This is a genomic window from Citrobacter sp. S-77 (genome assembly GCF_963864895.1).
In the GTDB taxonomy this organism is placed as follows: Bacteria; Pseudomonadota; Gammaproteobacteria; order Enterobacterales; family Enterobacteriaceae; genus Citrobacter; species Citrobacter murliniae.
Map to the genome: position 1 here is coordinate 4,245,424 of NZ_CAWLWU010000002.1, position 56,659 is coordinate 4,302,082.

Consider the following 56,659-nt stretch of genomic DNA (forward strand, 5'->3'; position numbering starts at 1 on the left):
GCTCTACGGTGGCCTGCTCGGAGCAGAAAACTATCAGTCGCTGGGCGCAGGCGTCGGCAGCACACTGGGGATGATTGGGGCACTGGCGGTGGACATCACTCGTGCCGACAGTCAGTTCGACGATCAACAGTCTGCATCAGGCTACCAGTGGCGAACCCAATACACCAAAGAGATCCCGGAAACAGGAACCAACCTGTCGCTGAGCTATTATCGCTACACCAGCAGCGGCTTCTTTACCTTCTCAGATGCGAATGCACACGGTCAGGACAGTAGCCAACGCCAGCGTAGCCAAATTCAGCTCAACCTTAGCCAGTCGCTGTTTGGCAGCGTGAGTTTTTACACCTCTGGCTCGCAACGTGATTACTGGAATAGCGGTGGGCATGATCGCAACTTATCGCTGGGGATTAACGGCCAGATAGCCGGAATTGGCTACAACCTTAGCGGGCAGTTCACCGACTATGACGAAGAGGATAACGACCGCACGCTTTCGCTTAGCCTCAGCATTCCACTGGATCGCTGGCTACCACATAGTCGGGCGTCGTACCGCATGACAAATCAGAAAGACCGCGCCACTCAGAATGAAGCCCGCCTCGATGGCTCATTGTTGCAGGACAACCGTCTGAGCTACTCGCTCAAGCAAACCCAGGATACTGATAACAACCACAGCAGCAGCCTTGGCAGTAGTTATCGCTCAGCCTATGGCACTTTCAACGCCAATTACGACTACAGCAATGACAGCCGCCAGTACAGCTACGGCGCGTCCGGCGGCATCGTGATGCATCGGCACGGCGTCACGCTGTCGCAACCGCTGGGTAACAGTTTCGCGCTGATCGACCTCAACGGCGCACCCGGCGTACGCGTGCAGAACTATCCCGGTATCGCCACCGATCCGTTCGGTTACGCGGTGATCCCTTATCTGACTTCGTACCAGGAAAACCGGATCTCACTGGATACCACGCTAATGCCTGATGACGTTGACGTGCAGCAAACCACACAAGTGGTTGTGCCAAACAATGGTGCAGTGGTCACCGCCCGTTTTACTGCCGATATCGGCCTGCGCGTGTTGGTCACGCTGCGCGACAAAAATGGCAACCCTGTGCCATTTGGCGCACGGGCCAGCAATCCAGATAGCGGGCAGGAAAATATTGTCGATGAAGGCGGCGTTCTTTATCTGGCGGGGGTCTCTACGCAGCCACAGCCCTGGACTGTGCAGTGGGGGAATCAGGCCGATCAACAGTGCCAGTTTACCTTCAGCTTACCTGCCGGCAAAGCCAGCAAGGCCTCAGTTTTGCGTGGCACTGCCCAGTGTCTCTAAGGATAAAAACAATGAAAAAAAGCGCGTTTATCATGGCTATTTTACTGTGTAGCAGCCATTCTGCGCAGGCTGCCTTCGGCAGTTGTGAAGCCAATGAGGTCTATTCCAGCGATCTTTCTGCCGACTGGAGTGAAGCTGACAACGTTGTCGGGCATAACTCGACATCGACTGCCCCGGTCACGGGAAACAGTTATCAAATCACCTGCGACTGCCCGAAAAACACCGGGGTTAATCCCTATTACAGGGCGGACTCACTGCTCCCGACCCAGGGACAAACTACGGGTTACTACAAGCTGAACGATAGCCTGGATATTCGCACCACGCTCAGAGACATTCCCGGAAAAGGCGAGCAGGTTGTTCCCATGACGAGCGTGAAAGAGAGCGTGCTTTATCAGGAGAGATCCGACAACGGTTTGTGTCGCGACGATGACCCCAGCAAACGTGCCGCCGCCGTATCGATCGGCGCACAAACTCAGTTTGAACTGCGCATTACTAAACCGTTTTTAGGGGAGTTGATTATCCCGCAGACGGATGTAGCGGTGATTAAAGCCGCGTGGAGCAACAATGTATCCTCTCCTCAAAGCCCTGGCGCCTATAAAAACCTGGTTACACTTTCCATCAGCGGGCGGATCACCGTACCGCAGAACTGCAAAATTAATCAGGGCGACGTGGTTCAGGTCAATCTTGGTTTTATTAACGGCAACCGCTTTACCACCAAAGACACCATGCCTGACGGCTATACGCCGGTAACATTCGATATTACCTACGATTGTGGCGATACCTCGACCATCGCAAATACCTTACAGATGAGATTTGACGCTGACGATATCATCAATCAGTACATTCTCGTGGCTCGGCGCAGAAGCGGGGATAACGTTCCGGATGTAGGTATTCGTATGCGGCATACCGACGGTGGAGCAACGAATATTCCGTTTACTGGCGGCATTGTTTTTATCGACTCGTCAGGTTCCGGCGCAGCCCATATGTCCGCGTACCCCGTCAACCTGGTCGGCGGCGTGCTGGCTCCGGGAAAATTCAGTGGCACGGCCACTATCACGATTATTGTCAGATAACGCTATGACGAATGAAAAAATCGGATGACGCGTCGCTGACCAGAACCACAAAAAAACGTACAATTTATTGAAATTTAACATCATTGTAGTATTTGGCAAGCACAGCGACGCCCGATGAAATATTACTCGCCCTGCTGCTCCAGCGCATATTTATACAGCGCATTTTTCTTCACGCCGTGGATCTCTGCCGCCAGGGCTGCCGCTTTCTTCAGCGGTAGCTCTTTTTGCAGCAATGCCAGCGTGCGCAATACTTCGGCAGGTAGTTCATCTTCCTGCGCTTTATGCCCTTCGACAATCAGCACCATTTCACCCTTACGGCGATTTTCATCTTCTTTTACCCATGCCAGCAGTTCGCCGACTGGTGCGCCGTGAATGGTTTCCCAGGTTTTGGTCAGCTCGCGCGCCAGGACCACGTAGCGGGATTCCCCCCACACAGCCACCATATCTTCCAGACTATCCAGCAGGCGATGGGTTGATTCATAGAAAATCAATGTACGTGGTTCAGCTTCGATGGCTTTCATCGCATCACGACGGCCTTTCGATTTCGCCGGTAAGAAACCTTCGTAGCAAAAACGATCCGACGGCAAACCGGCTGCGCTCAGCGCGGCAATGGCAGCACATGGGCCAGGCAGAGGAACCACACGAATACCGGCTTCACGACAGGTACGCACCAGGTGATAGCCCGGATCGTTAATCAGCGGTGTTCCAGCATCGGAAACCAGCGCGATGTTCTGGCCTTCCTTAAGCTTCGCCACCAGCGTTTCAGCTTTTTGCTGTTCATTGTGGTCATGCAGTGCAAACAAACGCGCGCTGATCGCGAAGTGTTGTAACAATAATCCCGTATGACGGGTATCTTCTGCGGCAATTAAATCAACGGCTTGTAAAACTTCGAGCGCTCGTTGGGTAATATCAGCCAAATTTCCGATAGGAGTAGGTACAATAAAGAGTTGGCCTTGAGAATTATCCGCCGATTCGTGTTGTTTCATTGTGTCGTCCGTATTGCCGATTTAATATTGAGCATTGCGTAAAAAATATCACTGGATACAGTATGGTACCCTCAACATTTTCTCGTTTGAAAGCCGCGCGCGCTCTGCCAGTAATCCTGGCAGCATTGATCTTCGCCGGCTGTGGCACCCAGGCGCCAGACCAAAGTGCAGCCCACATGCAGGGCACCGCACAGGCTGATTCCGGCTTTTATCTGCAGCAAATGCAGCAAAGCTCAGATGATAGCAAGTCCAACTGGCAATTACTCGCCATTCGTGCGCTGCTGAAAGAAGGCAAGACCCAGCAGGCTGTCGAATTGTTCAAGCAACTCCCACAGAGTCTGAACGATACACAACGTCGCGAACAGTCTTTATTGGCTGTTGAAATCAAGCTGGCACAAAAAGACATTGCTGGCGCGCAGGCGCTGCTGGATAAACTCACTCCGGCCGATTTCGATCACAACCAGCAGGCTCGCTACTGGCAAGCGCAGATCGATGCCAGCCAGGGGCGCCCATCGTTAACACTGCTGCGCGCTCTGATTGCTCAGGAACCGCTACTGTCAGCACAGGACAAGCAGAAAAACATCGACGCCACCTGGCAGGCTCTCTCGTCAATGACGAAAGAGCAGGCACAGACACTGGTCATCAATGCGGATGAAAACGTTCTGCAAGGCTGGCTGGATCTGCAACGCGTGTGGTTCGATAACCGTAGCGACCCGGATATGATGAAAGCGGGTATTGCCGACTGGCAAAAACGTTATCCGCAAAACCCTGGTGCGAAATTACTACCCACTCAGTTGATAAACGTCCAGAGCTTTAAGCCAGCATCCACCAGTAAAATTGCGCTGTTGCTGCCTCTGAATGGCCAGGCTGCTGTTTTTGGTCGTACTATTCAACAGGGCTTTGAAGCGGCTAAAAATATGGGCACGCAACCCGTAGCTACTCCTGTTGCAGCCCCCACCGCATTGGCTACGAGCAACACTGAAGCGAATACTCAACCGCAGTCTGCCGACGGTGTTGCCAGCCCTTCTCAGGCCTCGGTGAGCGATCTGACACAGGATGCGCCAGCACAGCCAGAAGCTGCTGTCAGCACACCGCAAACTGCACCAGCCCCGGCGACGACGGCAAGCGCGCCAGCGAATCCATCCGCTGAGCTGAAAATCTACGACACCTCATCACAACCGCTAAATCAAATCCTGGTCCAGGTTCAGCAGGATGGCGCCAGCATTGTTGTCGGCCCGCTGCTGAAAAACAATGTTGAAGAACTGATGAAAAGCAACACACCGCTGAATGTGCTGGCGCTTAACCAACCTGAGGCGGTGCAGAACCTGGCAAATATTTGCTATTTCGCTCTGTCACCAGAAGACGAAGCTCGCGATGCCGCACGCCATATTCACTCGCAGGGTAAGCAGGCTCCGCTGCTGCTTATCCCTCGTAGCGCGCTTGGCGATCGCGTGTCCAACGCCTTTGCTCAGGAGTGGCAGGCGCTTGGTGGCGGCGTGGTGTTACAGCAGAAATTCGGCTCCACCGCGGAACTGAAAATGGGCGTCAACGGCGGTTCAGGGATCTCCCTGACGGGTAGCCCTATTGTATCCTCTATACCTTCGCAGTCTGGCGTGACGATTGGTGGCCTGACAATTCCAGCTCCACCAAGCGATGCACAAATCACCGGTGGCGGTGGTCGCGTTGATGCCGTGTATATTCTGGCAACGCCAGAAGAAATCGCGTTTATTAAACCGATGATTGCTATGCGTAACGGCAGCCAGAGCGGTGCAACCCTTTACGCCAGCTCTCGTAGCGCACAAGGCACAGCCGGCCCTGACTTCCGACTGGAAATGGAAGGCTTGCAGTACAGCGAAATCCCGATGTTGGCCGGCGGTAACGAGCCTCTCATGCAACAAGCGCTAAGCGCGGTGCATAACGACTACTCGCTTGCGCGCATGTACGCAATGGGTGTCGATGCCTGGTCGCTGGCTAACCACTTTTCGCAAATGCGTCAGGTGCAGGGCTTCGAAATTAATGGCAACACCGGTGCATTAACCGCGACTCAGGATTGCGTGATTAACAGGAAGTTATCATGGCTCAAATACCAGCAAGGGCAAGTCGTCCCCGCCAGTTAACGAGTAAAGAGACCGGTGACGCGTGGGAAGCTACCGCGCGTGACTGGCTGGAACGCAAAGGACTGCGTTTTATTGCCGCCAACGTACGTGAACGTGGCGGCGAAATTGACCTGATAATGCGTGAAGGCAAAACGACCGTCTTTGTTGAAGTCCGTTTCCGCCGTTCAGCCCTTTTTGGCGGCGCGGCAGCAAGTGTGACCCGTAGCAAACAACACAAATTATTACAGACCGCCCGTTTGTGGCTCGCCCGTCATAATGGGAGTTTTGATACTGTGGATTGCCGGTTCGATGTGTTAGCCTTCACCGGAAATGATGTTGAGTGGTTTAAGGATGCGTTTAATGACCACTCATAATTGAAGATACAGAGCCTGGTTCTTAAGGATTAGCGTGTTAGATAGAATTAAAGTCTGCTTTACAGAAAGCATTCAAACTCAGATTGCTGCGGCTGAAGCGCTTCCGGATGCGATTTCCCGTGCAGCCATGACGCTGGTTCAATCCCTGCTCAATGGCAACAAAATTCTCTGTTGTGGTAATGGGACGTCCGCTGCCAACGCACAGCATTTTGCTGCCAGCATGATCAACCGTTTTGAAACAGAACGCCCCAGTTTACCTGCTATTGCACTAAATACTGATAATGTGGTCTTAACTGCGATTGCCAACGATCGCCTGCACGACGAAGTTTATGCAAAACAAGTCCGTGCGCTGGGACATGCAGGTGATGTTCTGTTGGCTATCTCTACGCGTGGTAATAGCCGCGATATCGTTAAAGCCGTTGAAGCTGCCGTCACGCGTGACATGACGATCGTAGCGCTGACCGGTTATGACGGGGGTGAACTGGCCGGATTATTGGGGCCACAGGATGTCGAAATCCGCATTCCCTCACACCACAGCGCCCGCGTTCAGGAAATGCATATGCTGACGGTAAACTGCCTTTGCGATCTCATCGATAACACGCTTTTCCCTCACCAGGATGATTAAGGAGTACACATGAAGGCATTTTCGCCGCTCGCAGTCGTTATTTCTGCGTTGCTGTTGCAAGGCTGTGTAGCTGCCGCCGTTGTCGGAACTGCAGCTGTAGGGACTAAAGCCGCAACAGACCCTCGCAGTGTCGGCACCCAGGTAGATGATGGTACCCTGGAATTACGCGTCAATACGGCGTTGTCAAAAGATGCCCAAATTAAGAAAGAAGCGCGCATCAACGTCAGCGCCTATCAGGGTAAGGTGCTGCTGGTCGGTCAGTCTCCTAATAGCGAGCTTTCTGCACGAGCAAAACAAATTGCTATGGGCGTAGAAGGCACGACGGAAGTATTTAACGAGATCCGTCAGGGCCAGCCAATCGGTCTTGGCGAAGCGTCCAACGATACCTGGATCACCACCAAAGTTCGTTCCCAGTTGCTGACCAGCGATCAGGTGAAATCCTCTAACGTTAAAGTGACAACCGAGAATGGAGAAGTATTCCTGCTGGGTCTGGTCACCGAGCGTGAAGCGAAGGCTGCAGCAGATATCGCCAGCCGGGTAAGTGGCGTGAAGCGCGTCACCACAGCCTTTACGTTCATCAAATAACGCGTAAATAGCCCGGTGAGGCCATACTCGCCGGGTTATTTCGCTCTTTCCCGAAGCTGGGATGAAGTAAGAACTGACACCCCTTCATGAGCAGGTGAGATAGCTTCCGCCAGCATTGCCCGCGCAACATCACGCGCCTCAATCGATTTCCAGTTTCCGGGCAGCAGCCGGAATAACGGTGCAAAGAACATTTCATTTGCCCGCTGCTTATCCCGTTCCCCCAACAACATTGAAGGCCGTGCAATCGTTAACCGTGGCCAGTTCTGAGCAATCAGCGCCTGTTCCATTTCACCTTTAACCCGGTTATAAAAAAATGGGGAGTTGGCATTGGCTCCCATAGCGCTGACTACCAGCATATGCTGGGCCCCCAGGCGAAGACCCGTCAGGGCAGTATCCACCACTAGGGTATAGTCTGCGTGAATAAATGCCTCTTTGCTGCCCGCTTCTCGTCGGGTGGTTCCCAGGCAGCAAAAAACGATATCTATCGGATCGTTCACCTGTGCCAGCGCATCTGTCAGTTGCGGATCGTGCGGGTTATAGACCCCAACCGTATCGGCCAGTGGGCGGCGTGTTGGAGCAGTAATGGCGTGGATCCGCGGTTCATTCAGCAGCATACGCAATAAATGCCCCCCCACCAGCCCCGTTGCACCTGTAATTAACACCTGACTCATCGCTTCTCCTTCCTTTGCGCCCACTATCATTCATCTAACTATAGATCACGTAGCCAAAGCATTTTTTTACCAAAACCCAATGTGTTGTCAGTGAATTTGATTTCATCCAGCCGAATCTCCCAGACGGGCGCAGGCATCATTTTGGCGACAGGGAAGCGGCGATTATAAGCTTTACGCGCTAAGTCACTCTCTTCTCCCTCCAGACGCCTGATTTCCCCTTTAAACTGCACACCGCGGATCAGCGCCACCGTTTTGGGCTGGCCGTTTACCGTTCCAGCAACGGGTGCGCGCGGGCCGGACATCTGTGCATGGCGCGTCTTCTCTTCGGTGAGCACATAGAACGCCACCTTTTGTGCATCAAACAGATAAAATGCATTGGCACACCACAATTCACCCTCATGGTGCACACACCAGGTCACGACGTGCTGTTTTGCCAGCCAACGAGTCACCGCAGTCAGTGTTTCCATTTCTGTTCTCTTTTATACTGTAAGTTTGAAAATTATCACGTCGATGGTGACAATGACACCCTGGTATCTGTACCTGATCCGTACCGCAGACAACGCCCTGTACACCGGAATAACAACCGATGTGCAACGCCGCTATAAGCAGCATCAGAGTGGAAAAGGCGCAAAAGCACTGCGCGGGAAGGGGGAATTAACTCTGGCATTTGCGGCACAAGTCGGCGACCGTTCGCTGGCCCTGCGCATAGAATATCGTATTAAACAGCTTACAAAGCGTCAGAAAGAACGCCTTGTAGAAGGCGAAGGGTTTGAGGCGCTACTGAGCAGCCTGCAAACCCCGGCGCTTAAAAACGATTGAAGTGATCGTGGTATTCCACCAAACCCGTCACACCATTCAGCGCATCTTCCGCCAGGCGATGCACCTGAAATGCGCTTTCGGTACCAGGCCAGCGGCAATGAAGATCGTGGTGAGCGGCCAGTTCAAAGCCTAAGCGACTGTACAATGCTGGATCGCCCAGTGTGACCACCGCGGCGTAACCAAACTCGTTCAGCGAATCCAGCCCTTCATAAACCAGTTGACGCGCCAGACCCTGTCCGCGGTAGTTTTCATCAACCGCCAGTGGAGCCATTCCGACCCATTGCAGGTCTTCACCCTGTACATCAACAGGACTGAACGCGACATAGCCCACAACCTGGCCTTCGTCATCGGTCGCAACCAGACCCAGCGTCAGAAAGCCATCTTCGCGCAGGTCATGTACTAACTTCGCTTCTGCATCGCTATCAAATGAGCGGCGCAGCAACGCATCAATACCAGGGGCATCAATGGGAATTTCAACTCGAATCAGCATGGTTCACCTACCGAGGTCTGTTTGGTTTCTGGCGAATGTTTCATACCCGCCTCAACAAAGTCCGCCAGTTGCAGCAGCATGACACGCAACGGTTTCGGCATCTGCTCCAGTTCAATGGCGTCCATCAGATTTTTCACATGTAGCCCTAATTCTGTATCGCCTTCAATCACCAGGCGACGCTGGAAGAAAAGCGTATCCGGGTCCTGCTTGCGCGCTGCAATCATCAATAAATCGCTGGCATCTGCGCTAAAACTCACATCAGCGTCTGCGTCCTGACTGACGATAAGTTTGTCGTTCTCAACAGAGGTATACCATCTGAGGCCAATATCGCGAACATTTATGCTCAACCAGCGACCGTCGAGAAACTCAAGTTCTCCATCGGCCAGCGCCTGGCGAAATTGCCAGCTCAAGACTTGTTCCAGAACCTGGCGCTTCAGCGTAAAGGGCGTCAGTTTAACCGGTACACTCATCAGAGAAGGACCAAAATGTACTAAGCGTGAACGCAGTTTATCCAACACGAGCTTTACTCCCTGTTTCAATAGTCCTGCTATTTTGCCATATCAAATAAACGACATAGCGGCATAAATCAACAATTCGATGCGAAATTGTTACCTCTTTATTGGTGTCACCAATACGACTTTAACTGCCTCAAATCAAAAATTGTCTCAGCAAGGTTAACTAAAATCCCTCTTCGTTAACATTTTTGCGCCCTGGTGGCGCAACTTTCAGGATAAATTATGGAGCTGCTCTGCCCTGCCGGAAATCTCCCGGCGCTTAAGGCGGCCATCGAGAACGGCGCTGATGCTGTATACATCGGGCTGAAAGATGACACCAACGCCCGTCATTTCGCCGGCCTTAATTTTACCGAGAAAAAATTGCAGGAAGCGGTGAATTTTGTCCATCAACACCGCCGTAAGCTGCACATCGCAATTAACACCTTTGCGCACCCGGATGGTTACGCACGTTGGCAACGAGCCGTTGATATGGCGGCGCAACTGGGTGCTGATGCGCTGATCCTCGCCGATCTCGCTATGCTTGAGTATGCCGCAGAGCGCTACCCGCATATTGAGCGCCATGTCTCCGTTCAGGCATCCGCAACCAACGAGGAAGCGATTAATTTCTACCATCGCAACTTTGACGTCGCACGCGTTGTTCTACCACGTGTGCTATCAATCCATCAGGTAAAACAGCTCGCTCGCGTAACACCAGTTCCTTTAGAAGTGTTTGCCTTTGGCAGTCTGTGCATTATGGCGGAAGGTCGCTGCTATCTTTCGTCTTATCTGACGGGTGAATCCCCCAACACCGTTGGTGCGTGCTCCCCTGCCCGATTTGTTCGCTGGCAGCAAACCCCAGCAGGCCTTGAATCTCGCCTGAATGAAGTGCTGATTGACCGCTATCAGGACGGTGAAAACGCAGGTTATCCAACGCTTTGTAAGGGACGCTATCTTGTGGACGGTGAGCGTTATCATGCGCTGGAGGAGCCGACCAGCCTTAATACGTTAGAACTGCTACCCGATCTGATGGCAGCCAACATCGCCTCGGTGAAAATTGAGGGACGTCAGCGTAGCCCGGCTTACGTCAGCCAGGTGGCGAAAGTGTGGCGCCAGGCGATTGACCGTTGCAAAGCCGATCCGCAGAACTTTGTTCCGCAAAGCGCCTGGATGGAAACACTCGGTTCAATGTCCGAAGGCACGCAGACTACGCTTGGTGCGTATCACCGTAAATGGCAGTGAGAAAAGCAATGAAATATTCCTTAGGACCAGTGCTCTACTACTGGTCGAAAGAAACGCTGGAAGATTTTTATCAGCAGGCCGCTACCAGTAATGCCGACGTTATCTATCTTGGGGAAGCTGTGTGTAGCAAACGCCGCGCCACCAAAACGGGTGACTGGATTGATATGGCAAAATCACTCGCCAGTAGCGGGAAACAGGTGGTGCTGTCCACGCTGGCGCTGGTTCAGGCATCATCGGAGCTGGGTGAGCTGAAGCGCTATGTAGAAAATGGCGACTTCCTACTGGAAGCCAGCGATCTGGGCGTTGTGAACATGTGCGCCGAACGTAAACTGCCATTTGTCGCCGGGCATGCGCTCAACTGCTACAACGCCGTGACCCTTCGTCTGTTGCTTAAACAAGGCATGGTGCGCTGGTGTATGCCAGTAGAACTGTCCCGCGACTGGCTGGTGAATCTGCTCAACCAGTGTGATGACTTGGGTATTCGCAACCAGTTTGAAGTCGAAGTTCTGAGCTACGGGCATCTACCTTTAGCGTACTCTGCCCGCTGCTTTACCGCACGCTCTGAGGACCGACCAAAAGACGAATGCGAAACCTGCTGCATCAAATATCCAAATGGCCGCGATGTCCTGTCGCAAGAGAACCAGCAGGTCTTTGTCCTGAATGGGATTCAGACCATGAGCGGTTATGTCTACAACCTCGGTAATGAACTGACGTCCATGCAGGGCCTGGTTGATATCGTCCGTCTGTCCCCATTAGGAACCGAGACATTCGCGATGCTTGATGCCTTCCGTGCCAATGAGAATGGCTGTGCCCCATTACCACTTACTGCCCACAGCGACTGTAACGGCTACTGGAAACGTCTGGCAGGTCTGGAGCTTCAGGCGTAAAAAAGCTCACTTTGTTAACAACGGTAATCAAATTTTAATGCAGTATTAAAAGATTAACCGGTAACAAAGTGAGCCGTTATGACTGACAAAATTATTCCGTTCTCGGTGCTGGATCTGGCACCGATCCCCGAAGGTTCCAGTGCAAAAGAGGCTTTTACGCACTCTCTGGATCTCGCTCAACTGGCTGAAAAGCGCGGCTACCATCGCTACTGGCTGGCTGAACATCACAATATGACCGGTATCGCCAGTGCAGCAACCTCTGTACTGATAGGTTATCTGGCAGCCAATACCACCACCCTGCGTCTGGGATCCGGTGGGGTCATGCTACCTAACCATTCACCGTTGGTGATCGCTGAGCAGTTCGGGACGCTGAATACGCTGTATCCTGGCCGTATCGACCTGGGCCTTGGACGTGCGCCAGGCAGCGATCAACCCACCATGCGCGCACTGCGCCGTCATATGAGCGGTGATATCGATAACTTCCCGCGCGATGTGGCGGAACTGGTGGACTGGTTTGACGCATGCGATCCTAATCCACAAGTACGCCCGGTTCCCGGCTATGGTGAGCAAATTCCGGTCTGGTTACTGGGATCCAGCCTGTACAGCGCACAACTGGCAGCACAGCTTGGTTTGCCGTTTGCCTTCGCCTCACACTTCGCACCAGATATGCTGCACCAGGCATTGCATCTGTATCGCACTCAGTTCAAACCTTCAGCACGGCTGGCAACACCGTATGCCATGGTGTGCATCAATATCATTGCCGCTGACAGCAATCGTGATGCCGAATTTCTCTTTACCTCGATGCAGCAGGCATTCGTAAAATTGCGTCGGGGTGAAACCGGACAGTTACCACCCCCGGTAGAAAATATGCATCAACTGTGGTCCGCTTCTGAGCAGTATGGCGTTCAGCAGGCACTGAGTATGTCGCTGGTGGGAGATAAAGTGAAAATACGTCATGGATTGGAGTCGATTCTGCGTGAAACACAAGCGGATGAAATTATGGTCAATGGGCAGATTTTCGACCACCAGGCACGTTTACATTCGTTTGATTTAGCGATGCAGGTGAAAGAAGAGTTGGTTGGGTAGGGCGTTGTCTTGCCCGGTGGCGCTTCGCTTACCGGACCTACGAGATCGTGTAGGCCGGATAAGCATAGCGCCATCCGGCACTAAAAGGCTACTGGTACACAGGCAATAGATTCACGCTCGACAGGATGTGGATAACCGCGTTGCCGACGCCGAAGACCAGGATCAGAGCAATCATCGGCTTGCCCCCCCATACACGGAATTTCGGGCTACCGAAGCGTTGACGGGATTTACGCGCCAGTAACGCCGGGACAATTGCCGCCCAAATCGTTGCTGCTAATCCTGCATAACCAATTGCATACAGGAAACCGTTCGGCCACAGCAGGCCACCCACAATCGGCGGAACAAAAGTCAGTAATGCCGTTTTAAAGCGGCCCATTGCAGAATCGTCAAAACCGAACAGATCCGCCAGATAGTCAAACAGCCCCAGCGTCACTCCAAGAAACGAACTCGCTACCGCAAAGTTAGAGAACACCACCAGCAGCAGATCCAGACTACGGCTGTTCAACACACCACTCAGCGCCTGCACCAGCACATCAATGTTACCGCCCTGCTGTGCAATACCAACAAATTCAGGACGCGGAATATTGCCCATCGTCCCCAGCAACCATACGGTGTACAGCACCAGCGCCAGCAGCGTGCCGTAAACGAGGCATTTAACAATGGTGCGCGGGTCTTTGCCGTAGTACTTCATCAGACTCGGTACGTTGCCGTGGTAGCCAAATGAGGCGAGGCAAAACGGCAGCGTCATCAGCAAATACGGCGTATATGAAGCATTACTTTCCGCCACGTTAAACAGCGTAGTCGGTGTCACATGCCCTAACAAACTGCCGAAGGTCAGGAAGAACGTTATTACCTTCGCACCCAGTACAATGGCGGTCATGCGACTGACCGCTTTAGTACTCAACCACACCACAAACGCTACCAGCAGAGCAAAACCAAATCCTGCCGCACGTGCCGGAACATTCAGCGACATCTCCGAGAAGGTGTGATGCAGGATCGAACCGCTCGCAGAAATGTATGCATAGGTCAGAATATAGAGTACAAAAGCAATCGAGATACCATTAACAACGTTCCAGCCCTTGCCCAACAGGTCTTTAGTAATGGTGTCAAAACTGGATCCAATACGATAATTCAGATTGGCCTCCAGGATCATCAGCCCGGAATGCAGCATACAAAACCAGGTAAAGATGAGCGCCGCCATAGACCAGAAGAACCACGCCCCGGACATGACCACTGGCAGAGAAAACATTCCTGCGCCAATAATGGTGCCGCCGATAATCACTACGCCGCCGAGCAGCGAAGGTGACGTTTGGGTGGTGGTTAGTGTTGCCATTCAGCCATCTCTCCAGTCAATTATATTGTGACTACATTTTAATGTGTCGCACTGTACCAGTACACGAGTACAAATGAAATAAAAAAAGCCCCGATTGTTTAGATCGGGGCTGTATATTTTACTTTACGCTTTTAAACCGTAAGGCTTATGCGTCACCACCGAAACGACGACGGCCAGCAGAGTCATCACGGCGCGGCGCAGAAGAATCATCGCGGCGCGGACCACGGTTACCTTCACGACGCTCACCGCTGAAACGACGACCATCGCCACGGCCGCCTTCACGACGCTCACCGCTGAAACTACGACCTTCACCACGACCGCCTTCACGACGTTCGCCGCTGAAGCGACCACCGCCACGACGCTCACCACCGGTGTGCGGTACTGCATCGCCAACCAGTTGCATGTTCATCGGTTTGTTCAGGATACGGGTACGGGTAAAGTGCTGCAGCACGTCGCCCGGCATGCCTTTCGGCAGTTCGATGGTGGAGTGGGAAGCAAACAGCTTGATGTTACCAATGTAACGGCTGCTGATATCGCCTTCGTTAGCAATCGCGCCAACGATATGACGAACTTCAACACCGTCGTCACGGCCCACTTCAATGCGGTACAGCTGCATATCACCAACGTCACGACGTTCACGACGTGGACGATCTTCACCACCACGTTCTGGACGATCGCCACGCGGGCCACGATCGTTGCGGTCACGCGGGCCACGATCATCGCGGTCGCGGAATTCGCGTTTCGGACGCATCGGAGCATCTGGCGGCAGGATCAGCGGACGTTCGCCCTGAGCCATTTTCAGCAGTGCTGCGGCCAGAGTTTCGATATCCAGTTCTTCTTCCGGCTGCATTTTTGCCAGCAGAGCACGGTACTGATCCAGATCGCTGCTTTCCAGCTGTTGCTGTACTTTCGCGGCGAATTTTTCCAGACGACGTTTGCCCAGCAGGTCTGCGTTCGGCAGTTCTACTTCCGGAATGGTCAGCTTCATGGTGCGTTCGATGTTACGCAGCAGACGACGCTCGCGGTTCTCAACGAACAGCAGCGCACGACCCGCACGACCCGCACGACCAGTACGACCAATACGGTGAACGTAAGACTCAGAGTCCATCGGGATGTCGTAGTTAACAACCAGGCTGATACGCTCAACGTCCAGGCCACGAGCAGCAACGTCGGTCGCAATCAGAATATCCAGACGGCCATCTTTCAGACGCTCCAGAGTCTGCTCACGCAGAGACTGGTTCATGTCGCCATTCAGTGCAGCGCTGCTATAACCGCTACGCTCCAGTGCTTCAGCGACTTCCAGGGTCGCATTTTTGGTACGTACGAAGATAATCGCCGCATCAAAGTCTTCTGCTTCCAGGAAACGTACCAGAGCTTCATTTTTACGCATGCCCCACACAGTCCAGTAGCTCTGGCTGATGTCAGGACGCGTGGTTACGCTGGACTGAATACGAACTTCCTGCGGCTCTTTCATAAAGCGGCGGGTAATACGACGAATCGCTTCCGGCATAGTTGCAGAGAACAGAGCGGTCTGATGACCTTCCGGGATCTGCGCCATAATCGTTTCAACGTCTTCGATGAAGCCCATACGCAGCATTTCATCAGCTTCGTCCAGCACCAGACCGCTCAGTTTGGAGAGATCCAGAGTACCGCGCTTCAGGTGATCCAGCAGACGTCCCGGCGTACCGACAACGATCTGCGGGCCCTGACGCAGGGCACGTAATTGCACGTCATAACGCTGGCCGCCGTACAGGGCAACCACATTCACGCCGCGCATATGTTTAGAGAAATCCGTCATGGCTTCTGCAACCTGAACCGCCAGTTCGCGGGTCGGTGCCAGCACCAGAATCTGAGGTGCCTTCAGCTCAGGATCAAGATTGTTGAGCAGCGGTAAAGAGAACGCTGCAGTTTTGCCGCTACCGGTCTGGGCCATACCCAGAACATCGCGACCGCCCAGCAGATGCGGAATGCACTCTGCCTGGATTGGAGATGGTTTTTCGTAACCCAGATCGGTAAGGGCTTCAAGGATAGGAGCCTTCAGGCCCAGATCTGCAAAAGTGGTTTCGAATTCAGCCATGTAGTACGTGTGCCTCAAAATTAATGGCGGCCAGTCTACATAACTCATCATGAAATTGATCTGCAATTTTCATTGAAAAGTGTGAACCGGCTCAAAGTAGGTGTATTAACGAACAACAACGCCCTCACCCGCGAAGGTGATGGCAATCAAAAAGATTACGGGCTGATGTGTACGTCAGCTATTGCTGGTCCGATTCTGCCAGGTCATCTTGGTCCTGGCCCAGGAGCGATAATTCCAACAATGCGTATCGGTGCTCAACAAAGTTATGAACGTTGTTAGCCACCGCCAGTTTGAACAATGCCGTAGCGTTGTCCAAATCCCCCAGACTTAGGTAGTACTTACCTAAATAGAAGTTGGTTTCACTGAGATGCTCAGCGAGCGAGGTGTTATCCGTTGCGTCCGCCTTCAGGCGTTCCATCAGCGTTGCTTCGCTAATGTTGCCCAGGTAGAACTCGACAATGTTCCATCCCCATTGTTCTTTATCCGATTTCTCGAAGCGCTGCTTTAACGCTTCTTTAGCCTGCTTCTCATCGAGCTTCTGCTCAGCGAGATAAAGCCACAGACTGCGGAAAGGATCATTGGGATCGTCTTGATAAAACGCCAGCAGATCATCTTGCGCTAACTTATCACGACCGCCGTAATACAATGCGATACCGCGATTTAAGTGCGCGTAGTTGTAAGTTGGATCAAGCTCAAGTACAGAATCAAACGCTTCATAGGCAGCATCAAAATTGCCTGCCTGCGTTAAATATATACCTAAGTAATTGAATACTTCAGGCATATCTGGTCGGATTGCCAGCGCTTGTGAAAAATCATTTCGCGCCAGTGCCCTCAGACCGAGACTATCATACAACACTCCGCGCTCATATAAAAGCTGTGCGCGTTCGTCATCGGTTAAAGCCCGACTGGCAAGAATTTGTTCCATACGTGCCAGAATCACTTCCTGCTGTAAAGTCGGTTGCAGTGGTACTGCGAGGACTTCACTCTTACGCCAGGTGGAATTACTGCATCCAGCCAGCGTGAGTGCTGTCGCAACGAAACACCAGCGCAAAAAAGGCTTCATTTCCCACTCCCGAAGACAACGATTGAATGAACGTCCAGTTCCCCGGTTGCTAACAAGGCGTCCTGCCGGGTTAAAGGCCCTCCGCTCACACGGAGGGCAATGGCAACCTTACTCGCCCTGCTGGCTCACCGGTGCTTCCGGTGCAGCTGCGGGTTGAGATTGCTCAGTTGCTTCTTTAATGCTCAGACGTACGCGGCCCTGGCGATCAACTTCCAGAACTTTAACCGGTACTTCCTGGCCCATCTGCAGGTAATCGGTCACTTTCTCTACGCGCTTGTCGGCGATCTGAGAGATGTGTACCAGACCTTCTTTACCGCCACCAATGGCAACGAATGCGCCAAAGTCAACGATACGGGTCACTTTACCGTTGTAGATACGGCCTACTTCGATTTCTGCGGTGATCTCTTCGATACGACGGATAGCATATTTTGCTTTTTCACCGTCGGTCGCCGCGATCTTCACAGTACCATCATCTTCAATTTCGATGGTGGTGCCGGTCTCTTCGGTCAGAGCACGGATAACAGAACCGCCTTTACCGATAACGTCTTTGATCTTGTCCGGGCTGATCTTGATAGTATGGATACGCGGAGCGAACTGAGAAATGTCGCCGCGCGGCGCGTTGATCGCCTGTTCCATCACTCCCAGGATGTGCAGACGCGCACCTTTAGCCTGGTTCAGAGCAACCTGCATGATCTCTTTGGTGATACCTTCAATTTTGATATCCATCTGCAGTGCAGAGATACCGTCGCGGGAACCCGCCACTTTGAAGTCCATATCGCCCAAATGGTCTTCGTCACCCAGGATGTCAGACAGAACAACAAAGTTGTCGCCTTCTTTCACCAGACCCATCGCGATACCCGCAACAGCGGCTTTGATTGGCACACCTGCATCCATCAGCGCCAGGGAAGCACCACACACGGAAGCCATGGAAGAAGAACCGTTAGATTCAGTGATTTCAGACACAACACGTACGGTGTACGGGAATTTGTCCAGGTCCGGCATTACTGCCAGCACGCCGCGTTTCGCCAGACGACCGTGACCAATTTCACGACGTTTCGGAGAACCGACCATGCCAGTTTCGCCTACGCAGTACGGAGGGAAGTTGTAATGGAACAGGAAGTTGTCAGTACGCTCGCCCATCAGTTCATCAAGGTTCTGCGCATCACGCGTGGTTCCGAGGGTCGCAGTAACCAACGCCTGAGTTTCACCACGGGTGAACAGTGCGGAACCGTGAGTACGCGGCAGAACGCCAGTACGCACGTCCAGACCACGGATCATATCTTTTTCACGACCGTCGATACGCGGCTCACCTGCCAGTACGCGGCTACGAACAACGTTTTTCTCGATAGCGTGCAGGATTTCACCCAGTTCGTTAGCGTCCAGGGTTTCGTCTTCTGCAACCAGCGTAGCGATGGTTTCAGATTTGATCACGTCAACCTGAGCATAACGCTCTTGTTTGTCGGTGATGCGGTAAGCATCGCTCAGACGAGATTCTGCCAGCGCTGCAACGCGCGCATTCAGCGCTTCGTTGACGGCTTCTGGCTGCCAGTCCCAACGCGGTTTGCCAGCTTCTTTTACCAGCTCATTGATCGCCTGAATAACAACCTGCTGCTGCTCGTGACCGAACACTACAGCGCCCAGCATCTGGTCTTCGCTCAGCAGTTCAGCTTCGGATTCAACCATCAGTACGGCAGCTTCAGTACCCGCTACAACCAGGTCCAGTTTACTTTCTTTCAGTTCGTCCTGGGTCGGGTTCAGTACGTACTGGTCATTGATGTAACCAACGCGTGCTGCGCCAATCGGGCCGTTGAACGGAATGCCGGACAGAGACAGCGCAGCGGATGCACCGATCATTGCCACGATATCCGGGTTAACCTGCGGGTTAACGGAAACAACAGTCGCGATAACCTGTACTTCGTTTACGAAGCCTTCCGGGAACAGCGGGCGAACCGGGCGGTCAATCAGACGCGCGATCAGGGTTTCACCTTCGCTCGGACGACCTTCACGACGGAAGAAGCTACCTGGGATACGACCAGCAGCGTAAGTACGCTCCTGATAGTTAACAGTCAGCGGGAAGAAATCCTGGCCTGGTTTCGCTTTTTTCTGACCAACAACGGTAACGAATACCGCAGTGTCATCCATGCTAACCATAACGGCGGCAGTCGCCTGACGCGCCATCATGCCGGTTTCCAGCGTTACGGTGTGTTGACCGTACTGGAATTTACGAACGATCGGATTAAGCAAAATAATATCCTTTCTCTATTTTTTTTGACGACACAAATGCGCCATCGTTAATACCCGATCTTCTGCGCATCCTCGCGACTAATGACAACCCTAACCCACGCTTATTGGGTAAAGCCTCTCATTAGCCGCGCGAACCTCTGCAACGGAAGATCATACTTAGCAACAATACATTAGTTTCCAGCGAATTGCTGCCATCTGCTGGAAAAAAGGGGCCATGAAGGCCCCCTCTTTCTGAAACTCGAAAGAATTAGCGACGCAGGCCCAGACGCTCGATCAGCGCGGTGTAGCGTGCAACATCTTTACGTTTCAGGTAGTCGAGCAGTTTACGACGCTGAGAAACCATGCGCAGCAGACCACGACGGCTGTGGTGATCTTTTTTGTGCTCTGCAAAGTGGCCCTGCAGGTGGTTAATCTGTGCAGTCAACAGAGCAACCTGAACATCGGTAGAACCGGTGTCGTTTGCATCACGACCAAACTCAGAAACGATTTTAGCTGTAGCTTCAGTACTTAGAGACATTTTAAAACTCCAAAGTGTTAAGAATGAAAGGACGCCGATCTCTAATTCAGCGATCCCAGTGTATACACTTCATCCTTCAAACTGACTCTGCGTTGGCTGCGTCCGCTCACCTCAGTCACTTACTTAAGTAAGCCCCTGAGGATTCTCAGACTTGCCGCCTTGATGCAGCTCGAATGATTTGTGTACACGCCGCGCAAACTGTTAAATAATTTGCGCGACGTTAAGCGGCAGTATTCTACTCGCAGCGCCCTTTTATCGCAAGACAGAGAGCGCTACGCAGGATACTCAACCACCAGTCGACGGGGGGCGACACGACCTTCATCGTCTATCTCCCCCATGCCGATAAATTTGCCTTCGTCACCTTCCGTCACGCGAACCAGTCCTTCCAGAGGCACGCCCGTCGTACGCACAGGATTACCATTTTTAAAGTAAACCGATGACGTTAAAGGAAGATTAACAACAGGATAGTCAGACGCCGGGCTGTCCATTGGCATCAGCAGCGGATCAAGCAACTGCGCAGGCGGAATGTTCTGCTGTTCGGCTTGTTCAACCAGACTGCGTAAATGCTCCAGCGTGACCATACGATCTACCGGATATTTGCTGACCGTCAGACGGCGCAGATACGTAACATGCGCGCCGCATCCCAGTTTTTCGCCCAGATCGTCAATAATAGTTCGAATGTAAGTTCCTTTGGAGCAATGCACTTCCAGCTCCAGATCGTTACCTTCATGACGAATAAATAGCAGCTCATAAACAGTAATCGGACGTGCTTCACGCGGTACTTCAATGCCTTGACGTGCATATTCGTACAGTTTTTTACCCTGATACTTCAGCGCCGAATACATCGAAGGTATTTGTTCGATATCGCCGCGAAAAGTGTCCAGCGCATTCGCAAGCTGTTCCGGGGTAAACGTCACCGGACGCTCCTGCACGATTTGCCCATCAGCATCGGAAGTGTCTGTGCGCTGTCCCAAACGGGCAACCACACGATAGCGTTTGTCAGAATCCAGCAGGTACTGCGAAAACTTTGTCGCTTCCCCGAGGCAGATAGGCAACATGCCTGTAGCCAGCGGATCCAGCGCACCAGTGTGACCGGCACGGTTGGCATTGTAGATGCGTTTTACTTTTTGCAGTACGTCATTGCTGGACATGCCCTGTGGCTTATCCAGCAATAGAACACCATGAATGTCGCGACCACGACGACGAGGACGACTCATCAGTCCTCCTTGCTGTCGTCCGCAGGATTCACACGACGTTCATCGTCATGTTTCACCACGCTGGTCACCAGGTTAGACATGCGCATCCCTTCGACCAGTGAGTTGTCGTAAAAGAAAGTCAGCTCAGGCACGATACGCAGGCGCATGGCTTTACCCAGCAGCGAGCGGATAAAACCGGAGGCTTCTTGCAATGCTTTGATTCCGGCTTTAACAGCCGCTTCATCTTTGTCGTTCAGGAAGGTGACAAATACTTTGGCATACGCCAGGTCACGGGACATTTCGACACCTGAAACAGTTGTCATCATACCCAGACGCGGATCTTTAATTTCGCGCTGCAGGATGATTGCGATCTCTTTTTGCATCTCCTGGGCCACGCGTTGCGGGCGACCAAATTCTTTCGCCATAATAAATTCTCCAGAATAAAGACAAAAAAGGGGCCATTAGCCCCTTTTTAAATTTCATTGCCGGGTGGCGCTTCGCTTACCCGGCCTACCTCAAATAAGCTTCTATGGATTGGGCTGTCCAACACATCAACAGCCCAAAAGACGACGAAGATTATGCGATGGTACGTTTGATTTCGATGATTTCGAATACTTCGATCATATCGCCGGTACGTACGTCGTTGTAGTTCTTAACGCCGATACCACATTCCATACCGTTACGGACTTCGTTGACATCATCTTTGAAGCGACGCAGGGATTCCAGCTCGCCTTCATAGATAACCACGTTGTCGCGCAGGACGCGGATTGGGTTGTGACGTTTAACCACACCTTCGGTAACCATACAGCCTGCGATAGCGCCGAATTTCGGTGATTTGAACACATCACGGACTTCAGCCAGACCGATGATCTGCTGTTTCAGTTCCGGAGACAGCATACCGCTCATCGCTGCTTTCACTTCGTCGATCAGGTGATAGATGACGGAGTAGTAACGCAGATCCAGACTTTCAGATTCAATCACTTTACGTGCAGAGGCATCAGCACGTACGTTGAAGCCAACCAGAATCGCGTTGGATGCAGCAGCCAGAGTTGCGTCGGTTTCGGTGATACCACCAACCCCAGAACCGATGATCTTCACTTTTACTTCGTCGGTAGACAGTTTCAGTAAAGAGTCGGAGATCGCTTCTACAGAACCCTGAACGTCTGCTTTCAGTACGATGTTCACTTCGTGAACTTCGCCTTCGGTCATGTTAGCGAACATGTTCTCGAGTTTAGATTTCTGCTGACGAGCCAGTTTAACTTCACGGAATTTGCCCTGACGATACAGTGCAACTTCACGCGCTTTCTTCTCGTCACGTACGACGGTAACTTCGTCACCGGCAGCCGGAACACCGGACAGACCCAGAATTTCCACCGGAATGGATGGACCTGCTTCCAGTACTTCCTGACCCAGTTCGTTACGCATTGCACGAACGCGGCCATACTCGAAACCACACAGAACGATATCGCCTTTGTTCAGCGTACCTTCACGAACCAGAACCGTTGCTACCGGACCACGACCTTTATCCAGGAAGGATTCGATAACCGCACCGCTCGCCATACCTTTACGAACAGCTTTCAGTTCCAGAACTTCGGCCTGCAGCAGGATTGCATCCAGCAGCTCGTCGATACCGGTACCCGCTTTCGCTGATACGTGTACGAACTGGCTTTCGCCGCCCCACTCTTCCGGCATGATACCGTACTGGGACAGTTCATTTTTAACGCGATCTGGATCCGCTTCTGGCTTATCGATTTTGTTGACCGCTACCACAACCGGCACCTGCGCCGCTTTCGCGTGCTGGATAGCTTCGATGGTCTGCGGCATCACGCCGTCGTCTGCAGCGACAACCAGTACAACGATATCCGTTGCCTGAGCACCACGAGCACGCATAGAAGTAAACGCGGCGTGACCCGGGGTATCCAGGAAGGTGATCATACCGTTGTCAGTTTCAACGTGGTACGCACCGATATGCTGAGTAATGCCGCCCGCTTCGCCTGAGGCCACTTTCGTTGAACGAATGTAGTCCAGCAGAGAGGTTTTACCGTGGTCAACGTGGCCCATGATGGTCACTACCGGTGCGCGAGCTTCAGCTGCAGCACCTGTATCACGGTCGCTCATTACCGCTTCTTCCAGCTCGTTTTCACGACGCAGGATAACTTTGTGGCCCATCTCTTCGGCAACCAGCTGCGCGGTTTCCTGGTCAATAACCTGGTTAATAGTGGCCATTGCGCCCAGCTTCATCATCGCTTTGATAACCTGAGAGCCTTTAACCGCCATCTTGTTCGCCAGATCGCCAACAGTGATGGTTTCGCCAATCACAACGTCACGGTTAACAGCCTGAGCCGGCTTCTGGAAGCCCTGCTGCAGAGAAGAACCTTTACGCTGTTTACCACCTTTACCGCCGCGAACTGCTGCACGAGCTTCTTCACGGTCAGCTTTAGATTCAGCGTGTTTGTTGCCTTTTTTCGCCGGACGCGCTGCTTTCGTGCTGCGAGTACGGCCACGGCCGCCTTCTACTTCACGATCGTTCTCGTCTTCTGCCTGGCGAGCATGCTGAGAAGTGGTGACGTGATAATCACTCTTATCTTCTTCCACTTTCTCTTGCTCTGCCCAAACACCGGCATTCTCTTCCGCCATACGACGGGCTTCTTCAGCCACACGACGCGCTTCTTCTTCAAGCTTACGGCGCGCTTCTTCTTCCGCTTTACGCTTCAGTTCAGCGGCTTCATTTTCACGGCGGGCTTTTTCGGCCTGGGCGGTTTTAGTCATATCGTCGGTCTGTTGATTGCTCACTTTGTCTTTTTCCGCAGCTTCACGTTTCGCTTTATCAGCGGCTTCACGTTTAGCTTGTTCTGCGGCCTCACGTTCGGCTTTTTGTTGCGCCTCGCGTTTGGCAGCTTCTTCTGCCTCACGACGGGCTTGCTCTTCCGCTTCACGCTGCGCCTGCTCTTCCGCGGCAAGGCGTTCAGCCTCTTGCGGATCGCGTTTCACAAAGGTGCGTGTCTTGCGGACTTCGATTTGTACCGATTTACTTTTTCCACCGGTACCAGGAATATTGAGAGTACTGCGCGTTTTACGCTGCAATGTTAACTTATCCGGCGCCGATCCATTTTCACGGTTCAGGTGCGCCAGTAAGGTTTGTTTCTCTTGTGCGGACACAGAATCATCAGCAGACTTCGGGATACCAGCATCAGCAAATTGCTGAACCAGGCGATCCACGGAGGTCTGAATCTCTGCAGCCAGCGTTTTTACGGTTACATCTGTCATACTGTTCCTTCCTGCTACAGTTTATTACGCTTCGTCGCCGAACCAGCAAATATTACGGGCAGCCATAATCAGCTCACCGGCTTTTTCGTCGGTCAACCCTTCGATATCAGCCAGATCATCAATGCCCTGTTCAGCGAGATCTTCCAGCGTACAAACACCACGGGCAGCCAGTTTGAATGCCATTTCGCGATCTAATCCTTCCAGATTCAGCAGATCGTCAGCCGGTTTGTTATCACCGAGGCTTTCTTCCTGGGCCAGTGCCAGAGTGGTCAGTGCGTTTTTAGCACGCTCGCGCAGCGCTTCAACGGTCTGCTCATCAAGGCCGTCAATTTCCAGCAGTTCTTTCATTGGCACATAGGCCAACTCTTCCAGCGTAGCAAAACCTTCTTCCACCAGAACCGTCGCGAAATCTTCATCGATATCGAGATACTTGGTGAAGGTATCAATGGCTGCATGCGCTTCAGCCTGATGCTTAGCCTGCAGGTCATCAACGGTCATGACGTTGAGTTCCCAACCGCTCAGTTGTGAAGCCAGGCGGACGTTCTGACCATTACGTCCAATCGCCTGAGCCAGGTTACCGGCTTCAACCGCGATATCCATGGTGTGTTTATCTTCATCCACCACGATAGAAGCGACGTCTGCTGGCGCCATTGCGTTGATCACGAACTGTGCCGGGTTATCATCCCACAGGACGATATCGATACGCTCGCCACCCAGTTCGGTAGAAACCGCCTGAACACGCGCACCGCGCATACCCACACAAGCACCAACCGGATCAATGCGCTTATCGTTGGTTTTCACCGCGATTTTCGCACGAGAACCCGGATCGCGAGCTGCCGCTTTAATTTCGATCACTTCTTCGCCAATTTCTGGCACTTCAATGCGGAACAGTTCAATCAGCATTTCCGGCTTGGAACGCGTAACAAACAGTTGCGCACCGCGCGCCTCCGGGCGAACAGAATACAGAACGCCACGAATACGGTCTCCCGGGCGGAAGTTTTCACGCGGCAGCATGTCTTCACGCAGGATCACAGCTTCAGCGTTACTGCCGAGGTCCAGAGAGATGTTGTCGCGGTTTACTTTCTTCACCACACCGGTGACGATTTCGCCTTCGTGTTCACGGAATTGATCAACAACCATCGCACGTTCAGCTTCACGTACTTTCTGCACGATAACCTGTTTCGCGGTCTGGGTAGTGATACGGTCAAAGGTTACAGATTCAATCTGATCTTCAACATATTCACCCACGTTCAGACTTTCGTCTTCGTAACGTGCAGCTTCCAGCGTAATTTCTTTGGTTGGCTGAGTGACTTCTTCCACAATTACCCAACGGCGGAAGGTATCGAAGTCACCGCTTTTACGATCGATCTCTACGCGAACGTCGATCTCTTGTTCATATTTTTTCTTTGTTGCTGTAGCCAGCGCACTTTCCAGCGCTTCAAAAATTTTCTCGCGTGGCAGCGCTTTTTCGTTGGATACGGCTTCAACAACAGCCAAAATTTCTTTGTTCATCGCGGGCTTTTCACCTCAATCCAGACTGTTAAAAGTGGGGAACCAGGTTCGCCTTCTGGATATTACTCAGCGCGAACACTTCATCTTTACCTTCGACTGTGACAGTGATCATTTCACCATCCACCGCTTTGATAACGCCCTGCCATTTACGACGGTTTTGCACCGCCATACGAAGAACCAGCGTGACTTCTTCACCCAGGAAACGCACGTAGTGTTCAGCCGTGAACATAGGACGGTCGAGACCCGGTGAGGAGACTTCCAGGTTATAAGCTACAGTGATCGGATCTTCGACATCCATCACAGCACTTACCTGGTGGCTCACATCAGCACAATCATCAACATTGATGCCATCTTCACTATCAATATAGATGCGCAGTGTGGATGTGCGACCGCGAATAAATTCGATGCCGACCAGCTCGTACCCCAAGGCTTCAACTGGCGCTTTAATCATCTCTGTTAATTTTTGCTCTAATGTGGACAAGCCCACCCCCAAGACATAAAAAAAGGGCCTAAAGCCCAGTTATTCTGTAGTCAGATAACAAAAAACCCCGATAAATCGGGGCTTTAGATAACTGAACCCTATAACCGCACCTGCGGTTCGGAGAACCTTCCGAAAGAATTTTTTTCAAATCCAGCTACGAAGGCTTAAGTCTTCACAGTATATTTGAAAAAGAACTCTAAGGGAAAGTGGTTGCGGGGGCCGGATTTGAACCGACGACCTTCGGGTTATGAGCCCGACGAGCTACCAGGCTGCTCCACCCCGCGCCTGAAACGTGGCAAATTTTACTCGTTTTGGGTAAAAAATGCAAATACTGCTGGGATTTGGTACCGAGGACGGGACGTAAAATCTGCGCACAGTATATTGATTCTTTATACGTTATGTCAACCTTGATACAACTATGCAAATGGATGAATGCTGACGGATGCATAATAAACAGAACGCAATAGCAATAAAATCGCCGTCTACGCCGTTATTTAACGAAATTGTCACTAAACTCTTCCTGTCATCCTTAAAAGATGATTAAATGAAAACTCACTTATTTTGCATAAAAATGCAATCAACATAAAAAACCGACCTCTTCACCAGTCTATCAAGCAGGGTTTTATTTTATGACGACGATTCTCAAGCATCTCCCGGTAGGTCAACGTATTGGTATCGCTTTTTCTGGCGGCCTGGACACCAGTGCAGCACTGCTGTGGATGCGACAAAAAGGGGCTGTCCCATATGCATATACTGCGAATTTGGGCCAGCCAGATGAGGATGACTATGACGCCATTCCTCGCCGTGCAATGGAGTATGGTGCTGAGAATGCTCGCCTGGTAGATTGCCGTAAGCAGTTGGTTGCTGAGGGGATCGCCGCAATTCAGTGTGGTGCATTCCACAACACCACGGGTGGACTGACCTACTTCAACACCACTCCACTGGGTCGTGCCGTGACCGGTACTATGCTGGTAGCCGCCATGAAAGAAGATGGTGTGAATATCTGGGGCGACGGCAGCACCTATAAAGGAAACGACATTGAGCGTTTCTATCGTTACGGTTTGTTGACCAACGCGGAACTGCAGATCTACAAACCGTGGCTGGATACCGATTTCATCGACGAACTCGGCGGTCGCCATGAGATGTCCGAATTTATGATCGCCTGTGGTTTCGACTACAAAATGTCTGTCGAAAAAGCCTATTCCACTGACTCGAATATGCTCGGCGCGACCCACGAAGCGAAAGATCTGGAATTCCTGAACTCCAGCGTCAAAATCGTCAACCCGATTATGGGCGTCAAGTTCTGGGATGAAAGTGTGAAGATCCCGGCTGAAGAAGTGACTGTCCGTTTTGAGCAGGGGCATCCGGTTGCACTGAACGGCAAAACCTTCAGCGATGACGTAGAGATGATGCTGGAAGCCAACCGCATCGGTGGCCGTCACGGTTTGGGCATGAGCGATCAAATTGAAAACCGTATTATCGAGGCGAAAAGCCGTGGCATCTATGAAGCCCCGGGAATGGCGCTTCTGCATATCGCTTACGAGCGTCTGCTGACTGGTATTCATAACGAAGATACCATTGAACAATACCACGCTCACGGTCGCCAGCTTGGCCGTCTGCTGTATCAGGGCCGCTGGTTCGACTCTCAGGCGCTGATGCTTCGTGATGGTTTACAACGTTGGGTAGCAAGCCAGATCACCGGCGAAGTGACGCTGGAGCTGCGTCGCGGTAACGATTATTCGATTCTCAATACTGTGTCCGACAATCTGACCTACAAACCAGAACGTCTGACCATGGAAAAAGGTGATTCAGTGTTCTCACCGGACGATCGTATTGGACAACTGACCATGCGTAACCTGGACATCACCGATACCCGCGAGAAACTGTTCGGCTACGCCCAGTCTGGTTTGCTGACTGCATCTTCCGCAACTGGCCTGCCACAGGTAGAGAATCTGGAAAACAAAGCGAAGTAATCGCGTTACAAAAATGACAAAAGCCGCGCAAGCGGCTTTTTTATGCGCTGAATTTAAAGTGAGTATCATGCAGGCTGGATAAAGACTTCACCGCCCTTCTTTAGAGAGGAAACCTGTATTTACACAAACTTCAAATGCAAAAATGGACGCTAATTAGCGTCCATTTTCTTTGGAATTTGGTACCGAGGACGGGACTTGAACCCGTAAGCCCTATTGGGCACTACCACCTCAAGGTAGCGTGTCTACCAATTCCACCACCTCGGCACTGAAATCTTAGCGTGGGATATCGCTGGTCGGCTGAGCCGGAGCAGCTGGCTGAGTTTGCTCGGTTTTCGCCGGTGCACTCAGATTTTCCCACTCACTTCCTTTATTGGTCTTATTGCTGTTCATGTTACCCAGCACCAGACTGATGATGAAGAACAAGGTTCCCAATACAGCTGTCATTCGGGTCATGAAGTTACCAGAACCACTTGAACCAAACAGTGTACCAGAAGCGCCTGCGCCAAAAGAGGCTCCCATATCAGCGCCTTTACCTTGCTGCAGCATGATCAAGCCAACCAGGCCAATTGCCACAATAAGGAAAACTACTAAAAGAGCTTCGTGCATAATCAACCTGTTCCTTGCGGATTTGCCGCGTACCAAATGCTTCGACCAATAAAGCGGGACCGTTATACTGTTTCCCACTGAAGCGGGTGTGAATACTAACCAAAGCGAATAACCTTCGCAAGGGCAATTTGTTTGCATTGTATCAACTGCGGAAAAAATCGCCATATCAATCAAAAACGCAGCAACTTATCCCAGCATCTCTGCATAACTGACCGCTGATCCTCAAGATTAGCCCAGACAACAACCGGGATTTCACTTATCAGCTCTGAATTCTCTGGCCAACAGTGGATAATATCCTGATTCACCAACTCCTCAGCCACCATCGATTCCGGTAACCATGCCATCCCCATATGGCGCAGCACCATTTCTCGTATCGTTTCGCTTAAACCACTCTCAAACACCTTTTTCAACCGTGGTCGCACACACTGTTCTAACGGGTCAATAATACGCCTGACAAAGGTGTAGTCGCTGTAGCATAGCCAAGGGATCTGTACGCCTGGATCATCAAGACTGTCCGCCAGCTGTGCAGAAATTACCGGGATAAAACGCTCATACCGCCACAAGGCTCGTTTTAACCCTCCGGCAATCTCCAGCCCCGGCTGCGACGAGGGCAAATCATAGGTTACCAGTAGATCAATTTGGCGGTTTATCAAAGCATTAAAGTGGTTATCAATCCCCTGAATGCAGGCATTTACCGTAAAATTTAATTGTGGTTCGCTTTGTCGCAGATAGTTGATCATGTCAGGCAGGATATTCACCGACAACGTATGCAAACTGACCATTACCAGCGTGTTATCTGTTGCTGGCATCATTGCGGACAGCTCATGGCGCGCTTCCGTCAATGTACTCAGAACATGCCGGGCATAAGGTTCAAAACGCTCGCCATAGGAGGTCAACGTAACGGGAGTCGTGGTGCGATCGAACAGCGGGACACCCAGCACCTCCTCCAGCGCCTTAATACGCCGGCTTAGTGCTGGTTGAGTGATATGCCGCTGTGTAGCGGCCTGGGAGTAATTCCCATGCTGACTTAAAGCCAGAAAATCTTCTAACCACTTACAATCCACGTCAAACTCTCCGTCATGCCATAACAGTATCCACCGATAACAAATCGGAAATAGTCACAGTTATAGTAATGGCTTTAATGTGGACATCATAACAACAATAATCTGTTTCACCTGCCGAGTCTCCTTCCCCTTGACGTTTGACAGGACTGATATGTTTACTTTACTGACCAATGCCCGTGTATTTTCCCCTGAAGATTTAGGCCTCTGCTCCCTGCTCATACATGCCGATCGTATTGTGGCAGTAGAAAAAGATATTTCACTCTTTGATGGCGTCAAAGACGTCATCGATTGCCGGGGTAAGTGGGTTATCCCAGGTATTATCGATCAGCACGTCCATCTTACCGGCGGTGGTGGTGAAGCAGGGTTTGCCAGCCGAACACCTGCCGTCAAATTGCGCGATCTGATTCTGGCCGGTATTACAACGGTCGTCGGTGTGCTTGGCACCGATGCTATCTCTCGTTCCCCCAAAGATCTCTACGCAAAAATGCAGTCTCTTAACCTGGAGGGACTACGTGCGTTTATGCATACCGGAGCCTATGCGGTACCCAGCCCGACGATTACGCAATCCATTCGCGATGATATGGCATTTATCCCGGCGATTCTCGGTGTGAAAATCGCTCTTGCCGATCACCGTGGCTCATATCCCTCTTTCCAGGAGTTGTTGAGAATAGTCAGCGATATCCGGGTCGCCTCACTGCTGGCAGGTAAAAAAGGGTTACTGCATGTCCACCTCGGCAACCTACCGGAAGGAATGTCGCAACTTGTGGAGCTTTGTGATGCAGGGATCCCGATCCACCATATTTCGCCAACCCATGTTGCAAGAACAGCGGCGTTGTTCGAACAGGCTACCAATTTCGCGCGTCGCGGTGGCCATATTGACGTGACGTCTGGCGGTAGTCGATTTATGCCTCAGGAAGAAGCTATTCTCCACGCACTGGAAGCTCAGGTTCCAGCCGATCGCATTACCATTAGCTCTGACGGCAACGGCAGTGTGCCACGCTTTAACGCTCAAGGAATTGTTGAAGGATTAAGTGCAGCCCCGGTAGCCGGTAACCTCAATTTGCTTCCTCGCCTGATCGATGTCGGTATTCCAGTATCTCAGGCGGTCGCGATGATGACGGCGAACGTCGCACGATCGTTGGGGATTTCCGGCGGCATGCTTTGCGCTGGAGAACGGGCCGATATTTGCGTACTCAATAACGATCTCTCACTGTCGCATCTGTTTGCCGCTGGCAAGCCGTTACTGCGTGATGGTGAATGCCTGGTTAACGGCAATTTTGAGTGAGGATGTGAAAATGTCATTATTGCTGGCGCTAGTCGCCATTATTTTTGCCGGACGCCTGATCCTGAAAAAGTATCACCCACAATCGGTGCTACTGTTGACCGGGATTGTGCTGCTGCTCATCGCACATTTTAGCGGGCTGACCACGCTCAGTAGTCTGGTGAAAAAAAGCACCGGGTTTGGCCCCTTTGATGCCTTTGAGTTTATACGCGATACCCTGAGCGTTCGCCTCGGCGGTCTCGGACTGCAAATTATGCTGATTGGCGGCTTTGCCACCTATATGTCGGCAATTGGTGCAAGCCAGGTACTGGTTCGTGTCACTTCCCGGCCTTTACAGCGTCTGAACTCCCCTTATCTGCTGCTTGGGCTTGCATTATTGCTGGGGCAATTCCTGTCGCTGTTTATCAGCAGCGCCACGGGCCTGGGATTACTACTGATGGCAACGCTTTACCCATTACTGACTCGTCTGGGTTGTAGTCGTGCTGCGGTAGCAGCCGTGATCGCCAGTACTTGCGCGGTTGAGTTTGGGCCCGGTTCAGGCAACTCTGTGCTGGCGGCTAAAACTGCGGGTATCGAGGTCGTGAACTATTTTGTCCAGGACCAGCTTCCCATCGTCGTACCCGTTATTCTCTTCATCGCCCTGCTCCATATCGTTGTTCAGCGTTTTTTCGATCGCCGGGAAAGTGGGGACCATGTGACTCAGCAGATGCAAACATTAACATCAACCGAAGAAACCAACGCACCGATAGCATGGCTGTTCCTGCCAATGCTACCGCTGGTATTGATGTTGTTATGTAGCGACCTGCTGTTCAGTTCACTAAAAATCACCCTGGATACAGCCGTACTGATAAGCCTGGCCATTACGTTGATTTGCGAGTATTGCCGCCACCGAAAAGCGCGTGATGTAATGACAGGCGTGCAAAAAGTTTTCGACAGCATGGGCAGCGTTTTTGCCACCGTCGTCACGCTGATTATCGCTGGTGAAGTTTTTTCTGCCGGGCTGAAAGCAATTGGCGCAGTCGATGCGCTCCTGTCACTCTCCGGTGAATTTGGTCTCAGTGCCGCTTCGATTATCTTGCTGATGACACTGATCACCTTCGCAATTTCGGCACTAATGGGTTCCGGAAACGCGGCGTTTTTCTCTTTCGCACCGATGGTGCCTGATATCAGTCGCCATATTGGTAGCGACATTGCGGTGATGATGCTGCCTATTCAGATATCGGCGGGCATTGGTCGAACGTTATCGCCGATTGCCGGCGTTATCATTGCCATTGCGGGGATCGCTGGCGTATCACCGGTGGATATTGTTAAACGAACCGCAATTCCGATGCTGGGAGGATGGTTGTTAATGATTGTGCTGACATTTGCACGTTCAGGGCATTTGCTGGCGGTTCTGCCGTGGTTGGCGGGTCTTGTGCTAATAATGGCCGGGGGCTACTTCTGGCAACATCGACGCAAACAGGCACTTTCAGCACAGTAAAAAAAAAGACCGGAGTCCTGTCCTGGACTCCGGCGCTGATTCTTTACAAGCGTTAAACCGCTTTCACAGCATCCGCAATACGGTGAGCGAACTCTGTTACCTGCGCTTCATCTTCACCTTCCACCATCACTCGTATTAATGGCTCAGTGCCTGATTTACGCAGCAGCACACGCCCACGGCTGCCCAATGCTGCTTCAACATCTGCCATCACCGCTTTCACGTTTTCATTTTCCAGCGGATCGCCGCTGCCAGCAGTAAAGCGAACATTAACCAGCAACTGCGGGAACATTTTCATTCCACTGCACAGGTCGTGCAGACTCATATGGTTACGAACCATCGCTGCCAGCACCTGCAGACCCGCCACAATACCGTCACCAGTGGTAGTTTTATCCAGCAGGATCACGTGCCCCGAGTTTTCAGCCCCGATGCGCCAGCCTTTTTCCTGCATTTTTTCCAGCACATAGCGGTCACCCACTTTTGCACGGGCAAACGGGATCCCCAGCTGTTTCAGTGCCAGTTCCAGCCCCATGTTACTCATCAGCGTACCGACAACACCGCCACGCAATTGCCCCTGGCGCAAAGCCTCACGGGCAATGATATACATGATTTGATCGCCATCGACCTTGTTACCTTCATGGTCAACCATGATCACGCGATCACCATCACCGTCCAGCGCAATACCCAGATCGGCTTTTTCAGCTATCACGCGAGCCTGCAGCGCACGGACATCGGTAGCACCAACTTCTTCATTGATGTTAACGCCATTCGGCTCACAGCCAATCGCAATCACGTTAGCACCGAGTTCACGCAGTACATTTGGGGCAATGTGATACGTTGCACCGTTAGCGCAATCCACCACGATTTTTAACTCATTCAGACTCAGTTCATTCGGGAATGTGCCTTTGCAGAACTCAATATAACGACCGGCAGCATCGACGATACGAGTCGCTTTACCCAGTTCAGCCGAGTCCACACAGGTAATCGCTTTTTCCATCTCGGCTTCAATAGCCTCTTCAACCGCATCTGGCAGTTTGGTCCCATCGGTGGAGAAGAATTTAATCCCGTTATCATAAAATGGGTTGTGCGAGGCAGAAATAACAATTCCGGCTTCAGCGCGGAAAGCGCGAGTCAGATAAGCGACGGCAGGCGTAGGCATGGGGCCGGTGAAAGAGGCAGACAGACCAGCAGCAGCCAGGCCCGCTTCCAGCGCAGACTCCAGCATATAGCCGGAAATACGCGTATCTTTACCGATAATGATTTTGCGAGAACCATGACGTGCCAGCACTTTTCCTGCCGCCCAACCCAGTTTGAGCACGAAGTCAGGGGTGATTGGAGCATCACCTACGCGGCCGCGGATCCCATCAGTGCCAAAATATTTACGATTACTCATAGCGTTTGTTTTCCTTTGCAGACAATGTGGCTTCCACCACACGCATCGCTTCTACGGTTTCTTTGACGTCATGGACACGAATAATCTGCGCCCCCTGCATTGCGGCAATCACCGCGCATGCGAGGCTACCACTCAGACGCTCAGATGGACCCACATTGAGCAACTGGCCAACCATTGATTTTCGTGACATTCCTACCAGCAGCGGCAGATTAAAATGATGAAACTCTGCCAGGCGTGCCAGTAATGTGTAGTTGTGAGCAAGATTTTTACCGAATCCGAATCCAGGGTCGAGCAGCAATTTATCTTTTGTGATTCCGGCCCTTTCACAACGCGCTATTTGCTCAATAAAGTAACGATTTACCTCAACAAAGACATCTTCATACTTTGGCGCTTCCTGCATAGTTTTCGGCTGTCCCTGCATATGCATCAGGCAAACCGGCAATCCGGTTTCCGCCGCCGCTTCCAGCGCCCCCGGTTCAGAAAGCGAGCGAATGTCATTAATGATATGTGCGCCAACTCTGGCACATTCGCGAATGACTTCCGGTTTCGAAGTATCTACTGAAATCCACACTTCAAAACGTTGAGCAATGGCCTCAACGACCGGGATCACACGCTCCAGCTCTTCTTCCACGCTCACGTCTGCGGCACCTGGACGAGTGGACTCGCCCCCCACATCAATGATAGTCGCCCCTGCGTTAATCATCAGATTTGCGTGTTTCACTGCTTCAACCAGCGTATTGTGTGCCCCGCCATCGGAAAAGGAGTCTGGCGTAACGTTTAAAATTCCCATTACGTGGGGATGACTGAGATCCAGTGAAGAACCCTGAGCAAAGAGTTTCATAGTTTTATCCCTGGTAAAATCTTGAGTAAGCAGATAAGAAAAACCCCGGAGCAAGCCCCAGGGTTTTCAATTAAAACATGGTCATCAACAGCGATAACTTATTTGTCGCCTAACTGCTCTGACATGTTGCCCGCATTCGGCGTACGCGGCTCTTCAGTCGGACGCGGCGCACTCGGGGTGCCATTGTTGCCAGAGTTGTTAGAAGTACCAGACTCTTCCCAGCCAGCTGGCGGGCGCACATCACGACGAGCCATCAGGTCATCAATCTGTGGTGCATCGATAGTCTCATATTTCATGAGCGCATCTTTCATCGAGTGCAGAATATCCAGGTTATCGTTCAGAAGACGACGAGCGCGGTCATAGTTACGTTCAATCAGCAATTTAACTTCCTGATCGATGATGCGCGCAGTTTCATCGGACATATGTTTTGCTTTCGCAACAGAACGTCCCAGGAACACTTCGCCTTCTTCTTCCGCATACAGCAACGGACCCAGTTTTTCAGAGAAGCCCCACTGCGTCACCATGTTACGCGCCAGGTTAGTCGCGACTTTAATGTCGTTCGACGCACCGGTAGAAACATGTTCTGCACCGTAGATGATCTCTTCAGCCAGACGACCGCCGTACAGCGTAGAGATCTGGCTTTCCAGTTTCTGACGGCTGGCGCTGATTGCGTCGCCTTCAGGCAGGAAGAAGGTAACACCCAGCGCACGACCGCGCGGAATAATCGTCACTTTATGCACCGGATCGTGTTCCGGTACCAGGCGACCGATAATCGCGTGGCCCGCTTCGTGATACGCGGTGGATTCTTTCTGCGCTTCCGTCATCACCATGGAGCGACGTTCCGCACCCATCATGATTTTGTCTTTCGCTTTCTCGAATTCAACCATCGACACAACCCGCTTGTTACCACGGGCAGCAAACAGTGCAGCTTCGTTCACCAGGTTCGCCAAGTCTGCACCGGAGAAGCCAGGAGTACCACGGGCAATGATTGCCGCATCGATGTCCGGAGACAGCGGTACGCGACGCATATGCACTTTCAGGATCTGTTCACGACCACGAACATCCGGCAGACCAACAACAACCTGACGGTCAAAACGGCCTGGACGCAACAGCGCAGGGTCAAGAACGTCCGGACGGTTAGTTGCCGCGATAACGATGATACCTTCGTTACCTTCGAAACCATCCATCTCAACCAGCATCTGGTTCAGCGTTTGCTCACGTTCATCATGACCACCACCCAGACCAGCGCCACGCTGGCGACCTACGGCGTCGATTTCATCGATGAAGATGATGCACGGTGCAGCTTTCTTGGCCTGTTCGAACATGTCACGCACACGAGATGCACCGACACCCACGAACATTTCCACGAAATCAGAACCGGAAATAGTGAAGAATGGAACCTTTGCTTCACCCGCGATGGCTTTCGCCAACAGGGTTTTACCCGTACCCGGAGGACCGACCATCAGGACGCCTTTCGGGATTTTACCGCCCAATTTCTGGAAACGGCTAGGTTCGCGCAGGTATTCAACCAGTTCAGCCACCTCTTCTTTCGCTTCGTCACAACCTGCAACGTCAGCAAAAGTGGTTTTGATCTGATCTTCCGTCAGCATGCGCGCTTTACTCTTACCGAACGACATGGCGCCTTTGCCACCACCGCCCTGCATCTGACGCATAAAGAAGATCCAGACACCAATCAGCAGCAGCATTGGGAACCAGGAAATGAAGATAGAAGCCAGCAGGCTCGGCTCTTCAGGCGGCTCGCCAACAACCTTGACGTTTTTGGTCAGCAGGTTATCAAGCAGCTTCGGATCGTTAACCGGGATGTAGGTCGTGTAACGGTTACTATCTTTCTTGGTAACGTTAATCTCACGTCCGTTGATACGCGCTTCACGAACCTGGTCCTGATTGACCTCTTGCAGGAAGGTAGAGTAATCAACCTTACGGCCATTAGACTCGCTGGGCCCAAAGCTCTGGAATACTGACATCAGCACAACGGCAATGACCAGCCAGAGTATTAGGTTTTTCGCCATGTCACTCAAGGGATTAACCTCATATTACAACTGTGTTAAAAACAGCGTCAGGATACTCTATATCCAGCGTCTTTCAAACTTCCGTTTGAAATCTACCGGTTATGGTTTACGCCCGGTCGCTACAATGTACACTTCACGCGAACGGGCGCGAGAAGAGTCCGGCTTACGAACTTTGACCTTCGTAAACAGGGAGCGAATCTCTCTTAGATACTCATCGAAACCTTCGCCCTGGAACACCTTCACTACAAAACTACCACCTGGCGCTAATACATCACGAGCCATTCCAAGCGCCAGCTCTACCAGATACATGGCCCGGGGAATATCCACCGCCGGTGTTCCACACATATTTGGCGCCATATCAGACATGACAACTTGTACTTTACTGTCACCTACGCGCTCAAGTAACGCTTTCAGGACTAATTCATCACGAAAGTCGCCCTGAAGGAAGTCCACACCAACGATTGGATCCATAGGTAAAAGATCACAAGCGATAATGCGGCCGCTGTTTCCGATCTGCGTAACCGCATATTGCGACCAGCCACCGGGTGCAGCGCCGAGGTCAACAATCGTCATCCCCGGCTTAAAAATCTTGTCACTTTGCTGTATTTCATCAAGTTTAAACCAGGCACGGGAACGTAACCCCTTTTTCTGTGCCTGTTGAACATATTTATCGCTAAAGTGTTCCTGAAGCCAGCGGCTTGAGCTGGCAGAACGCTTTTTACCTGTCATTTCACTTTCCCATCGGGCAGTTCATCGTAACCAATGGTGTAAATTTCTACACAGCTATTTGGCGATATAAGGGAGATGGCGGTAGAATGACCCGTTTTCAATCCCAACGTAAGCAAAAATATACGATGAATCTGAGTACTAAACAAAAACAGCACCTGAAAGGTCTGGCACATCCGCTCAAGCCTGTAGTTATGCTTGGCAATAATGGTTTGACCGAAGGGGTACTGGCCGAGATTGAACAAGCGTTAGAGCACCATGAACTTATCAAGGTGAAAATCGCCTCGGAAGATCGCGATACTAAAACCTTGATCGTGGAAGCTATCGTACGCGAAACCGGCGCCTGTAATGTACAGGTCATCGGCAAAACGCTGGTACTGTATCGCCCGACTAAAGAACGTAAAATCTCGCTGCCACGCTAAGAATATCCCAAAATTGAACACGAAGTTTGTGTAAAACGCGGGAGTTTCTGCTAGCAGGAGAGCAAAATGCCACGCTCTCTTCGTTGATAAAAGGCCGCTATGCGGCCTTTTTCCTTTCTTTACAATACATCAACATCTTGAGTATTGGGTAATTCTTACAGGTATTCTACCTTAATCACTTCATATTCCACTTCACCGCCCGGCGTTTTGATAACCACCACATCATCCTGCTCTTTACCGACCAGGCCACGCGCGATAGGGGAATTCACAGAAATCAGGTTCTGTTTAAAATCAGCTTCATCATCGCCCACGATGCGCCAGGTCTGCTCTTCGTCGTTATCGAGATTCAGCACGGTAACCGTTGCACCGAAAACGACGCGGCCATTGTTTGGCATTTTAGTGACATCGATAACCTGCGCGTTGGACAGCTTAGCTTCGATATCTTTAATGCGCCCTTCGCAGAATCCCTGCTGTTCACGGGCCGCGTGATACTCCGCGTTCTCTTTAAGATCACCGTGCTCACGAGCATCGGCGATAGCGGCGATAATTTCAGGGCGGCGCACAGATTTCAGAAAATCCAGCTCTTCGCGCAGTTTTTCAGCACCACGTAAGGTCATCGGGATAGCTTGCATTTGTTATACCTCTTGAACATTCCTGTAGGGGGCGCTTGTCTTCACCCCGGCTGCTAAGCCCACCCTGGCATACGCCATGCCAGAGTCAGAAGCAAAAAAATACCGACCCGGGGCACAAAGCTCCAGGTCAGCTACGATTTTCTATTTGATGATCATTTTACCCTGGAGTTCCCTATGGGTCATCGTTTACTTTTTGGGGCGTTGCGCCGTAGTATGACGGCCTGTTTCCAGGTTGTTAGCGCGAGATTATGCGATTTTCCAGATTTACCATTGGATTGACTGCCACTATAGCGGCGTTCAGCGTTCAGGCTGCGAATGTTGACGAGTACATCAACCAGCTTCCTGCTGGGGCCAACCTCGCCCTTATGGTACAGAAGGTCGGGGCCCCTGCACCCGCGATTGATTACCATAGCCAGCAGATGGCGCTACCCGCCAGTACCCAAAAAGTTATCACCGCCCTCGCGGCATTGATTCAGCTTGGGCCTGACTTTCGTTTTACCACGACGCTTGAGACAAAAGGCAATGTGGAAGGCGGGATATTGAAGGGTGACTTAGTAGCGCGATTTGGTGCCGATCCGACGCTAAAACGCCAGGATATTCGCAATATGGTGGCGACCCTGAAAAAAGCAGGCGTGACGCAAATTGACGGAAATGTCCTTATTGATACGTCCATTTTTGCCAGCCATGATAAAGCGCCAGGCTGGCCCTGGAACGACATGACGCAGTGTTTCAGCGCCCCGCCTGCAGCAGCAATTGTCGATCGTAACTGTTTCTCTGTTTCGCTTTACAGCGCACAAAAACCAAACGACCTCGCCTTTATTCGCGTAGCATCTTACTACCCAGTCACCATGTTCAGTCAGGTACGCACGCTGGCACGTGGTTCTGCGGAAGCCCAATATTGTGAACTGGATGTGGTTCCTGGCGATCTGAACCGCTTCACGCTGACTGGTTGTCTGCCTCAGCGCGCCGAACCTCTGCCTCTCGCGTTTGCCATTCAGGATGGTGCCAGCTATGCCGGAGCCATTATCAAAGATGAGCTGAAACAAGCAGGTATAACCTACAGCGGTACACTGCTGCGCCAGACGCTGGTCAACGAGCCTGGCACTGTTGTTGCCAGCAAACAGTCAGCACCTTTGCACGATCTGCTTAAGATTATGCTGAAAAAATCGGACAACATGATTGCCGACACCGTTTTTCGTATGATTGGCCACGCACGATTTAATGTGCCGGGAACCTGGCGTGCAGGCTCCGATGCCGTACGCCAGATCCTGCGCCAGCAAGCAGGTGTTGATATTGGCAACACCATCATTGCTGATGGTTCAGGACTGTCGCGTCATAACCTGATTGCGCCCGCCACCATGATGCAGGTGCTGCAATATATCGCGCAGCATGATAATGAGCTGAACTTTATCACGATGCTGCCGCTGGCAGGCCATGATGGCTCTCTGCAATACCGTGCTGGTCTGCATCAGGCAGGCGTCGATGGCAAAGTCTCTGCGAAGACAGGCTCTTTACAAGGGGTTTATAACCTCGCCGGGTTCATTACCACGGCAAGTGGGCAACGGATGGCGTTTGTGCAATACCTGTCTGGCTATGCGGTTGAGCCGGCTGACCAGCGCAACCGCCGTATTCCTTTGGTACGCTTCGAGAGTCGGCTGTATAAAGACATTTATCAGAACAACTAAGAACATTTCTTGCCGGATAGCGGCTCACGCCCTATCCAGCCTACGGAAAAAAAACGGGCCGCATAAGCGGCCCGTTAGCTATTCATCGGATGACAAAATTAACGCTTGTAGATGAACTCAACGCCTTCTTCGTCGTCTTCGTCCCAGTCGTCATCCCAGTCATCTTCCGCTTCGTCTTCGACTTCAGCGAGCTGCTGACGGTGATAATCGTCCCACATGAACTCCACTTTCTCCGGCTGTTTCGCTTCTTCAGCCTGAACAATCGGGTTCTCAATGATGAAGGTCATCACATCCCAGCAAAGATCTTTCACACCCAACTGACTGGCGGCAGAGATCAGATAATATTTACCTTCCCAGCCCAGCGCTTGCGCGATCGCTTTCGCTTTTTCTTCCGCTTCAGTCTTGTCCATCAAATCAATTTTGTTAAACACTAACCAACGCGGCTTAGAAGCCAGATCCTGACTGTATTTTTCCAGTTCACCGATAATGATACGGGCGTTTTCTACCGGATCTGAACCGTCAATTGGATCGATATCGATGAGGTGCAGCAGCACGCGACAACGTTCCAGATGTTTCAGGAAGCGGATCCCCAAACCTGCGCCTTCAGCAGCCCCTTCAATCAAACCCGGGATGTCGGCAACCACAAAGCTCTTTTCGTTGTCCATACGCACAACACCCAGGCTAGGAACCAGGGTGGTGAACGGATAATCCGCGACTTTCGGCTTCGCTGCAGATACCGCACGAATAAACGTCGATTTACCGGCGTTTGGCATGCCCAGCATACCCACATCCGCTAACAGCATCAGCTCCAGCATTAGATCGCGCTTATCTCCCGGTGTACCCATCGTTTTCTGACGTGGAGTACGGTTAACCGAGGATTTAAAACGGGTGTTACCCAGGCCGTGCCAGCCGCCTTTCGCGACCATCAGACGTTGCCCGTGTTTGGTCATGTCACCCATGGTTTCGCCCGTACCCTGATCGATAACGCGCGTACCTACAGGGACTTTGATGGTGACGTCTTTACCACGCTTACCGGTGCAATCACGGCTCGCGCCATTCTGACCACGTTCCGCACGGAACGATTTTTCAAAGCGATAATCGATCAGCGTGTTCAGGTTTTCGTCGGCTTCCAGCCATACGTCACCACCATCACCACCATCGCCGCCGTCCGGGCCGCCTTTCGGGATATACTTTTCGCGGCGGAAGCTGACGCAACCATTACCGCCATCACCTGCAACGACCAGGATCGATGCTTCATCAACAAACTTCATTTTACTCTCCGTAAATCATTCGCCTGAGCGGGGTTGCGAAACCACCGTTTCATGCTTACGTAAACCGCCCCAAATACGATGACCAATGGCGGAATACATCGCGCCCGCAACCACGATAAACGCACCGAGATAACCTAAAAGGTTTAGCATCGGTCTGGCGAAGAAATCGGGCCAGGCCAGTGATAATAAATCTGAAAATAACAGCGTAAACAGCGGCGTGAGCGTAATAATGGCGCTCACCTGCGCCGCCTGCCAGCGTGCCATAGCTTCCGCGAGGGCACCGTATCCTACCAGCGTATTCAGGCCGCAGAACACCAGACAGGCAAGCTGCCAGTCGCTAAGCTGCGCTATTACACCGGGTTTAGCCAAGGGCAATAGCGCTATCGTACATAAAGTGTACAGTAAAAACAGGATCTGCGGTGAAGCCAGGCGACGCAATAACACCTTTTGCGCAACCCCATAGCTCACCCAAACCATCGCCGCGCCGACACCAAAAATCACACCCCAGGTGTAATCGGTCAGCTTGGTGAAAATTTCGATCAGACTGGTATTAAAAAACAACACCAGCCCGCTCAGAAGCATAATGGCGCCAATGACCTGCGTACCACGCATCTTTTCTTTCAGAATAAAGACGCTGGCGATCATCATGCCAACCGGTGACAGTTGACCGATAACCTGCGAAGCCGTTGGGCTCAAATATTGCAAAGAAGAACTAAACAGAATGAAGTTACCGAACAGTCCACCCGTGGCGATAGCCAGTAGTACCAGCCAACGCGCTTTACGAAAAATACGCAAAGGTGGGAGCTTTTTTTTAACCGCAAGAATAGCTCCAAGGCCAATGCTTGCCATTAAAAAACGGTAGAACACCACGGTAGGAGGCTCCATCACCTCCAGCACTTGCTTCATCGCTATTGGTAAAGCACCCCAACAGACTGCGGTCGTGAGTGCCAAAAGAATACCAATACCTGCCTGCTGCTTCATGCCGTATTCCCTGCAAGGGCTCGTTCCGGATTGCGACGGTACAACGAGCATATTTACCGGTCGTCGAATGTAAAAAGCCCCGCAACGTGTTGCGGGGCTTTTATCCGTTACCGGGACGCGAAAAACTTATTCAGCAACAATGCTGATGAATTTACGGTTTTTCGGGCCTTTCACTTCAAATTTCACTTTACCGTCTGCTTTAGCAAACAGAGTGTGGTCTTTGCCGCAACCAACGTTAGAGCCAGCGTGGAATTTAGTACCACGTTGACGAACGATGATGCTACCAGCCAAAACTGTTTCGCCGCCGAAGCGTTTTACGCCCAGACGTTTAGCTTCTGAATCGCGACCGTTACGAGTCGAGCCGCCAGCCTTTTTATGTGCCATTTAACCTGCTCCCCTTAACTTAAGCGCTGATGCCAGTGATTTTCACATCAGTGAACCACTGACGATGGCCCTGCTGCTTACGATAGTGTTTACGACGACGAAACTTAACAATCTTAACTTTCTCGCCACGACCGTGAGCAACAACTTCAGCTTTGATAACGCCGCCATCAACGAAAGGAACGCCGATTTTGACTTCTTCACCGTTTGCGATCATCAGAACTTCTGCGAATTCAACAGATTCGCCAGTTGCGATGTCCAGCTTTTCCAGGCGAACGGTCTGACCTTCGCTTACTCGGTGTTGTTTACCACCACTTTGGAAAACCGCGTACATAAAAAACTCCGCTTCCACGCACACCTTTTTGATGATTCAGAGTGCGCTATAAATATTCACAATAGGGCGCGAATATTACGCAAAACGCGAGCCTTTGACAAGTGCTACCGTCAATACATGAAGAAAAAAAACACAACACGTACGGCAACGTTTATCTGTGGCGTTTTTTCAGTACAATCAGCATATATTTCTAACCCTAAACCCGACGTTACCTTGTCATACTGTGAGGTAATCGGGGCGAGAAGCCCGGCTTTTGCGATGAATTTAGAAAAAATCAATGAGTTAACCGCGCAAGATATGGCGGGTGTCAATGCAACAATCCTTGAACAGCTCAATTCCGACGTTCAGTTGATCAATCAGTTGGGGTACTACATCGTTAGCGGTGGCGGAAAACGTATTCGCCCGATGATCGCCGTACTCGCTGCTCGCGCCGTTGGCTATCAGGATAATGCACACGTTACGATCGCGGCCCTAATCGAGTTTATCCACACCGCGACTCTGCTTCATGACGATGTTGTGGATGAATCCGATATGCGCCGAGGCAAAGCAACGGCGAATGCCGCATTTGGTAATGCGGCCAGCGTGCTGGTCGGCGATTTTATCTATACTCGCGCCTTTCAAATGATGACCAGCCTCGGTTCACTGAAGGTGTTGGAGGTTATGTCGAAAGCGGTAAACGTCATTGCCGAAGGTGAAGTTCTGCAGTTGATGAACGTAAACGACCCGGACATTACCGAAGAAAACTATATGCGCGTCATCTACAGCAAGACCGCGCGTCTGTTTGAAGCAGCGGCCCAATGTTCTGGCATTCTGGCTGGTTGTAGCGCTGAGCAGGAAAAAGGGTTGCAGGATTATGGCCGCTATCTCGGCACCGCTTTCCAGCTAATTGACGATTTACTGGATTACAGCGCAGATGGCGAACAGTTGGGTAAAAACGTCGGCGATGACCTCAATGAGGGTAAACCTACACTTCCGCTGCTACATGCCATGCGTCATGGTACTCCAGAACAGGCGCTGATGATTCGCCAGGCTATTGAGCAAGGGAATGGTCGTCACCTTCTGGAGCCTGTTCTTGAAGCTATGAATGCCTGCGGTTCACTGGAGTGGACTCGCCAGCGTGCAGAAGAAGAAGCCGATAAGGCCATTGCCGCACTTCAGGTTCTTCCTGATACGCCGTGGAGAGAAGCCCTGATCGGCCTGGCACATATCGCGGTTCAGCGCGACCGTTAATCCCCCCTGAATCATACATTATCCCGTGCCACGCACGGGATAATCCTATAAGTTCCAATAAACACCTTTTGCACTATCCCTATGACAGAACCAACGCTAGCCCTCCTGGCATATTCTGAATATTCTCAAACATTACACGAACATTTTAGAGCATTCATTCTCTGGGCGTATAGTGTTTAGACAGGATTATTGTGACAGCGTAAGTGGTTAACCAAAGGAGTGATGGATTTATGGAAAGCAAACTCATTGACTGGCATCCGGCAGACATCATCGCAGGGCTACGCAAAAAAGGAACGTCAATGGCAGCAGAGTCGCGAAAAAACGGATTAAGCTCATCGACACTGGCGAATGCGTTAACACGACCATGGCCAAAAGGAGAAGTGATTATTGCGAACGCGCTAGGAACGGATCCCTGGGTTATTTGGCCATCGCGTTATCACGATGCAAAGACACATGAATTCATCGACAGAACGCGCATGATGAGAACCCGCAAAGAGAAAAAGAGTCTCGAGTGAGTCGGGCAGTCCCCTCCATATCAAAGATATGGGGGGACAAGAAGCGTTAACGATTACTCGCCTTTCACACGCTCAATGTTTGCGCCCAGCGCACGCAGTTTATCTTCGATGCGCTCATAGCCGCGATCGATGTGATAAATACGATCGACAACCGTCGTACCTTCTGCAATACATCCAGCAAGTACCAGACTTGCTGACGCACGTAAATCTGTTGCCATAACTTGCGCACCAGAGAGTGTTTCAACGCCGTGGCAAATAACGGTATTGCTTTCGATTTCCGCGTGAGCGCCCATACGGCTCAGCTCCGGCACGTGCATAAAGCGGTTTTCAAACACCGTTTCCGTGATGAAGCCAGTCCCTTCCGCAACCAGGTTCAACAGCGTGAACTGAGCCTGCATATCGGTAGGGAATGCCGGATGCGGCGCAGTACGCACGTTAACCGCTTTCGGACGCTTACCGTGCATGTCGAGACTAATCCAGTCTGCACCAACTTCAATATCGGCGCCCGCATCACGCAGCTTAGCCAGAACAGCATCCAGCGTGTCCGGCTGCGCGTTACGGCAGATAATTTTGCCACGAGAAATCGCCGCTGCAACCAGGAAGGTCCCGGTTTCAATACGGTCAGGTAGAACGCGATACACGCCGCCACCAAGGCGTTCAACACCCTCAATGGTAATACGATCGGTACCCTGACCACTTACCTTCGCGCCCAGTGCAATCAGGAAATTAGCGGTATCCACAATTTCCGGTTCGCGTGCGGCGTTTTCGATGATGGTGGTACCTTCTGCAAGCGTTGCCGCACACATGATGGTTACCGTCGCACCGACGCTAACTTTGTCCATCACGATGTGCGCGCCTTTCAGACGACCATCAACGGACGCTTTCACATAACCCTCTTCCAGCTTGATGGTTGCACCCAATTGCTCAAGGCCAGTAATGTGCAGATCAACCGGACGCGCACCAATAGTACAGCCACCCGGCAGTGAAACCTGGCCCTGACCAAAGCGGGCTACCAGCGGCCCCAACGCCCAGATGGACGCACGCATAGTTTTAACCAGGTCATATGGCGCGCAGAAGACGTTTACGTCACGAGCATCAATGTGCACGGAACCATTGCGTTCAACTTTCGCACCCAACTGGCTCAGCAACTTCATTGAGGTGTCAACGTCTTTCAGTTTTGGGACGTTTTGGATCTCTACAGGTTCTTCTGCCAGCAACGCCGCAAACAGTATCGGCAGTGCAGCGTTTTTAGCGCCTGAAATGGTGACTTCGCCCTGGAGCTTAGTTGGCCCCTGAACACGGAATTTATCCATTATTCTGTTCTCTGTTAAGAATTCATATTCGCTACCGGTGCAGCACCCGTAGCTCAAAAACCGTTAAGTTTGCGATCGCGAGCCCATTCCGCTGGGGTAAATGCTTTGATCGACACAGCATGAATGCGGTTATCCGCAATGTATTCCATCAACGGGCCATAGACTGATTGCTGCTTCTTGACCCGGCTCATGCCTTCAAACATCTCACCCACGGCAATAACCTGAAAGTGACTGCCATCGCCAGAAACGTGGACTTCCTGGAGGGAGAGTGCATTCATCAGCACGCTCTGAATTTCATTATTTTCCATGGGATCTTCATTCGTCAGATAGTGAAAACAGCCCAACATCTTAGAGCAAAGTTGCGCTGTCATAAATAAGCAAAAGGCCTGGCTGGTGGATCATGACCGCAAAATTACCGCATGGCGACGCTAACGGGTCTTATCAGGCCTACAGGATCAACGTGAATATGTAGGCCGGATAGGCGCTTACGCCACCATCCGGCATTGATTACAGGCGGGGAAGGACATCGTCGGGCAGATTGTAAAGCTGCGCCAGTGTGTAAACCTTTTCGTTAACACCGCTGAGCGAAACGCTATTTCCCTGCTGCTTGCCCTGGTCAATCAGGTGTAGCAATAATGCCAGTCCACCGGTATCAACCCGGGAAACCTGGCTCAGGTCAATGCAGGTTACCCCTTTCATCGCTTCAACACGCGCATCCCAGAGCGGATTTAGCACATCCTGATCCAGTTCTCCCACGAGTACCAGCTTGTCACCTTCACGCGCCCAGGTGAGTGACTGCGTCATTATTTTTTCTCTTCCAGAGTGATTTTCTGCTGAGAAATAGATTTCAGCTGCGCCGTCAGGCCATCGATACCTTTGGTACGCAACAGGTCACTCCACTCATTCTGTTTCGTGGTGATCATGCTGACGCCTTCGGCGATCATGTCATATGCCTGCCAGTTACCGGTCTGGGAATTTTTACGCCACTGGAAATCCAGGCGCACAGGAGGGCGGCCATTTGGATCGTTGATGGTCACGCGGATCGGCACGATGGTCGCATCGCCCAGTGGTTGTTCCGGGGCGATCTGATAGGTCTGGCCGTGATACATTGCCAGCGCCTGGCCATAGGCTTGCTTCAGGTACTCACGAAATGCAGTGAAATACGCGTCACGCTGCGCTGGCGTCGCATCTTTGTAATAACGGCCCAGTACCAGTGCTCCGGCATATTTTACCTGAACGTACGGCAGCAGTTCCTGATCGACGATAACGCGCAAGTATTCCGGATTAGAACGAATTTTTGGTTGCTCGTTTTTCAGACGGTCAAAAGTTTTCTGCGCCGCCTCATTCATCTGTTTGTAAGGATTAGTCTGATCCGCTGCATTTGCGGCGCTAAGTGGGGCAATAACCAGCATAGCCACCATCATCAATCGTTTAAACATACGTCGATTCTCCTGAGATTACTTCGTTGCGCCCGCAGGCGTAGTGGCTTCATTATTGCCTTCTGCCGCAGATGACGCATCGCCAGAATTCTTATTGTCATCACCTTTACTGTTGCTGTTGTAAAGGAACTGACCAATCATATCTTCCAGCACCATCGCGGATTTGGTGTCCTGAATCGTACCGCCATCTTTCAGGATAGACGTTCCCAGCTCAGGATCTTCAAAACCAACGTTCAGGGCCAGATACTGCTCACCTAACAGGCCGGAGGTACGGATACTCAGTGAACTGGTATCGGGAATATGGTTAAAGCGCTCTTCAATTTCCAGCGTTACACGTGGCAGGTACGTTTTCGGATCTAACGAAATGTCTGCAACGCGTCCAACCACTACCCCGCCAATCCGTACCGGAGAACGCTCTCTCAAGCCGCCGATATTATCAAAAGTCGCATAAATCGTGTAAGTCGGCTCGGTACGCATGGAGGTGACATTGGCTGCTTTCAGACAAACAAACAACGCCGCCAGCAGCGCAACCAGCAGGAATAACCCGACCCAAATCTCATTTTTTTTCGTTTGCATGAACTCAATTCCCAAACATCAATGCGGTCAGCACAAAATCCAGCCCCAAAACGGCAAGAGATGCGTGCACAACGGTGCGTGTCGTTGCCCGGCTAATGCCGGCAGAGGTCGGAATAGCATCATAACCATTGAACAATGCAATCCATGTGACCGTAATGGCGAACACCACGCTCTTAATCAAACAGTTGACCAGATCCAGACGCCAGTCGACGGCATTCTGCATCGCAGACCAGAAAAAGCCTGCGTCAATCCCCTTCCAGCTTACGCCAACCAGTGAGCCGCCCCAGATACCCACTGCGACAAAAATAATCGTCAGCAGCGGCAGCGAAATGACTCCAGCCCAAAAACGCGGAGAGATCACGCGGCGCAGTGGATCGACCGCCATCATTTCCATACTGGAAAGCTGCTCGGTCGCCCGCATCAGGCCGATTTCTGCGGTTAAGGCAGAGCCAGCTCGTCCGGCGAAAAGCAACGCCGCAACGACCGGCCCCAGCTCGCGCAGCAATGAAAGCGCCACGAGCATACCAAGGCTGGTTTCCGCGCTGTAAGTCGTCAGTACCAGATATCCCTGCAACCCCAGCACCATACCGATGAACACGCCAGAAACAATAATGATAAGCATCGATAAGACGCCGACATTATAGAGCTGACGGATCAGCAGCGGCGCATGTTTGCGAAACTCCGGCTTGCCGACTACCGCATTGAACAACATTAATCCGGCGCGCCCGAACGTCCGGAGGGTTTTTATCCCTCGATGCCCGAGTGATGCCAGCGCATTTAACAGCATGGGTGGCTTAACTCCCTGTTTTGAGTAAATCAGTGTGGTAATCGCCCGCCGGGTAGCGGAATGGAACCGGCCCATCGGCAATACCGTCAAGGAACTGGCGCACCCGCGGATCGGCATTTTCTTGTAGTGCCTGAGCACTACCGTAGGCCACTATTTTTTTGTCCGCCATAATATAGGCGTAATCCGCAATACTCAGTACCTCTGGCACATCATGAGACACCACTACACAGGTAACGCCCAGTACGCTGTTCAGCTCTGAAATCAGCTTCACCAACACGCCCATGGTAATGGGATCCTGACCGACAAACGGTTCATCAAACATGATGAGGTCTGGCTCCAGCGCGATAGCGCGTGCTAATGCCGCACGCCGCGCCATCCCACCAGATAATTCAGAAGGCATTAATTTTGCCGCACCGCGCAGGCCGACAGCCTCCAGTTTCATCATCACCGTGCTTCTCAGCAACGGCGCGGGTAACGTTGTATGCTCACGCAGGGGATAGGCAACGTTATCAAACACATTCATGTCGGTAAACAACGCACCTGACTGAAACAGCATGCTCATACGCTTACGCACGGTGTACAAACGCGAACGAGACATAGCAGGGACGTTCTCGCCATCAAAAAGTATCTCGCCGTTATCCGGGGGGATCTGTCCGCCAATCAAACGCAACAGCGTTGTTTTACCGATGCCTGATGGCCCCATGATCGCCGTTACCTTTCCGCGCGGCACCGTCAGGGAAATATTATCAAAAATGCAACGATCGCCTCGGGAAAAGCTGACATCGCGCATATCGACTAGATTCGCCACAGACTGACCCATTGATTCATCCTTTACTATTGCCTCGTTGTTCGAAGAGTTTGGCGCTCAATTTAGCCCTGAACCCAACATATTTACAGATTATTACCCACCCAGGTTAGCGAAAGCTGGCATTTGTTTTACTTTTTAGCCGCATAAAGTCAAAATTAAGAATTCGTCACGGCTTCCAGAAGATCCTTCAGTGGACCGGCGAGTATACCTGAAGAAAGGACTTTAGATGCTTTTAGCGACGGCGCTGTTAATAATTGGTTTACTTCTGGTGGTCTACGGTGCCGACCGTATGGTGTTTGCCGCATCCATTTTATGCCGAACGTTTGGCATTCCCCCGATCATCATTGGGATGACAGTCGTCAGCATTGGTACATCATTACCTGAGATTATTGTCTCCGTTGCCGCATCGATGAATGGGCAGCTCGACTTAGCCGTCGGTACAGCTATCGGCTCCAACATCACCAACATTCTTCTCATTTTAGGCCTGTCAGCACTGATTCACCCTTTTACCGTGCATTCTGATGTTCTGCGTCGGGAATTACCGCTAATGTTGCTGGTGAGCATACTCGCTGCATCCGTACTGTATGACGGGCAACTAAGTCGCAGCGATGGTTTTTTTCTGCTGCTTCTTGCCGTGCTATGGCTGCTATTCATTGTTAAAATCGCGCGTCTGGCAGAGCGGCAAGGAAATGACAGCCTTACCCGGGAGCAAGTGGCGGAGCTGCCTCGCGAAGGCGGACTGCCCGTCGCATTTTTATGGTTGGGTATTGCGCTGATTATTATGCCGATGGCAACACGTATGGTGGTGGATAACGCCACTGTGCTGGCGAATTACTTTGCCATGAGCGAACTCACTATCGGTTTGACGGTGGTGGCCATTGGCACCAGCCTGCCTGAACTGGCAACGGCAATCGCAGGTCTGCGCAAGGGTGAAAACGATATCGCCGTCGGCAATATCATCGGCGCGAACATTTTTAATATTGTAATCGTCCTCGGACTGCCCGCACTGATCACACCGGGCGAGGTCAATCCGATGGCCTTCAGCCGTGATTATAGCGTCATGTTGCTGGTGAGCGTTATTTTTGCATTACTCTGCTGGCGACGTCCGCGCCAGATAAGTCGAGGCGCTGGTGCGCTATTGACTGGCGGTTTTATCATATGGCTGGCGATGCTGTATTGGTTATCGCCACTTCTCGTTGGATAACTGGAAACGCATTATGTCGCACTTAGAGTTGCAACCGGGTTTTGACTTTCAGCAAGCAGGTAAGGAAGTCCTGGCAATTGAACGTGAAGGCCTGGCGGAGCTTGATCAGTATATCAACCAGAATTTTACCCTCGCATGTGAAAAAATATTCAGTTGCCCGGGCAAAGTTGTGGTCATGGGGATGGGAAAATCCGGGCATATCGGGCGGAAAATGGCCGCCACTTTTGCCAGCACTGGCACCCCGTCATTTTTCGTACATCCTGGCGAAGCCGCGCATGGCGATCTGGGTATGGTATCGCCGCAAGACGTCGTGATCGCCATTTCTAACTCTGGCGAATCAAATGAGATTGCAGCGTTAATCCCGGTTCTAAAACGCCTTCACGTGCCGCTTATCTGCATGACCGGTCGTCCGGAAAGCAGCATGGCACGTGCGGCAGATGTGCATCTATGTGTTAAAGTGCCTAAGGAGGCCTGCCCGTTAGGTCTGGCACCGACCAGTAGTACAACCGCGACGCTGGTGATGGGTGATGCACTTGCTGTTGCATTATTAAAAGCTCGCGGCTTTACCGCAGAAGATTTTGCGTTATCTCACCCGGGTGGCGCATTGGGTCGTAAGCTTTTATTACGCGTTAACGATATTATGCATACGGGCGACGAGATCCCGCATGTAAACAAGCGCGCCAGCCTGCGTGATGCCTTACTTGAGATCACTCGTAAGAATCTCGGTATGACCGTCATCTGCGATGACAAAATGAAGATTGACGGCATCTTCACGGATGGCGACTTACGCCGTGTTTTTGATATGGGTGTCGATGTACGCCAGTTAGGCATTGCTGATGTCATGACACCTGGAGGCATTCGTGTGCGTCCAGGCATTCTTGCCGTTGATGCCCTGAACTTAATGCAGTCCCGCCATATCACTTCGGTAATGGTTGCTGATGGCGACCAGTTACTCGGTGTGTTACATATGCATGATCTGCTGCGTGCAGGCGTAGTGTAGAAATTCAAGGATAAAAGAAATGAGTAAAGCAGGTGCGTCGCTTGCGACCTGTTATGGACCCGTCAGCACTGAAGTCATCACCAGGGCAGAAAATATTCGTCTGCTCATCCTTGACGTGGATGGCGTTCTGTCTGACGGTCTGATTTATATGGGCAACAATGGCGAAGAGCTGAAAGCATTTAACGTTCGTGATGGCTACGGAATTCGTTGTGCGCTCACTTCAGGTATTGAGGTTGCCATTATTACCGGACGAAAGGCTAAACTTGTAGAAGATCGTTGTGCCACTCTGGGGATCGCTCATCTCTACCAGGGGCAATCTGACAAACTGGTCGCCTTTGACGACCTACTCAAGAAACTGGCGATTGCACCTGAAAATGTAGCGTACGTTGGCGACGATCTGATCGACTGGCCGGTGATGGAAAAAGTGGGATTAAGCGTAGCGGTAGCGGATGCACATCCTTTGCTGATCCCGCGTGCCGACTATGTCACCCACATAGACGGGGGGCGCGGCGCTGTACGTGAAGTCTGCGATTTATTACTCCTGGCGCAGGGCAAACTGGATGAGGCCAAAGGGCAATCGATATGAGCAAAACCAGACGTTGGGTTATCATTCTACTGTCGCTGGCTATCCTTGTGCTGATTGGTATTAATCTGGCAGACAAAGACGACACCACTGAAGTTGTGGTGAATAGCAATGAGCCAACCTATAAGAGCGAACATACCGATACCGTTGTATATAGCCCGGAAGGCGCACTGAGCTATCGCTTGATCGCTCAACACGTTGAATATTATTCAGATCAGGCTGTTTCGTGGTTTACTCAACCAGTATTAACCACATTTGATAAGGATAAAGTACCGACCTGGTCAATCAAGGCCGATAAAGCCAAATTAACCAATGATCGTATGCTCTATCTGTATGGCCACGTTGAAGTCAACGCGCTGGTTCCTGACTCTCAACTACGCAGAATTACTACCGATAACGCGCAGATTAACCTGGTGACGCAAGATGTTACTTCGGATGATCTGGTTACGTTGTACGGAACAACATTTAACTCCAGCGGACTGAAGATGCGCGGCAACTTACGCAGCAAGAACGCCGAGCTGATTGAAAAGGTTAGAACCTCATATGAAATTCAAAACAAACAAACTCAGCCTTAACCTTGTGCTTGCCAGCTCACTTCTGGCCGCCAGCATTCCGGCATTTGCCGTAACCGGCGATACCGAGCAACCGATCCACATTGAATCGGATCAACAGTCCCTGGATATGCAGGGCAACGTGGTAACGTTTACCGGTAATGTGGTCGTGACCCAGGGCACCATCAAAATTAATGCCGATAAAGTCGTCGTGACCCGTCCCGGCGGTGAAGACGGTAAAGAAGTGATCGATGGTTATGGTAACCCGGCAACGTTTTACCAGATGCAGGATAACGGTAAACCCGTTAACGGCCACGCGTCACAAATGCACTATGAACTGGCAAAAGATTTCGTCGTGCTGACTGGCAAAGCTTATCTGGAGCAGGTAGACAGCAATATCTCCGGCGACAAAATAACCTATCTGGTTAAAGAGCAGAAAATGCAGGCCTTCAGTGATAAAGGCAAACGCGTCACCACTGTACTGGTGCCGTCACAACTGCAGGATAAAGGCAAAACCAAGGCTCCGGCAGAGAAAAAAGGTAACTGATTCGTTATGGCAACATTAACTGCAAAGAATCTTGCAAAAGCCTACAAAGGCCGCCGCGTAGTGGAAGATGTCAGTTTGACCGTCAACTCCGGGGAGATCGTCGGTCTGCTCGGCCCTAACGGTGCGGGTAAAACAACGACCTTTTACATGGTTGTCGGCATTGTGCCGCGCGATGCTGGCAACATCATCATTGATGATGAAGACATCAGCCTGCTGCCGCTGCATGCGCGCGCACGTCGCGGCATCGGCTACTTACCGCAGGAAGCCTCTATTTTTCGTCGCCTGAGCGTATTTGATAACCTGATGGCAGTGCTGCAAATTCGTGACGATCTTTCCAGTGAACAACGTGAAGATCGCGCCAACGAACTGATGGAAGAATTCCATATCGAACATCTGCGCGACAGCCTGGGGCAATCGCTGTCCGGCGGTGAACGGCGCCGTGTGGAAATCGCCCGTGCGCTGGCTGCAAATCCGAAATTTATCCTGCTGGATGAACCCTTTGCCGGCGTTGACCCGATTTCCGTTATTGATATCAAACGCATCATTGAACACCTGCGAGATAGCGGACTGGGCGTGCTGATTACCGACCATAACGTTCGCGAAACGCTGGCGGTCTGTGAGCGAGCCTACATTGTGAGCCAGGGGCATCTGATCGCACACGGTACGCCTACCGAAATACTGCAAGACGAACACGTTAAGCGCGTATACCTTGGGGAAGACTTCAGACTCTGATAGGGTAGAAGACTTCACGTTACCGCAGGAGAAAACAACTCTGAACATGAAGCAAGGTTTGCAACTCAGGCTTAGCCAACAACTGGCGATGACGCCTCAGCTTCAACAGGCTATCCGTCTGTTGCAGCTGTCCACGCTGGAACTTCAGCAAGAACTTCAGCAAGCGCTGGAAAGTAACCCACTGCTCGAGCAAACCGATCTTCACGACGAAATTGATACCCAGGAAAAACAGGACAGCGAATCTCTCGATACTGCAGATGCACTCGAACAAAAAGAGATGCCGGAAGAGCTACCGCTAGACACCAGTTGGGATGAAATTTACACCGCGGGTACGCCGTCTGGGGCCAGCGGGGATTACATTGACGACGAACTGCCGGTGTATCAGGGTGAAACCACGCAATCGCTACAAGATTATCTAATGTGGCAAGTGGAGCTGACTCCATTTTCGGATACCGATCGCGCCATTGCGACGTCAATTGTAGACGCGGTGGATGATACAGGGTATCTCACGGTTTCTCTGGACGAAATTCTCGAAAGCATGGGCGATGATGACATCGGTATGGATGAAATCGAGGCCGTGCTTAAACGCGTTCAACGTTTTGATCCTGTTGGTGTTGCGGCAAAAGATCTCCGTGACTGCTTACTGATCCAACTTTCGCAGTTTGACAAAGCCACACCATGGCTGGAAGAAACTCGCCTGATCATCAGCGATCATCTTGATCTGCTCGCCAATCACGACTTCCGCACGCTGATGCGCGTGACCCGACTGAAAGAAGATGTACTGAAAGAGGCTGTAAATCTTATCCAGTCGCTCGACCCAAGACCCGGACAGTCGATCCAGACGGGTGAACCGGAATACGTGATCCCGGATGTGCTGGTACGTAAGCATAACGATCGCTGGGTCGTCGAACTGAACAGCGACAGCATTCCGCGCTTACAAATCAACCAGCACTACGCCGCCATGTGTAACGGTGCGCGTAACGATGCAGACAGCCAGTTTATCCGTAGTAATCTGCAGGATGCGAAGTGGCTGATAAAAAGCCTGGAAAGCCGTAATGACACACTGTTGCGCGTCAGTCGCTGTATTGTTGAGCAACAGCAAGCCTTCTTTGAACAAGGCGAAGAGTTTATGAAACCGATGGTGCTGGCGGATATCGCCCAGGCCGTCGAGATGCACGAATCGACCATTTCCCGAGTGACCACGCAAAAATACCTGCACAGTCCGCGCGGCATTTTTGAATTGAAGTATTTCTTCTCCAGTCACGTAAATACTGAAGGTGGAGGCGAAGCCTCTTCTACAGCGATACGCGCGCTGGTGAAGAAATTAATTGCTGCGGAGAACCCTGCGAAACCGCTGAGTGACAGCAAGTTAACCTCTATGCTGTCAGAACAGGGTATCATGGTGGCGCGCCGCACCGTTGCGAAGTACCGAGAGTCTTTATCCATTCCGCCGTCTAACCAGCGCAAACAACTGGTCTGACCCAACCGATAAGGAAGACACTATGCAGCTCAACATCACTGGAAATAACGTCGAAATTACTGAAGCCCTGCGCGACTTTGTTACCACAAAGTTCGCCAAACTTGAGCAATATTTCGACAGGATTAATCAGGTTTATATTGTGTTGAAAGTGGAGAAGGTTACACACATCTCGGATGCAACACTGCATGTGAACGGTGGCGAAATTCATGCCAGCGCGGAAGGTCAGGATATGTACGCCGCCATTGACGGTTTAATTGATAAACTGGCTCGGCAGCTAACAAAACATAAAGATAAACTGAAACAGCACTAACTTGTCCGGGCAGTTAGCGGGTGCAGGACGGCCTGTTGTGAAGCACAACAGGCCAT

Annotated in this window: 59 protein-coding genes and 2 tRNA genes (1 of these 61 cut by a window edge); 25 read left to right on the top strand and 36 right to left on the bottom strand. The window is 51.6% G+C overall.

The features are described 5' to 3' along the window. A protein-coding gene (locus tag AACS05_RS20785; protein ID WP_045447965.1) for a fimbria/pilus outer membrane usher protein crosses the window boundary here: on the top strand, positions 1-1,315 show its 3' portion. The gene continues 1,205 nt to the left of window position 1, outside the view; only the last 1,315 of its 2,520 coding nucleotides appear in the window; the start codon falls outside the window, past its left edge; the stop codon is at positions 1,313-1,315. A gap of 11 nt (positions 1,316-1,326) precedes the next feature. Continuing rightward, entirely contained in the window at positions 1,327-2,388 is a 1,062-nt protein-coding gene (locus tag AACS05_RS20790) for a fimbrial protein (protein WP_045447968.1), read from the top strand. Between the two features lie 122 nt (positions 2,389-2,510). Here AACS05_RS20790 and rsmI read toward each other — a convergent pair whose 3' ends face one another. Then, positions 2,511-3,374, bottom strand: a complete 864-nt coding sequence (rsmI, locus tag AACS05_RS20795; protein ID WP_045447971.1) for a 16S rRNA (cytidine(1402)-2'-O)-methyltransferase — start codon at positions 3,372-3,374, stop codon at positions 2,511-2,513. Positions 3,375-3,436: 62 nt separating this feature from the next. Between rsmI and AACS05_RS20800 the strand changes: the two genes are divergently transcribed. Genes AACS05_RS20800 through dolP form a run of 4 tightly spaced genes read left to right on the top strand, consistent with a single transcriptional unit; the run spans position 3,437 to position 7,054 of the window. After that, complete coding sequence (locus tag AACS05_RS20800; protein WP_045447974.1) at positions 3,437-5,491, top strand: penicillin-binding protein activator; 2,055 nt, start codon at positions 3,437-3,439, stop codon at positions 5,489-5,491. Continuing rightward, positions 5,449-5,844, top strand: coding sequence for a YraN family protein (locus AACS05_RS20805; RefSeq protein ID WP_045447978.1), 396 nt, complete (start codon positions 5,449-5,451; stop codon positions 5,842-5,844). The genes AACS05_RS20800 and AACS05_RS20805 overlap by 43 nt, the downstream gene beginning before the upstream one ends. A 34-nt stretch (positions 5,845-5,878) precedes the next feature. Next, positions 5,879-6,469, top strand: a complete 591-nt coding sequence (diaA, locus tag AACS05_RS20810) for a DnaA initiator-associating protein DiaA (protein ID WP_003024948.1) — start codon at positions 5,879-5,881, stop codon at positions 6,467-6,469. A gap of 9 nt (positions 6,470-6,478) precedes the next feature. After that, positions 6,479-7,054 carry a division/outer membrane stress-associated lipid-binding lipoprotein gene (gene dolP / locus AACS05_RS20815; protein ID WP_045447981.1) on the top strand — a complete coding sequence of 192 codons (576 nt, stop codon included), beginning with the start codon at positions 6,479-6,481 and terminating at the stop codon, positions 7,052-7,054. A gap of 35 nt (positions 7,055-7,089) precedes the next feature. On the opposite strand, the gene AACS05_RS20820 is transcribed toward dolP, so the two are convergent. Together AACS05_RS20820 and AACS05_RS20825 are read right to left on the bottom strand one after the other, a co-directional pair. Next, positions 7,090-7,725: an NAD(P)H-binding protein gene (locus tag AACS05_RS20820; protein WP_045447984.1), complete on the bottom strand. Its 636-nt coding sequence runs from the start codon at positions 7,723-7,725 to the stop codon at positions 7,090-7,092. 38 nt (positions 7,726-7,763) lie between these two features. Continuing rightward, a complete protein-coding gene (locus tag AACS05_RS20825) occupies positions 7,764-8,192 on the bottom strand; it encodes a YhbP family protein (protein WP_045447987.1) in 429 nt (142 codons plus the stop codon). Positions 8,193-8,244: 52 nt separating this feature from the next. Here AACS05_RS20825 and AACS05_RS20830 point away from each other — a divergent pair, with 52 nt between their 5' ends. After that, a complete protein-coding gene (locus tag AACS05_RS20830; RefSeq protein ID WP_045447990.1) occupies positions 8,245-8,544 on the top strand; it encodes a GIY-YIG nuclease family protein in 300 nt (99 codons plus the stop codon). On the opposite strand, the gene AACS05_RS20835 is transcribed toward AACS05_RS20830, so the two are convergent. Continuing rightward, positions 8,531-9,034, bottom strand: a complete 504-nt coding sequence (locus AACS05_RS20835) for a GNAT family N-acetyltransferase (protein WP_045447993.1) — start codon at positions 9,032-9,034, stop codon at positions 8,531-8,533. The genes AACS05_RS20830 and AACS05_RS20835 overlap by 14 nt on opposite strands. Beyond that, positions 9,028-9,552 (bottom strand): ubiquinone anaerobic biosynthesis accessory factor UbiT, encoded by a 525-nt coding sequence (gene ubiT / locus AACS05_RS20840; RefSeq protein ID WP_045447996.1) that lies wholly within the window; start codon positions 9,550-9,552, stop codon positions 9,028-9,030. Before ubiT ends, AACS05_RS20835 begins: the two co-directional genes overlap by 7 nt. Positions 9,553-9,771: 219 nt before the next feature. On the opposite strand from ubiT, the gene ubiU reads away from it, so the two are divergent. The 3 genes from ubiU to AACS05_RS20855 all read left to right on the top strand — a co-directional run bounded on the left by ubiU (position 9,772) and on the right by AACS05_RS20855 (position 12,740). Next, complete coding sequence (gene ubiU, locus AACS05_RS20845; RefSeq protein ID WP_045447998.1) at positions 9,772-10,767, top strand: ubiquinone anaerobic biosynthesis protein UbiU; 996 nt, start codon at positions 9,772-9,774, stop codon at positions 10,765-10,767. A gap of 8 nt (positions 10,768-10,775) precedes the next feature. Further along, entirely contained in the window at positions 10,776-11,654 is an 879-nt protein-coding gene (locus tag AACS05_RS20850; RefSeq protein ID WP_045448000.1) for a U32 family peptidase, read from the top strand. A gap of 78 nt (positions 11,655-11,732) precedes the next feature. Continuing rightward, positions 11,733-12,740 (top strand): luciferase-like monooxygenase, encoded by a 1,008-nt coding sequence (locus AACS05_RS20855; RefSeq protein ID WP_045448002.1) that lies wholly within the window; start codon positions 11,733-11,735, stop codon positions 12,738-12,740. Between the two features lie 88 nt (positions 12,741-12,828). Here AACS05_RS20855 and mtr read toward each other — a convergent pair whose 3' ends face one another. From mtr to AACS05_RS20915, 12 genes are all read right to left on the bottom strand, one after another. Continuing rightward, entirely contained in the window at positions 12,829-14,073 is a 1,245-nt protein-coding gene (gene mtr, locus AACS05_RS20860; RefSeq protein ID WP_045448005.1) for a tryptophan permease, read from the bottom strand. A gap of 145 nt (positions 14,074-14,218) precedes the next feature. Continuing rightward, the gene (locus tag AACS05_RS20865; protein ID WP_045448009.1) at positions 14,219-16,150 is read right to left on the bottom strand and encodes a DEAD/DEAH family ATP-dependent RNA helicase; all 1,932 of its coding nucleotides are present in this window, start codon (positions 16,148-16,150) and stop codon (positions 14,219-14,221) included. Further along, on the bottom strand, positions 16,143-16,223 hold the full coding sequence (gene yrbN, locus AACS05_RS20870) for a protein YrbN (protein WP_010723222.1): 81 nt from the start codon (positions 16,221-16,223) through the stop codon (positions 16,143-16,145). Before yrbN ends, AACS05_RS20865 begins: the two co-directional genes overlap by 8 nt. Before the next feature lie 105 nt (positions 16,224-16,328). Further along, positions 16,329-17,213 carry a lipoprotein NlpI gene (nlpI, locus tag AACS05_RS20875; protein ID WP_040234121.1) on the bottom strand — a complete coding sequence of 295 codons (885 nt, stop codon included), beginning with the start codon at positions 17,211-17,213 and terminating at the stop codon, positions 16,329-16,331. Between the two features lie 108 nt (positions 17,214-17,321). Next, positions 17,322-19,457, bottom strand: a complete 2,136-nt coding sequence (gene pnp / locus AACS05_RS20880) for a polyribonucleotide nucleotidyltransferase (RefSeq protein ID WP_045448013.1) — start codon at positions 19,455-19,457, stop codon at positions 17,322-17,324. A 247-nt stretch (positions 19,458-19,704) separates the two neighbouring features. After that, positions 19,705-19,974: a 30S ribosomal protein S15 gene (gene rpsO, locus AACS05_RS20885; RefSeq protein ID WP_000059465.1), complete on the bottom strand. Its 270-nt coding sequence runs from the start codon at positions 19,972-19,974 to the stop codon at positions 19,705-19,707. Positions 19,975-20,246: 272 nt separating this feature from the next. Then, on the bottom strand, positions 20,247-21,191 hold the full coding sequence (gene truB / locus AACS05_RS20890) for a tRNA pseudouridine(55) synthase TruB (RefSeq protein ID WP_045448017.1): 945 nt from the start codon (positions 21,189-21,191) through the stop codon (positions 20,247-20,249). Continuing rightward, entirely contained in the window at positions 21,191-21,595 is a 405-nt protein-coding gene (gene rbfA / locus AACS05_RS20895; RefSeq protein ID WP_013364561.1) for a 30S ribosome-binding factor RbfA, read from the bottom strand. The genes truB and rbfA overlap by 1 nt, the downstream gene beginning before the upstream one ends. Before the next feature lie 151 nt (positions 21,596-21,746). Beyond that, on the bottom strand, positions 21,747-24,437 hold the full coding sequence (gene infB, locus AACS05_RS20900; RefSeq protein WP_045448023.1) for a translation initiation factor IF-2: 2,691 nt from the start codon (positions 24,435-24,437) through the stop codon (positions 21,747-21,749). Between the two features lie 24 nt (positions 24,438-24,461). After that, the gene (gene nusA, locus AACS05_RS20905; protein ID WP_045448026.1) at positions 24,462-25,949 is read right to left on the bottom strand and encodes a transcription termination factor NusA; all 1,488 of its coding nucleotides are present in this window, start codon (positions 25,947-25,949) and stop codon (positions 24,462-24,464) included. 28 nt (positions 25,950-25,977) lie between these two features. Further along, positions 25,978-26,430, bottom strand: a complete 453-nt coding sequence (rimP, locus tag AACS05_RS20910) for a ribosome maturation factor RimP (protein ID WP_045449801.1) — start codon at positions 26,428-26,430, stop codon at positions 25,978-25,980. 207 nt (positions 26,431-26,637) lie between these two features. Further along, positions 26,638-26,714 (bottom strand) — tRNA-Met (locus AACS05_RS20915). Positions 26,715-27,059: 345 nt separating this feature from the next. Here AACS05_RS20915 and argG point away from each other — a divergent pair. Continuing rightward, the gene (gene argG, locus AACS05_RS20920; RefSeq protein ID WP_005131837.1) at positions 27,060-28,403 is read left to right on the top strand and encodes an argininosuccinate synthase; all 1,344 of its coding nucleotides are present in this window, start codon (positions 27,060-27,062) and stop codon (positions 28,401-28,403) included. A 177-nt stretch (positions 28,404-28,580) separates the two neighbouring features. Here argG and AACS05_RS20925 read toward each other — a convergent pair. The 3 genes from AACS05_RS20925 to AACS05_RS20935 all read right to left on the bottom strand — a co-directional run bounded on the left by AACS05_RS20925 (position 28,581) and on the right by AACS05_RS20935 (position 30,073). After that, positions 28,581-28,667: transfer RNA gene (locus AACS05_RS20925), tRNA-Leu, on the bottom strand. A gap of 9 nt (positions 28,668-28,676) precedes the next feature. Next, positions 28,677-29,009 carry a preprotein translocase subunit SecG gene (secG, locus tag AACS05_RS20930; protein WP_003025000.1) on the bottom strand — a complete coding sequence of 111 codons (333 nt, stop codon included), beginning with the start codon at positions 29,007-29,009 and terminating at the stop codon, positions 28,677-28,679. A gap of 170 nt (positions 29,010-29,179) precedes the next feature. Then, positions 29,180-30,073 carry a LysR family transcriptional regulator gene (locus tag AACS05_RS20935; RefSeq protein WP_045448029.1) on the bottom strand — a complete coding sequence of 298 codons (894 nt, stop codon included), beginning with the start codon at positions 30,071-30,073 and terminating at the stop codon, positions 29,180-29,182. Between the two features lie 151 nt (positions 30,074-30,224). On the opposite strand from AACS05_RS20935, the gene iadA reads away from it, so the two are divergent. Next, positions 30,225-31,358, top strand: a complete 1,134-nt coding sequence (gene iadA / locus AACS05_RS20940; RefSeq protein WP_045448032.1) for a beta-aspartyl-peptidase — start codon at positions 30,225-30,227, stop codon at positions 31,356-31,358. Positions 31,359-31,368: 10 nt separating this feature from the next. Further along, positions 31,369-32,835 carry a C4-dicarboxylate transporter DcuC gene (dcuC, locus tag AACS05_RS20945; protein WP_045448035.1) on the top strand — a complete coding sequence of 489 codons (1,467 nt, stop codon included), beginning with the start codon at positions 31,369-31,371 and terminating at the stop codon, positions 32,833-32,835. 52 nt (positions 32,836-32,887) lie between these two features. Here dcuC and glmM read toward each other — a convergent pair whose 3' ends face one another. The 4 genes from glmM to rlmE form a co-directional block, all read right to left on the bottom strand. Then, the gene (gene glmM, locus AACS05_RS20950; protein ID WP_045448038.1) at positions 32,888-34,225 is read right to left on the bottom strand and encodes a phosphoglucosamine mutase; all 1,338 of its coding nucleotides are present in this window, start codon (positions 34,223-34,225) and stop codon (positions 32,888-32,890) included. Continuing rightward, complete coding sequence (gene folP / locus AACS05_RS20955) at positions 34,218-35,066, bottom strand: dihydropteroate synthase (RefSeq protein ID WP_045448041.1); 849 nt, start codon at positions 35,064-35,066, stop codon at positions 34,218-34,220. The genes glmM and folP overlap by 8 nt, the downstream gene beginning before the upstream one ends. A gap of 98 nt (positions 35,067-35,164) precedes the next feature. After that, complete coding sequence (gene ftsH, locus AACS05_RS20960; RefSeq protein WP_045448044.1) at positions 35,165-37,096, bottom strand: ATP-dependent zinc metalloprotease FtsH; 1,932 nt, start codon at positions 37,094-37,096, stop codon at positions 35,165-35,167. A 99-nt stretch (positions 37,097-37,195) separates the two neighbouring features. Then, positions 37,196-37,825: a 23S rRNA (uridine(2552)-2'-O)-methyltransferase RlmE gene (gene rlmE, locus AACS05_RS20965; RefSeq protein WP_004106110.1), complete on the bottom strand. Its 630-nt coding sequence runs from the start codon at positions 37,823-37,825 to the stop codon at positions 37,196-37,198. Positions 37,826-37,950: 125 nt separating this feature from the next. Between rlmE and yhbY the strand changes: the two genes are divergently transcribed. Then, complete coding sequence (yhbY, locus tag AACS05_RS20970) at positions 37,951-38,244, top strand: ribosome assembly RNA-binding protein YhbY (RefSeq protein ID WP_003025016.1); 294 nt, start codon at positions 37,951-37,953, stop codon at positions 38,242-38,244. A gap of 155 nt (positions 38,245-38,399) precedes the next feature. On the opposite strand, the gene greA is transcribed toward yhbY, so the two are convergent. Next, positions 38,400-38,876, bottom strand: coding sequence for a transcription elongation factor GreA (gene greA, locus AACS05_RS20975; RefSeq protein ID WP_045448047.1), 477 nt, complete (start codon positions 38,874-38,876; stop codon positions 38,400-38,402). 248 nt (positions 38,877-39,124) lie between these two features. Here greA and dacB point away from each other — a divergent pair, with 248 nt between their 5' ends. Beyond that, positions 39,125-40,561 carry a serine-type D-Ala-D-Ala carboxypeptidase gene (gene dacB, locus AACS05_RS20980; protein WP_045448049.1) on the top strand — a complete coding sequence of 479 codons (1,437 nt, stop codon included), beginning with the start codon at positions 39,125-39,127 and terminating at the stop codon, positions 40,559-40,561. 98 nt (positions 40,562-40,659) lie between these two features. Here dacB and cgtA read toward each other — a convergent pair whose 3' ends face one another. The 4 genes from cgtA to rplU form a co-directional block, all read right to left on the bottom strand. Further along, complete coding sequence (gene cgtA / locus AACS05_RS20985) at positions 40,660-41,832, bottom strand: Obg family GTPase CgtA (protein ID WP_045448051.1); 1,173 nt, start codon at positions 41,830-41,832, stop codon at positions 40,660-40,662. 15 nt (positions 41,833-41,847) lie between these two features. Further along, the gene (locus AACS05_RS20990; RefSeq protein ID WP_045448053.1) at positions 41,848-42,813 is read right to left on the bottom strand and encodes a DMT family transporter; all 966 of its coding nucleotides are present in this window, start codon (positions 42,811-42,813) and stop codon (positions 41,848-41,850) included. Positions 42,814-42,939: 126 nt separating this feature from the next. Then, the gene (gene rpmA / locus AACS05_RS20995) at positions 42,940-43,197 is read right to left on the bottom strand and encodes a 50S ribosomal protein L27 (protein WP_003025030.1); all 258 of its coding nucleotides are present in this window, start codon (positions 43,195-43,197) and stop codon (positions 42,940-42,942) included. 19 nt (positions 43,198-43,216) lie between these two features. After that, positions 43,217-43,528, bottom strand: coding sequence for a 50S ribosomal protein L21 (rplU, locus tag AACS05_RS21000; RefSeq protein WP_003025032.1), 312 nt, complete (start codon positions 43,526-43,528; stop codon positions 43,217-43,219). Positions 43,529-43,786: 258 nt separating this feature from the next. On the opposite strand from rplU, the gene ispB reads away from it, so the two are divergent. Further along, a complete protein-coding gene (ispB, locus tag AACS05_RS21005) occupies positions 43,787-44,758 on the top strand; it encodes an octaprenyl diphosphate synthase (RefSeq protein WP_045448055.1) in 972 nt (323 codons plus the stop codon). A 230-nt stretch (positions 44,759-44,988) separates the two neighbouring features. After that, complete coding sequence (gene sfsB / locus AACS05_RS21010; RefSeq protein WP_045448058.1) at positions 44,989-45,273, top strand: DNA-binding transcriptional regulator SfsB; 285 nt, start codon at positions 44,989-44,991, stop codon at positions 45,271-45,273. A 53-nt stretch (positions 45,274-45,326) separates the two neighbouring features. Here the strand turns inward: sfsB and murA are convergent, their stop codons facing one another. The 7 genes from murA to mlaF form a co-directional block, all read right to left on the bottom strand. Beyond that, entirely contained in the window at positions 45,327-46,586 is a 1,260-nt protein-coding gene (gene murA, locus AACS05_RS21015; protein ID WP_045448061.1) for a UDP-N-acetylglucosamine 1-carboxyvinyltransferase, read from the bottom strand. 53 nt (positions 46,587-46,639) lie between these two features. After that, positions 46,640-46,894: a BolA family iron metabolism protein IbaG gene (gene ibaG, locus AACS05_RS21020; RefSeq protein WP_003025040.1), complete on the bottom strand. Its 255-nt coding sequence runs from the start codon at positions 46,892-46,894 to the stop codon at positions 46,640-46,642. A 199-nt stretch (positions 46,895-47,093) separates the two neighbouring features. Beyond that, the gene (gene mlaB, locus AACS05_RS21025; RefSeq protein WP_045448064.1) at positions 47,094-47,390 is read right to left on the bottom strand and encodes a lipid asymmetry maintenance protein MlaB; all 297 of its coding nucleotides are present in this window, start codon (positions 47,388-47,390) and stop codon (positions 47,094-47,096) included. Then, positions 47,390-48,025: a phospholipid-binding protein MlaC gene (mlaC, locus tag AACS05_RS21030; protein WP_045448067.1), complete on the bottom strand. Its 636-nt coding sequence runs from the start codon at positions 48,023-48,025 to the stop codon at positions 47,390-47,392. The genes mlaB and mlaC overlap by 1 nt, the downstream gene beginning before the upstream one ends. Before the next feature lie 18 nt (positions 48,026-48,043). Further along, positions 48,044-48,601: an outer membrane lipid asymmetry maintenance protein MlaD gene (gene mlaD, locus AACS05_RS21035; protein WP_045449803.1), complete on the bottom strand. Its 558-nt coding sequence runs from the start codon at positions 48,599-48,601 to the stop codon at positions 48,044-48,046. Positions 48,602-48,605: 4 nt separating this feature from the next. Then, complete coding sequence (mlaE, locus tag AACS05_RS21040) at positions 48,606-49,388, bottom strand: lipid asymmetry maintenance ABC transporter permease subunit MlaE (RefSeq protein ID WP_045448070.1); 783 nt, start codon at positions 49,386-49,388, stop codon at positions 48,606-48,608. 7 nt (positions 49,389-49,395) lie between these two features. Beyond that, on the bottom strand, positions 49,396-50,208 hold the full coding sequence (mlaF, locus tag AACS05_RS21045; RefSeq protein WP_045448073.1) for a phospholipid ABC transporter ATP-binding protein MlaF: 813 nt from the start codon (positions 50,206-50,208) through the stop codon (positions 49,396-49,398). A 214-nt stretch (positions 50,209-50,422) separates the two neighbouring features. Between mlaF and AACS05_RS21050 the strand changes: the two genes are divergently transcribed. The 8 genes from AACS05_RS21050 to hpf are packed head-to-tail and all read left to right on the top strand — an operon-like array spanning position 50,423 to position 56,603. Then, positions 50,423-51,400, top strand: a complete 978-nt coding sequence (locus AACS05_RS21050; protein WP_045448076.1) for a calcium/sodium antiporter — start codon at positions 50,423-50,425, stop codon at positions 51,398-51,400. A gap of 13 nt (positions 51,401-51,413) precedes the next feature. After that, positions 51,414-52,400 carry an arabinose-5-phosphate isomerase KdsD gene (kdsD, locus tag AACS05_RS21055; protein ID WP_045448079.1) on the top strand — a complete coding sequence of 329 codons (987 nt, stop codon included), beginning with the start codon at positions 51,414-51,416 and terminating at the stop codon, positions 52,398-52,400. Positions 52,401-52,419: 19 nt separating this feature from the next. Next, positions 52,420-52,986 carry a 3-deoxy-manno-octulosonate-8-phosphatase KdsC gene (gene kdsC / locus AACS05_RS21060; RefSeq protein WP_045448081.1) on the top strand — a complete coding sequence of 189 codons (567 nt, stop codon included), beginning with the start codon at positions 52,420-52,422 and terminating at the stop codon, positions 52,984-52,986. Next, complete coding sequence (gene lptC, locus AACS05_RS21065; protein WP_045448083.1) at positions 52,983-53,558, top strand: LPS export ABC transporter periplasmic protein LptC; 576 nt, start codon at positions 52,983-52,985, stop codon at positions 53,556-53,558. Before kdsC ends, lptC begins: the two co-directional genes overlap by 4 nt. Beyond that, positions 53,527-54,081: a lipopolysaccharide ABC transporter substrate-binding protein LptA gene (gene lptA, locus AACS05_RS21070; protein WP_045448086.1), complete on the top strand. Its 555-nt coding sequence runs from the start codon at positions 53,527-53,529 to the stop codon at positions 54,079-54,081. Before lptC ends, lptA begins: the two co-directional genes overlap by 32 nt. A gap of 6 nt (positions 54,082-54,087) precedes the next feature. Further along, the gene (gene lptB, locus AACS05_RS21075) at positions 54,088-54,813 is read left to right on the top strand and encodes an LPS export ABC transporter ATP-binding protein (protein ID WP_040234138.1); all 726 of its coding nucleotides are present in this window, start codon (positions 54,088-54,090) and stop codon (positions 54,811-54,813) included. Between the two features lie 46 nt (positions 54,814-54,859). Beyond that, positions 54,860-56,293 carry an RNA polymerase factor sigma-54 gene (rpoN, locus tag AACS05_RS21080; protein ID WP_045448089.1) on the top strand — a complete coding sequence of 478 codons (1,434 nt, stop codon included), beginning with the start codon at positions 54,860-54,862 and terminating at the stop codon, positions 56,291-56,293. 22 nt (positions 56,294-56,315) lie between these two features. Further along, a complete protein-coding gene (gene hpf, locus AACS05_RS21085) occupies positions 56,316-56,603 on the top strand; it encodes a ribosome hibernation promoting factor (RefSeq protein WP_005121327.1) in 288 nt (95 codons plus the stop codon). The last annotated feature ends 56 nt before the right edge of the window (positions 56,604-56,659 follow it).

Bases quoted from the DNA above. Each gene is read 5' to 3' on its own strand.
- AACS05_RS20865 (WP_045448009.1), bottom strand. From the start codon at position 16,150: ATGGCTGAATTCGAAACCACTTTTGCAGATCTGGGCCTGAAGGCTCCT.
- AACS05_RS20805 (WP_045447978.1), top strand. From the start codon at position 5,449: ATGGCTCAAATACCAGCAAGGGCAAGTCGTCCCCGCCAGTTAACGAGT.
- rplU (WP_003025032.1), bottom strand. From the start codon at position 43,528: ATGTACGCGGTTTTCCAAAGTGGTGGTAAACAACACCGAGTAAGCGAA.
- AACS05_RS20825 (WP_045447987.1), bottom strand. From the start codon at position 8,192: ATGGAAACACTGACTGCGGTGACTCGTTGGCTGGCAAAACAGCACGTC.
- iadA (WP_045448032.1), top strand. From the start codon at position 30,225: ATGTTTACTTTACTGACCAATGCCCGTGTATTTTCCCCTGAAGATTTA.
- rpsO (WP_000059465.1), bottom strand. From the start codon at position 19,974: ATGTCTCTAAGTACTGAAGCTACAGCTAAAATCGTTTCTGAGTTTGGT.
- mtr (WP_045448005.1), bottom strand. From the start codon at position 14,073: ATGGCAACACTAACCACCACCCAAACGTCACCTTCGCTGCTCGGCGGC.
- hpf (WP_005121327.1), top strand. From the start codon at position 56,316: ATGCAGCTCAACATCACTGGAAATAACGTCGAAATTACTGAAGCCCTG.
- ibaG (WP_003025040.1), bottom strand. From the start codon at position 46,894: ATGGAAAATAATGAAATTCAGAGCGTGCTGATGAATGCACTCTCCCTC.
- lptC (WP_045448083.1), top strand. From the start codon at position 52,983: ATGAGCAAAACCAGACGTTGGGTTATCATTCTACTGTCGCTGGCTATC.
- AACS05_RS20850 (WP_045448000.1), top strand. From the start codon at position 10,776: ATGAAATATTCCTTAGGACCAGTGCTCTACTACTGGTCGAAAGAAACG.
- dolP (WP_045447981.1), top strand. From the start codon at position 6,479: ATGAAGGCATTTTCGCCGCTCGCAGTCGTTATTTCTGCGTTGCTGTTG.
- nlpI (WP_040234121.1), bottom strand. From the start codon at position 17,213: ATGAAGCCTTTTTTGCGCTGGTGTTTCGTTGCGACAGCACTCACGCTG.
- truB (WP_045448017.1), bottom strand. From the start codon at position 21,191: ATGAGTCGTCCTCGTCGTCGTGGTCGCGACATTCATGGTGTTCTATTG.
- rsmI (WP_045447971.1), bottom strand. From the start codon at position 3,374: ATGAAACAACACGAATCGGCGGATAATTCTCAAGGCCAACTCTTTATT.
- AACS05_RS20820 (WP_045447984.1), bottom strand. From the start codon at position 7,725: ATGAGTCAGGTGTTAATTACAGGTGCAACGGGGCTGGTGGGGGGGCAT.
- dacB (WP_045448049.1), top strand. From the start codon at position 39,125: ATGCGATTTTCCAGATTTACCATTGGATTGACTGCCACTATAGCGGCG.
- AACS05_RS20800 (WP_045447974.1), top strand. From the start codon at position 3,437: ATGGTACCCTCAACATTTTCTCGTTTGAAAGCCGCGCGCGCTCTGCCA.
- yhbY (WP_003025016.1), top strand. From the start codon at position 37,951: ATGAATCTGAGTACTAAACAAAAACAGCACCTGAAAGGTCTGGCACAT.
- mlaB (WP_045448064.1), bottom strand. From the start codon at position 47,390: ATGACGCAGTCACTCACCTGGGCGCGTGAAGGTGACAAGCTGGTACTC.
- mlaE (WP_045448070.1), bottom strand. From the start codon at position 49,388: ATGCTGTTAAATGCGCTGGCATCACTCGGGCATCGAGGGATAAAAACC.
- sfsB (WP_045448058.1), top strand. From the start codon at position 44,989: ATGGAAAGCAAACTCATTGACTGGCATCCGGCAGACATCATCGCAGGG.
- ubiU (WP_045447998.1), top strand. From the start codon at position 9,772: ATGGAGCTGCTCTGCCCTGCCGGAAATCTCCCGGCGCTTAAGGCGGCC.
- mlaC (WP_045448067.1), bottom strand. From the start codon at position 48,025: ATGTTTAAACGATTGATGATGGTGGCTATGCTGGTTATTGCCCCACTT.
- murA (WP_045448061.1), bottom strand. From the start codon at position 46,586: ATGGATAAATTCCGTGTTCAGGGGCCAACTAAGCTCCAGGGCGAAGTC.
- yrbN (WP_010723222.1), bottom strand. From the start codon at position 16,223: ATGAAAATTGCAGATCAATTTCATGATGAGTTATGTAGACTGGCCGCC.
- folP (WP_045448041.1), bottom strand. From the start codon at position 35,066: ATGAAACTCTTTGCTCAGGGTTCTTCACTGGATCTCAGTCATCCCCAC.
- cgtA (WP_045448051.1), bottom strand. From the start codon at position 41,832: ATGAAGTTTGTTGATGAAGCATCGATCCTGGTCGTTGCAGGTGATGGC.
- mlaF (WP_045448073.1), bottom strand. From the start codon at position 50,208: ATGGGTCAGTCTGTGGCGAATCTAGTCGATATGCGCGATGTCAGCTTT.
- glmM (WP_045448038.1), bottom strand. From the start codon at position 34,225: ATGAGTAATCGTAAATATTTTGGCACTGATGGGATCCGCGGCCGCGTA.
- kdsC (WP_045448081.1), top strand. From the start codon at position 52,420: ATGAGTAAAGCAGGTGCGTCGCTTGCGACCTGTTATGGACCCGTCAGC.
- AACS05_RS20990 (WP_045448053.1), bottom strand. From the start codon at position 42,813: ATGAAGCAGCAGGCAGGTATTGGTATTCTTTTGGCACTCACGACCGCA.
- lptB (WP_040234138.1), top strand. From the start codon at position 54,088: ATGGCAACATTAACTGCAAAGAATCTTGCAAAAGCCTACAAAGGCCGC.
- rlmE (WP_004106110.1), bottom strand. From the start codon at position 37,825: ATGACAGGTAAAAAGCGTTCTGCCAGCTCAAGCCGCTGGCTTCAGGAA.
- rpoN (WP_045448089.1), top strand. From the start codon at position 54,860: ATGAAGCAAGGTTTGCAACTCAGGCTTAGCCAACAACTGGCGATGACG.
- AACS05_RS21050 (WP_045448076.1), top strand. From the start codon at position 50,423: ATGCTTTTAGCGACGGCGCTGTTAATAATTGGTTTACTTCTGGTGGTC.
- AACS05_RS20835 (WP_045447993.1), bottom strand. From the start codon at position 9,034: ATGCTGATTCGAGTTGAAATTCCCATTGATGCCCCTGGTATTGATGCG.
- kdsD (WP_045448079.1), top strand. From the start codon at position 51,414: ATGTCGCACTTAGAGTTGCAACCGGGTTTTGACTTTCAGCAAGCAGGT.
- AACS05_RS20830 (WP_045447990.1), top strand. From the start codon at position 8,245: ATGACACCCTGGTATCTGTACCTGATCCGTACCGCAGACAACGCCCTG.
- dcuC (WP_045448035.1), top strand. From the start codon at position 31,369: ATGTCATTATTGCTGGCGCTAGTCGCCATTATTTTTGCCGGACGCCTG.
- ftsH (WP_045448044.1), bottom strand. From the start codon at position 37,096: ATGGCGAAAAACCTAATACTCTGGCTGGTCATTGCCGTTGTGCTGATG.
- argG (WP_005131837.1), top strand. From the start codon at position 27,060: ATGACGACGATTCTCAAGCATCTCCCGGTAGGTCAACGTATTGGTATC.
- secG (WP_003025000.1), bottom strand. From the start codon at position 29,009: ATGCACGAAGCTCTTTTAGTAGTTTTCCTTATTGTGGCAATTGGCCTG.
- mlaD (WP_045449803.1), bottom strand. From the start codon at position 48,601: ATGCAAACGAAAAAAAATGAGATTTGGGTCGGGTTATTCCTGCTGGTT.
- lptA (WP_045448086.1), top strand. From the start codon at position 53,527: ATGAAATTCAAAACAAACAAACTCAGCCTTAACCTTGTGCTTGCCAGC.
- infB (WP_045448023.1), bottom strand. From the start codon at position 24,437: ATGACAGATGTAACCGTAAAAACGCTGGCTGCAGAGATTCAGACCTCC.
- ispB (WP_045448055.1), top strand. From the start codon at position 43,787: ATGAATTTAGAAAAAATCAATGAGTTAACCGCGCAAGATATGGCGGGT.
- AACS05_RS20855 (WP_045448002.1), top strand. From the start codon at position 11,733: ATGACTGACAAAATTATTCCGTTCTCGGTGCTGGATCTGGCACCGATC.
- nusA (WP_045448026.1), bottom strand. From the start codon at position 25,949: ATGAACAAAGAAATTTTGGCTGTTGTTGAAGCCGTATCCAACGAAAAA.
- AACS05_RS20790 (WP_045447968.1), top strand. From the start codon at position 1,327: ATGAAAAAAAGCGCGTTTATCATGGCTATTTTACTGTGTAGCAGCCAT.
- rpmA (WP_003025030.1), bottom strand. From the start codon at position 43,197: ATGGCACATAAAAAGGCTGGCGGCTCGACTCGTAACGGTCGCGATTCA.
- rbfA (WP_013364561.1), bottom strand. From the start codon at position 21,595: ATGGCGAAAGAATTTGGTCGCCCGCAACGCGTGGCCCAGGAGATGCAA.
- greA (WP_045448047.1), bottom strand. From the start codon at position 38,876: ATGCAAGCTATCCCGATGACCTTACGTGGTGCTGAAAAACTGCGCGAA.